The sequence below is a fragment of the Caulobacter sp. GW821-FHT09B08 genome (assembly GCF_059418225.1).
In genome coordinates, this window is the sequence record NZ_JBWKPL010000005.1 from 282,730 (window position 1) to 340,400 (window position 57,671).

General features: G+C 69.1%; 47 protein-coding genes and 1 pseudogene (2 of these 48 only partly in view). 31 read left to right on the top strand and 17 right to left on the bottom strand.

Features of this window, described 5'->3' with window-relative positions; translation table 11 throughout:
- Positions 1-683: the 3' portion of a GTPase Era gene (gene era / locus AC07OA_RS16470; RefSeq protein ID WP_494664889.1), read on the top strand. Its footprint begins 271 nt before the window's first position; 683 of the gene's 954 nt are visible here — the last part of the coding sequence; its start codon lies off the left edge, out of view; its stop codon occupies positions 681-683.
- Here the strand turns inward: era and AC07OA_RS16475 are convergent.
- Positions 680-1,570 carry a hypothetical protein gene (locus tag AC07OA_RS16475; protein ID WP_494664890.1) on the bottom strand — a complete coding sequence of 297 codons (891 nt, stop codon included), beginning with the start codon at positions 1,568-1,570 and terminating at the stop codon, positions 680-682. The genes era and AC07OA_RS16475 overlap by 4 nt on opposite strands.
- A 203-nt stretch (positions 1,571-1,773) precedes the next feature.
- Between AC07OA_RS16475 and AC07OA_RS16480 the strand changes: the two are divergent.
- From AC07OA_RS16480 to AC07OA_RS16525, 10 genes and pseudogenes are all read left to right on the top strand, one after another.
- Positions 1,774-1,887: pseudogene (locus AC07OA_RS16480) on the top strand (arylamine N-acetyltransferase family protein); the annotation flags it as partial.
- Positions 1,888-2,619: a DNA repair protein RecO gene (gene recO, locus AC07OA_RS16485; RefSeq protein WP_494664891.1), complete on the top strand. Its 732-nt coding sequence runs from the start codon at positions 1,888-1,890 to the stop codon at positions 2,617-2,619.
- Positions 2,620-2,638: 19 nt separating this feature from the next.
- Positions 2,639-2,842 carry a hypothetical protein gene (locus AC07OA_RS16490; protein WP_494664892.1) on the top strand — a complete coding sequence of 68 codons (204 nt, stop codon included), beginning with the start codon at positions 2,639-2,641 and terminating at the stop codon, positions 2,840-2,842.
- A gap of 112 nt (positions 2,843-2,954) precedes the next feature.
- Positions 2,955-5,234, top strand: a complete 2,280-nt coding sequence (gene parC / locus AC07OA_RS16495; RefSeq protein ID WP_494664893.1) for a DNA topoisomerase IV subunit A — start codon at positions 2,955-2,957, stop codon at positions 5,232-5,234.
- A gap of 1 nt (position 5,235) precedes the next feature.
- On the top strand, positions 5,236-6,636 hold the full coding sequence (locus tag AC07OA_RS16500; RefSeq protein WP_494664894.1) for a serine hydrolase domain-containing protein: 1,401 nt from the start codon (positions 5,236-5,238) through the stop codon (positions 6,634-6,636).
- A gap of 396 nt (positions 6,637-7,032) precedes the next feature.
- Positions 7,033-8,742: a methionine--tRNA ligase gene (gene metG / locus AC07OA_RS16505; protein ID WP_494664895.1), complete on the top strand. Its 1,710-nt coding sequence runs from the start codon at positions 7,033-7,035 to the stop codon at positions 8,740-8,742.
- A 172-nt stretch (positions 8,743-8,914) separates the two neighbouring features.
- Entirely contained in the window at positions 8,915-10,108 is a 1,194-nt protein-coding gene (locus AC07OA_RS16510) for an MFS transporter (protein WP_494664896.1), read from the top strand.
- Between the two features lie 67 nt (positions 10,109-10,175).
- The gene (locus AC07OA_RS16515) at positions 10,176-10,388 is read left to right on the top strand and encodes a hypothetical protein (RefSeq protein ID WP_494664897.1); all 213 of its coding nucleotides are present in this window, start codon (positions 10,176-10,178) and stop codon (positions 10,386-10,388) included.
- 161 nt (positions 10,389-10,549) lie between these two features.
- Positions 10,550-13,429 carry a coiled-coil domain-containing protein gene (locus AC07OA_RS16520; protein WP_494664898.1) on the top strand — a complete coding sequence of 960 codons (2,880 nt, stop codon included), beginning with the start codon at positions 10,550-10,552 and terminating at the stop codon, positions 13,427-13,429.
- 1 nt (position 13,430) lies between these two features.
- Positions 13,431-13,991 carry a sugar transferase gene (locus AC07OA_RS16525; RefSeq protein ID WP_494664899.1) on the top strand — a complete coding sequence of 187 codons (561 nt, stop codon included), beginning with the start codon at positions 13,431-13,433 and terminating at the stop codon, positions 13,989-13,991.
- A 155-nt stretch (positions 13,992-14,146) separates the two neighbouring features.
- Here the strand turns inward: AC07OA_RS16525 and AC07OA_RS16530 are convergent, their stop codons facing one another.
- From AC07OA_RS16530 to AC07OA_RS16540, 3 genes are all read right to left on the bottom strand, one after another.
- Complete coding sequence (locus AC07OA_RS16530; RefSeq protein ID WP_494664900.1) at positions 14,147-15,592, bottom strand: mannitol dehydrogenase family protein; 1,446 nt, start codon at positions 15,590-15,592, stop codon at positions 14,147-14,149.
- Positions 15,593-15,741: 149 nt separating this feature from the next.
- Complete coding sequence (locus AC07OA_RS16535) at positions 15,742-16,491, bottom strand: DUF6683 family protein (protein WP_494664901.1); 750 nt, start codon at positions 16,489-16,491, stop codon at positions 15,742-15,744.
- 67 nt (positions 16,492-16,558) lie between these two features.
- The gene (locus AC07OA_RS16540) at positions 16,559-18,067 is read right to left on the bottom strand and encodes a UxaA family hydrolase (RefSeq protein WP_494664989.1); all 1,509 of its coding nucleotides are present in this window, start codon (positions 18,065-18,067) and stop codon (positions 16,559-16,561) included.
- 161 nt (positions 18,068-18,228) lie between these two features.
- Between AC07OA_RS16540 and AC07OA_RS16545 the strand changes: the two genes are divergently transcribed.
- The 7 genes from AC07OA_RS16545 (at position 18,229) to AC07OA_RS16575 (ending at position 27,910) form a co-directional block, all read left to right on the top strand.
- Positions 18,229-19,323, top strand: a complete 1,095-nt coding sequence (locus AC07OA_RS16545) for a LacI family DNA-binding transcriptional regulator (protein ID WP_494664902.1) — start codon at positions 18,229-18,231, stop codon at positions 19,321-19,323.
- A gap of 104 nt (positions 19,324-19,427) precedes the next feature.
- Positions 19,428-20,894 (top strand): glucuronate isomerase, encoded by a 1,467-nt coding sequence (gene uxaC / locus AC07OA_RS16550; protein ID WP_494664903.1) that lies wholly within the window; start codon positions 19,428-19,430, stop codon positions 20,892-20,894.
- Positions 20,895-20,912: 18 nt separating this feature from the next.
- Positions 20,913-21,761, top strand: a complete 849-nt coding sequence (gene kduI, locus AC07OA_RS16555) for a 5-dehydro-4-deoxy-D-glucuronate isomerase (protein WP_494664904.1) — start codon at positions 20,913-20,915, stop codon at positions 21,759-21,761.
- A 159-nt stretch (positions 21,762-21,920) separates the two neighbouring features.
- Positions 21,921-22,688 carry a 2-dehydro-3-deoxy-D-gluconate 5-dehydrogenase KduD gene (gene kduD / locus AC07OA_RS16560; RefSeq protein ID WP_494664905.1) on the top strand — a complete coding sequence of 256 codons (768 nt, stop codon included), beginning with the start codon at positions 21,921-21,923 and terminating at the stop codon, positions 22,686-22,688.
- A gap of 183 nt (positions 22,689-22,871) precedes the next feature.
- On the top strand, positions 22,872-25,592 hold the full coding sequence (gene ppc, locus AC07OA_RS16565) for a phosphoenolpyruvate carboxylase (RefSeq protein WP_494664906.1): 2,721 nt from the start codon (positions 22,872-22,874) through the stop codon (positions 25,590-25,592).
- A gap of 530 nt (positions 25,593-26,122) precedes the next feature.
- Positions 26,123-26,797, top strand: a complete 675-nt coding sequence (locus AC07OA_RS16570; RefSeq protein WP_494664907.1) for a bifunctional 4-hydroxy-2-oxoglutarate aldolase/2-dehydro-3-deoxy-phosphogluconate aldolase — start codon at positions 26,123-26,125, stop codon at positions 26,795-26,797.
- Between the two features lie 6 nt (positions 26,798-26,803).
- Positions 26,804-27,910 (top strand): PfkB family carbohydrate kinase, encoded by a 1,107-nt coding sequence (locus tag AC07OA_RS16575; protein ID WP_494664908.1) that lies wholly within the window; start codon positions 26,804-26,806, stop codon positions 27,908-27,910.
- 972 nt (positions 27,911-28,882) lie between these two features.
- On the opposite strand, the gene AC07OA_RS16580 is transcribed toward AC07OA_RS16575, so the two are convergent.
- The 5 genes from AC07OA_RS16580 to AC07OA_RS16600 form a co-directional block, all read right to left on the bottom strand.
- Entirely contained in the window at positions 28,883-31,009 is a 2,127-nt protein-coding gene (locus AC07OA_RS16580; protein WP_494664909.1) for a M3 family metallopeptidase, read from the bottom strand.
- 93 nt (positions 31,010-31,102) lie between these two features.
- Positions 31,103-31,567, bottom strand: a complete 465-nt coding sequence (locus AC07OA_RS16585; protein WP_494664910.1) for a heme-degrading domain-containing protein — start codon at positions 31,565-31,567, stop codon at positions 31,103-31,105.
- Positions 31,564-32,601 carry an oxidoreductase gene (locus tag AC07OA_RS16590; protein WP_494664911.1) on the bottom strand — a complete coding sequence of 346 codons (1,038 nt, stop codon included), beginning with the start codon at positions 32,599-32,601 and terminating at the stop codon, positions 31,564-31,566. Before AC07OA_RS16590 ends, AC07OA_RS16585 begins: the two co-directional genes overlap by 4 nt.
- A gap of 81 nt (positions 32,602-32,682) precedes the next feature.
- Positions 32,683-33,957: an MFS transporter gene (locus AC07OA_RS16595; RefSeq protein ID WP_494664912.1), complete on the bottom strand. Its 1,275-nt coding sequence runs from the start codon at positions 33,955-33,957 to the stop codon at positions 32,683-32,685.
- A gap of 63 nt (positions 33,958-34,020) precedes the next feature.
- Positions 34,021-34,836 carry a 2-keto-4-pentenoate hydratase gene (locus AC07OA_RS16600; RefSeq protein ID WP_494664913.1) on the bottom strand — a complete coding sequence of 272 codons (816 nt, stop codon included), beginning with the start codon at positions 34,834-34,836 and terminating at the stop codon, positions 34,021-34,023.
- A 99-nt stretch (positions 34,837-34,935) separates the two neighbouring features.
- Between AC07OA_RS16600 and AC07OA_RS16605 the strand changes: the two genes are divergently transcribed.
- From AC07OA_RS16605 to AC07OA_RS16625, 5 genes are all read left to right on the top strand, one after another.
- Positions 34,936-35,358 (top strand): MmcQ/YjbR family DNA-binding protein, encoded by a 423-nt coding sequence (locus AC07OA_RS16605; protein ID WP_494664914.1) that lies wholly within the window; start codon positions 34,936-34,938, stop codon positions 35,356-35,358.
- A gap of 66 nt (positions 35,359-35,424) precedes the next feature.
- Positions 35,425-36,111, top strand: a complete 687-nt coding sequence (locus tag AC07OA_RS16610; RefSeq protein WP_494664915.1) for an AcvB/VirJ family lysyl-phosphatidylglycerol hydrolase — start codon at positions 35,425-35,427, stop codon at positions 36,109-36,111.
- A 128-nt stretch (positions 36,112-36,239) separates the two neighbouring features.
- The gene (gene otsB / locus AC07OA_RS16615; RefSeq protein ID WP_494664916.1) at positions 36,240-37,043 is read left to right on the top strand and encodes a trehalose-phosphatase; all 804 of its coding nucleotides are present in this window, start codon (positions 36,240-36,242) and stop codon (positions 37,041-37,043) included.
- Positions 37,040-38,479: an alpha,alpha-trehalose-phosphate synthase (UDP-forming) gene (locus tag AC07OA_RS16620; RefSeq protein ID WP_494664917.1), complete on the top strand. Its 1,440-nt coding sequence runs from the start codon at positions 37,040-37,042 to the stop codon at positions 38,477-38,479. Before otsB ends, AC07OA_RS16620 begins: the two co-directional genes overlap by 4 nt.
- 125 nt (positions 38,480-38,604) lie before the next feature.
- A complete protein-coding gene (locus AC07OA_RS16625) occupies positions 38,605-39,546 on the top strand; it encodes an alpha/beta fold hydrolase (RefSeq protein WP_494664918.1) in 942 nt (313 codons plus the stop codon).
- Here AC07OA_RS16625 and AC07OA_RS16630 read toward each other — a convergent pair.
- From AC07OA_RS16630 to AC07OA_RS16645, 4 genes are all read right to left on the bottom strand, one after another.
- Complete coding sequence (locus AC07OA_RS16630; protein ID WP_494664919.1) at positions 39,533-40,555, bottom strand: acyltransferase family protein; 1,023 nt, start codon at positions 40,553-40,555, stop codon at positions 39,533-39,535. The two genes, AC07OA_RS16625 and AC07OA_RS16630, sit on opposite strands and share 14 nt — an antisense overlap.
- Positions 40,556-40,595: 40 nt before the next feature.
- Positions 40,596-42,392: a glycoside hydrolase family 15 protein gene (locus AC07OA_RS16635; protein WP_494664920.1), complete on the bottom strand. Its 1,797-nt coding sequence runs from the start codon at positions 42,390-42,392 to the stop codon at positions 40,596-40,598.
- A gap of 24 nt (positions 42,393-42,416) precedes the next feature.
- Positions 42,417-44,573 (bottom strand): amylo-alpha-1,6-glucosidase, encoded by a 2,157-nt coding sequence (locus tag AC07OA_RS16640; RefSeq protein ID WP_494664921.1) that lies wholly within the window; start codon positions 44,571-44,573, stop codon positions 42,417-42,419.
- Between the two features lie 112 nt (positions 44,574-44,685).
- Entirely contained in the window at positions 44,686-45,750 is a 1,065-nt protein-coding gene (locus AC07OA_RS16645; RefSeq protein ID WP_494664922.1) for a glycosyltransferase family 4 protein, read from the bottom strand.
- Between the two features lie 315 nt (positions 45,751-46,065).
- Between AC07OA_RS16645 and AC07OA_RS16650 the strand changes: the two genes are divergently transcribed.
- The 3 genes from AC07OA_RS16650 to AC07OA_RS16660 all read left to right on the top strand — a co-directional run bounded on the left by AC07OA_RS16650 (position 46,066) and on the right by AC07OA_RS16660 (position 48,663).
- Positions 46,066-47,469: a L,D-transpeptidase family protein gene (locus tag AC07OA_RS16650; protein WP_494664990.1), complete on the top strand. Its 1,404-nt coding sequence runs from the start codon at positions 46,066-46,068 to the stop codon at positions 47,467-47,469.
- 145 nt (positions 47,470-47,614) lie between these two features.
- Positions 47,615-48,286 carry a peptidoglycan L,D-endopeptidase MepK gene (mepK, locus tag AC07OA_RS16655; protein WP_494664923.1) on the top strand — a complete coding sequence of 224 codons (672 nt, stop codon included), beginning with the start codon at positions 47,615-47,617 and terminating at the stop codon, positions 48,284-48,286.
- Between the two features lie 29 nt (positions 48,287-48,315).
- On the top strand, positions 48,316-48,663 hold the full coding sequence (locus tag AC07OA_RS16660) for a hypothetical protein (protein ID WP_494664924.1): 348 nt from the start codon (positions 48,316-48,318) through the stop codon (positions 48,661-48,663).
- 71 nt (positions 48,664-48,734) lie between these two features.
- Here the strand turns inward: AC07OA_RS16660 and AC07OA_RS16665 are convergent, their stop codons facing one another.
- Together AC07OA_RS16665 and arsC are read right to left on the bottom strand one after the other, a co-directional pair.
- Positions 48,735-49,775: a substrate-binding domain-containing protein gene (locus AC07OA_RS16665; RefSeq protein ID WP_494664925.1), complete on the bottom strand. Its 1,041-nt coding sequence runs from the start codon at positions 49,773-49,775 to the stop codon at positions 48,735-48,737.
- A 142-nt stretch (positions 49,776-49,917) separates the two neighbouring features.
- Positions 49,918-50,274, bottom strand: a complete 357-nt coding sequence (gene arsC, locus AC07OA_RS16670) for an arsenate reductase (glutaredoxin) (protein ID WP_494664926.1) — start codon at positions 50,272-50,274, stop codon at positions 49,918-49,920.
- Between the two features lie 135 nt (positions 50,275-50,409).
- Here arsC and AC07OA_RS16675 point away from each other — a divergent pair, with 135 nt between their 5' ends.
- On the top strand, positions 50,410-50,562 hold the full coding sequence (locus tag AC07OA_RS16675; protein ID WP_494664927.1) for a hypothetical protein: 153 nt from the start codon (positions 50,410-50,412) through the stop codon (positions 50,560-50,562).
- On the opposite strand, the gene AC07OA_RS16680 is transcribed toward AC07OA_RS16675, so the two are convergent.
- Both AC07OA_RS16680 and AC07OA_RS16685 read right to left on the bottom strand, forming a co-directional pair.
- On the bottom strand, positions 50,559-51,890 hold the full coding sequence (locus AC07OA_RS16680) for a GAF domain-containing protein (protein ID WP_494664928.1): 1,332 nt from the start codon (positions 51,888-51,890) through the stop codon (positions 50,559-50,561). The genes AC07OA_RS16675 and AC07OA_RS16680 overlap by 4 nt on opposite strands.
- Positions 51,887-52,360 (bottom strand): hypothetical protein, encoded by a 474-nt coding sequence (locus AC07OA_RS16685; RefSeq protein WP_494664929.1) that lies wholly within the window; start codon positions 52,358-52,360, stop codon positions 51,887-51,889. Before AC07OA_RS16685 ends, AC07OA_RS16680 begins: the two co-directional genes overlap by 4 nt.
- A gap of 168 nt (positions 52,361-52,528) precedes the next feature.
- On the opposite strand from AC07OA_RS16685, the gene AC07OA_RS16690 reads away from it, so the two are divergent.
- From AC07OA_RS16690 to AC07OA_RS16705, 4 genes are all read left to right on the top strand, one after another.
- A complete protein-coding gene (locus AC07OA_RS16690; RefSeq protein WP_494664930.1) occupies positions 52,529-53,212 on the top strand; it encodes a hemerythrin domain-containing protein in 684 nt (227 codons plus the stop codon).
- 251 nt (positions 53,213-53,463) lie between these two features.
- Complete coding sequence (locus AC07OA_RS16695; protein ID WP_494664931.1) at positions 53,464-55,929, top strand: TonB-dependent siderophore receptor; 2,466 nt, start codon at positions 53,464-53,466, stop codon at positions 55,927-55,929.
- 65 nt (positions 55,930-55,994) lie between these two features.
- Positions 55,995-57,290: an MFS transporter gene (locus tag AC07OA_RS16700; RefSeq protein WP_494664932.1), complete on the top strand. Its 1,296-nt coding sequence runs from the start codon at positions 55,995-55,997 to the stop codon at positions 57,288-57,290.
- 12 nt (positions 57,291-57,302) lie between these two features.
- Positions 57,303-57,671, top strand: partial view of an LLM class flavin-dependent oxidoreductase gene (locus AC07OA_RS16705; RefSeq protein ID WP_494664933.1) — the 5' end (the start) only. It continues 696 nt past the right edge of the window; the window shows 369 of its 1,065 coding nt (coding positions 1-369); its start codon is at positions 57,303-57,305; the stop codon falls past the right edge of the window.

Genomic DNA, 57,671 nt, shown 5'->3' on the forward strand with positions numbered 1-57,671 from the left:
GCGAAGTCGTCGTCCACCTGGTCGACGTGCAGGCCGAACTGGCCGTGCGCGAGCGCCGCGCCACGCCCGGCGAGCACCGCTCCAGCCAGGACGTCCAGACCATCATCGAGGGCATCAAGGCCGCCGGCCGCCAGGTGATCCTGGCGCTCAACAAGATCGACGGCGTCAAGCGCGAGACCCTGCTGGCCGTGACCCAGGAGCTGTTCGGGACCGGCGCCTATTCGGAAGTCTTCATGATCAGCGCCGCCACCGGCGCGGGCGTCGACGACCTGATGGCCAAGCTGGCCTCGCTGATGCCGGAAGGCCCCTGGCTCTATCCGGAAGACCAGACCGCCGACCTGCCGGCCCGCCTGCTGGCCGCCGAGATCACCCGCGAGAAGATCTATCTGCGCGTCCACGAGGAGCTGCCCTACGCCGCTTCTGTGGAGACCACCGCCTTCGAGGAACGCCCCGACGGCAGCGCCCGCATCGAGCAGACCATCTATGTCGAACGCGACGGCCAGCGCGCCATCGTGCTGGGCAAGGGCGGCGAGGTGATCAAGTGGATCGGCAAGGCCTCGCGCGAGGAACTGCAGGAGATCCTCGACCGCAAGATCCACCTGTTCCTGCACGTGAAGGTCAAGGAGAACTGGGCCGAGGAACGCGGCCTGTTCAACGACATGGGCCTGGACTTCGACGTCTAGCCCGTTCGCGTCAGGCGAGCCCGGTAGATCGAGGCGTTCTTGCGGTGCTCTTCATAGGCCGCCGCGTCGCGCTGGCTGGTGAACCACAGGTCGAAGCCGTCGATCTTGGCCAGGCCGCCCAGCGCGGCGATGCCGCCGTCGACCTCGTCGAACAGGGCCTGCTGGTTGTCGAAATCCAGGGTGACGCGCAGGTCGCGGGCGGCGGCGCGCCGGTCGTAGGTGGCCACGCTGTCCTTCGACACCTGCGGCGAGATCTTGCGGGCGGCCACCAGCTTCAGGAAGGCGGCGCGGTTCTGGGCGGCGCGGTCGGCATAGTCGACCTGATAGTCCTTGGACGCCCGGCGGGCGGCCGCGATGCGCGCCTTGGCCTGCTTGCGCTCGATCGCCGAATTCAAAGCGGTGGGGTTCAGCTCCAGGTCGTCGGCCGCCGCCGCCATGGCGGCGTTCAGGCCGGCCTTGGCCTGGGTATCGGCGGCGCGTTCGGCCGCGTCGGCCTTCAGCGTGTCGGCCTGCAGGCCCTTGACGTCGCCGGCCTGGAAGAGGTCGACCTGCTGGCGGGCGAAGGGCGCCAGCATCAGGGTGAAGAACACCACGCCCAGCAGGGTGTTGAAATGCAGCGGGCCGCGCTCGCCGTTCTTCCAGCGCACGAAGCCGAAATAGAGCAGACACCAGACGGCCAGGGCGATGACCGCGGTCGGGACCAGGCTGCGGTTGAACAGGCTCCACACCGTCGAGCCCAGCTCGATCTCGAAGGGCAGGTGTGGCGCGCGCAGGGCTTGCCAGGCGGCGAGGGCGGCGGCGACCGCGATAGCCACGACGAAGGCCGGCCAGGTGGCGGGCGTGCGCGGTTCGGCGCGCGGCGGTCGCGCGGACGGCGTATCGATCATGTTTTCCCCCGAGGGCGCGCACGGCGCCGCTTCCCCGGATTTAGCTAGCAGCGCCGCGCGCGCGGCACAATCTCAAGTGGCGTCGCCCCGAGGCGGGCTTGACTTCGGCGGCGACACCCTGCCTTTGGACCGTGAACGGAACGGGAATATCGTCCCCTGTGAGCAAGATCGAAACCGCCTTCGCGCCGGGCTCGCCAAGTGTCGACCTGTCGGCCGATGAACTGGAAGCGACCCTGCGCGGCGTGCTGGGCCTGCCGGTCGGGGCGGACTGGCGTCCGGTGATCGAGAAGGTCGTCGGCTGGGGGACGCCTGCCTAGATGGAATGGGAAGACGAAGCCTTCGTGCTGTCGGCGCGGATCCACGGCGAGACCGGGGCCATTGTCGAGCTGTTGACCCAGGACCGGGGCAAGTTCGCCGCCCACGTCTCGGGCGCGGCCTCGCGGCGCATGAAGCCGTTCCTGCAGGCCGGCGCCAAGGTGATCGCCCGCTACCGCGCCCGGGTCAGCGACCAGCTGGGCGCGGCGACGCTGGAGCCGATGGGCGAGGGGCCTTCGTCGCTGTTCGACGAGCCTCTGGCCCTCTCCGGACTTTCGGCCGCCGCCTCGGTGGCCGCCGGCGCTTTGCCCGAGCGCGAGGCCCATCCCGGCGCCTTCCATGCGCTTGAGGCCCTGATCGCCGCCCTGGCCATTCCCGCCATCTGGCCGGCCGTCTATGTGCGGTTCGAGGCCGGACTGCTGCAGGACCTTGGCTTCGGCCTGGACCTCTCCAGATGCGCCGCCACCGGCTCGCTGGACGACCTGGCCTATGTCAGCCCGCGCACCGGCCGAGCGGTCAGTCGCGAGGCGGGACGGCCCTATCACGACAAGCTTCTGCCCCTGCCGCCGTTCATGCTGTCGGCCCAGGGCGGCCTGGCCGAGGGCGACGTCAAGGCGGGGCTGGACATCACCGGCCACTTCCTCGAGCAGTTCGTGTTCGGCCCGCTGAATCGCCCCTTGCCGCCGGCGAGGGTGTGGCTGCTGGACCGGCTGGGCGAGGCGGGGCGGCTGTAGGACGGAACGGGGGAAGAGCATGTCCGACATCGATCTGGTCGAATGGGCGCGGGGCGAGCGCGACGGCGCCCAGCGGCAGCTGGCGCTGTTCGGCGAGCAGGGCGTGAAGGCCCAGCTGGTCATGCCGGACGGCTCGACCCAGGACATCACCGCCGGGGTGCTGGAGCACCAGACCGGCAACGTGGCGGTCTTCACGCGCCTGATCGAGGCGCTGGAGGGCTGAGCCCGTCCGGGGCGCGGCATTTCAGGCGAACGTTCCCCTTTTGTCGCCCGTGGGGGAGGATTTGCCGCGCGGGATTGGCTAGTGTGGCCGCCACGCGTAACGAATCTCCCCGATGAACAAACCAGTCCTTCCTCCCCCCGGCGGCCCCGACGACGACGGCCGCATTCTCGATGAGCCGCTGAGCGAAGCGCTTTCGAAGCGCTATCTCGCCTATGCGCTGTCGACGATCGGCTCGCGGGCGCTGCCCGACGTGCGCGATGGCTTGAAGCCCGTGCACCGTCGCGTGCTGCACGCGATGAACAACATGCGCCTCAACCCCGAGAACGCCGCGCGCAAGTGCGCCAAGGTGGTCGGGGAGGTGATGGGTAATTTCCACCCGCACGGTGACCAGGCCATCTACGACGCTCTGGTGCGCCTGGCCCAGGACTTCGCCCAGCGGGTGCCGCTGGTCGACGGCCAGGGCAACTTCGGCAACATCGACGGCGATAGCGCCGCGGCCATGCGCTACACCGAGTGCAAGATGACCGCCGCGGCCATGCTGCTGCTGGACGGCATCGACGAGGACGCGGTCGACTTCAAGCCGTCCTACGACGGCCAGGACGAGGAGCCGGTGGTCCTGCCGTCGGGCTTCCCCAACCTGCTGGCCAACGGCAGCTCGGGCATCGCCGTGGGCATGGCCACCTCGATCCCGCCGCACAATCCGGCCGAGTTGATCGATGCCTGCCTGCTGCTGCTCTCCAAGCCCGAGGCGACGACCGCCGAGATCCTGGAGCGCGTGCCGGGTCCCGACTTCCCGACCGGCGGCGTGATCGTCGAAAGCCCCGAGAGCCTGCTGGAGACCTACGAGACCGGTCGCGGCGGCGTTCGCACCCGCGCCAAGTGGGAAAAGGAAGACACCGGCCGCGGCACCTACCAGATCGTCGTCACCGAGATCCCGTACCAGGTGAAGAAGTCCGACCTGGTCGAGCAACTGGCCGACCTGATCGAGAGCAAGAAGGCGGCCCTGCTGGGCGACGTGCGCGACGAGAGCGCCGAGGACATCCGGCTGGTGCTGGAGCCCAAGTCCAAGAACGTCGAGCCCGAAGTGCTGATGGAGAGCCTGTTCAAGCTCTCGGCGCTGGAAAGCCGCTTCCCGGTCAACATGAACGTGCTGGACGCCAAGGGCACCCCGGGCGTCATGGGCATCAAGCAGGCGCTGATGGCCTTCCTGGCCCATCGCCGCGAAGTGTTGACCCGCCGGGCGCGCAACCGCCTGGCCAAGATCGAAGCCCGTCTGCACATCCTGGACGGCCTGCTGATCGCCTACCTCAATCTCGACGAGGTGATCCGGATCGTCCGCTACGAGGACGAGCCCAAGAAGAAGCTGATGGCGACCTTCGCCCTCAGCGACATCCAGGCCGACGCCATCCTCAACACCCGCCTGCGCCAACTGGCCAAGCTGGAGGAGATGGAGATCCGCCGCGAGCACGCCGAACTGGTGGAGGAGCGCGACGGCATCCTGGCCATGCTGGCCAGCGACAAGAAGCAGTGGGACCTGGTCGGCACGGGCCTGCGCCAGGTGCGCGCCGTGCTGCTGAAGATCGTCCATCCGCTGGACAAGCCGCGCCCCACGGGCGTGACCGGTCGCTCGGTGTTCGACGTCGCTCCGCAGGTCGACGCCGAGGCCGCCCTGGAGGCGATGATCGTGCGCGAGCCGATCACCGTCATCCTGTCCGAGCGCGGCTGGATCCGCGCCGCCAAGGGCAAGGTCGACGATCCCTCGGAGCTGAAGTTCAAGGAAGGCGACAAGCTGGGCTTCCTGGTCCCGGCCGAGACCACCGACAAGCTGCTCTTGTTCACCTCGGACGGCCGCTTCTTCACCATCGGCTGCGCCAACCTGCCGTCGGCCCGGGGCCATGGCGAGCCGGTGCGGATGATGATCGAGCTGGACGACAAGGTGAAGATCATCGACGTCTTCCCGTTCAAGGCCGGGCGCAAGCGCTTCATCGCCTCCAAGCAGGGCTACGGTTTCCTGCTGCCCGAGGAGGAGACCCTTGCCAACCGCAAGGCCGGCAAGCAGGTGCTGACGGTCGACGCGGCCGGTGCGGCCTTCTGCATGGAAGCCGTGGGCGACCAGATCGCGGTGATCGGCGACAACGGCAAGATCCTGATCTTCCCGCTGGAAGAGCTGCCGGAAATGCCGCGCGGCAAGGGCGTGAAATTGCAGGCCTACCGCGAGGGCGGCCTGCGCGACGGCCTGTCGTTCAACGCCGAGACGGGGGCCTCGTGGATCGATTCCGCCGGTCGCCGCCGCGAGTGGGCCGAATGGCGCGAATGGGCCGGTCGCCGGGCCGGCGCGGGCCGTCTGGCGCCCAAGGGCTTCCCGACGTCCAAGCGGTTCCGGCCGAAATAGGGTGAGCGCGGTCCGACCCCTGCTGCGCAAGACGGCCGGCGCCCTGGCGGCGCTGGTCGGGCTGAGCGCCGCCGGCGCGGCCGCCGCAGGGCCTCCGCCCGGCGCGCCCCTGCCGCGCGCGGCCAAGCCCGAGGCGGTGGGGTTCTCGACCGATCGGCTGAAGCGCCTGGACGAGACCATGCAGGCCCTGGTCGACCAGGGCCAGATCGCCGGCGGCGTCACCCTGCTGGGCCGTCACGGCCGCGTGGTGCAGTTGAAGGCGTTCGGCAAGCGCAGCCTGGAGACCGGCGAGGCCATGCCCGCCGACGCCATCTTCCGCATCCGCTCGGAGACCAAGCCGGTCACGGGCGTGGCCATGCTGATCCTCTACCAGGAGGGCAAGTGGAAGCTGGACGATCCGGTGACCAAGTACCTGCCTGAACTGGCCGAGCTGCGCGTGGCCTCGGGTGTCGATCCCGAGGGGCGGCCGATCCTGACCCCGGTCAGCCGTCCGCCGACCATGCGCGAGCTGATGACCCACACGGCCGGCTTCGCCTACGGCATCGCCGACGACCCGGCCAGCATCGCCGACCAGGCCTATTTCAAGGCCGGAGTTCTGCAGTCCGACAGCCTGGAGCACATGGTCCAGAAGGTGGCCATGCTGCCGATGTACGCCCAGCCCGGCACGGTCTGGCGCTACAGCGTCGCCGCCGACATCCAGGGCTATATCGTCGAGCGCCTGTCGGGCCAGCCGCTGCCGGTGTTCATGGAAGAGCGGATCTTCCGGCCGCTGGGCATGAAGGACACCGCGTTCTGGGCGCCGCCCGAGAAGCTGCCGCGCCTGGCGGCGCTTTATGACGGCGATCCCGCCACCGGCAAGCTGATCCCGGCCGTCGAGGGGCCGTGGCGCGACGTCTCCCGGCCGCCGGCCGCGCCGTCGGGCGGGGGAGGGCTGCTGTCCACCGCCGGCGACTTCGCTCGCTTCGCCCAGATGATCCTGAACAACGGCGAGCTGAACGGGGTGCGGGTCCTGACGCCCGAGAGCGTGGCGCTGATGCGCTTCAACCACCTGCCGCCCAGCTTCCAGGTCACCACCAACGGGACGGCGGGCGTGCTGCGTCCCGACCAGAAGCCGTTCCCGTTCGGCGCCGGCATGGGCTACGGCCTGGACGTGGCCGTGGCGGTCGAGCCGCATCTGTCCGGCGCGCCGGTCGGGCCGGGCACGATCAGCTGGGGCGGCAGCGCCGGCACCTGGTTCTGGATCGATCCCGCCAACGACCTCTTCTTCGTGGGCATGATCCAGCGCCTGGGCGGGGTCGGCCCCGGCCTGGACGCCACCACGCGCACGGTGGTCTACCAGGCGCTGGAAAAGCCGCCCGTTCCCGTCGCGGTCAAGGAAGCGCGCCTGGGCTCGGCCCAGTAGTCGCGGAACCTCGCTTCGTGAAAACGACGTCATGAAGCAGACGTAACGGGTATTCGCCCCGGAGCTCGACCATCCTGGCGTCAGAACCGGATCCTCCCCACGGGGAGGTGGCGGGAGCGCCGGGTATGCCCTTGCCTGGCCGCCTTTCCCTCAAGCCGCTCACGGCGTCGCATGCACCCAGCCCCCACGGGTGACGCCACGAGGCTCCCGCCGAGTTCTCCGCGAGAACCCCCTCAGTCGCTACGCGACAGCTCCCCCTGAGGGGGAGCATTGGCTCGGCGTCGATCCTCCCCCTCTGGGGGAGGTGGCCCAGAGGGCCGGAGGGGCTGCACGGCGCTTTGTTTTCAAGCCCGGGCCTTCTATATGCAACCGCTCCCCGACTCCCCTGGAAGACCCATGGCCCGCATCCTGATCACCTCCGCCCTGCCGTACATCAACGGCATCAAGCACCTGGGCAATCTGGCGGGATCGATGCTGCCGGCCGACGTCTACGCCCGCTTCCAGCGCGCCCGGGGGCACGACACCCTCTACATCTGCGCCACCGACGAGCACGGCACCCCGGCCGAGCTGGCCGCGGCCGCCGCCGGCCAGGACGTGGCCACCTACTGCGCCGAGCAGCACGTGCTGCAGCACGACGTGGGCCGCGCCTTCGGCCTGTCGTGGGACCATTTCGGCCGCTCGTCCTCGCCGCAGAACCATCGCCTGACCCAGCACTTCTGCGAGGTGCTGGAAGAGCGCGGCCTGATCGAGGAACGCGTCGACCAGATGGTCTATTCCATCGACGACAAGCGCTTCCTGCCCGACCGCTACATCGAGGGCACCTGCCCGCACTGCGGTTTCGAGAAGGCGCGCGGCGACCAGTGCGACAACTGCGGCAACCTGCTGGACCCCACCGAGCTGAAGAACCCCTATTCGGTGATCTCCGGCTCGCGGAACCTGGAGGTGCGCGACACCCGCCACCTCTATCTGCTGCAGACGAAGATGGCCGACAAGATCCGCGCCTGGGTCGACACCCATGCCGAATGGCCGCTGCTGGCCAAGTCCATCGCCTACAAGCACCTGGACGAGGGTCTGATCGACCGGGGCATCACCCGCGACCTTTCCTGGGGCATCCCGGTGACCCAGGACGGCGCGCCGCGCCCGGGCTTCGAGGACAAGGTCTTCTACGTCTGGTTCGACGCGCCCATCGAGTACATCGCCGCCACCCAAGAATGGGAAGACCAGGGCGAGGGCCGCGACTGGCGCTCGTGGTGGCGCACCGACGCCGGCGCCGAAGACGTCCGCTACGTCCAGTTCATGGGCAAGGACAACGTCGCCTTCCACACCGTCAGCTTCCCGGCGACCATCCTCGGCTCTGAAGAGCCCTGGAAGAGCGTCGACATGCTCAAGGCCTTCAACTGGCTCAACTGGTACGGCGGCAAGTTCTCGACCTCCAACAAGCGCGGCGTCTTCATGGACGCGGCCCTGGAGATCCTGCCGCCCGACCTGTGGCGTTGGTACCTGACCTCGAACTCGCCCGAGAGCAGCGACACCGCCTTCACCTGGGAGCAGTTCGCCAGCGCCGTGAACCGCGACCTGGCCGACGTGCTGGGCAACTTCGTCAACCGCATCCTGAAGTTCACCGAAGGCAAGTTCGACGGCGTGATCCCCGAGGGCGGCGAGGCCGGCCCGCTGGAGGAGAAGCTCTACGCCGACGTCTCCGCGCGCCTGGCGGACCTGGCCGAACAGATGGACGCCATCGAGATCCGCAAGAGCGCCCAGGCCCTGCGCGCCCTGTGGGTGGTCGGCAACGAGTACCTGCAGGAAGCCGCCCCCTGGACGGCGATCAAGACCGACCGCGACCGCGCCGCCGTGATCGTGCGCACCGCCCTGAACCTAGCGGCGCTCTACGCCCGCATCTCCGCGCCGTTCATCCCGTTCGCCGCCGAGAAGATCGGCGAGGCGTTCGGGCTGGCCTGGCCGCCCGCCTGGCCGACCACCGACGCCGCCGCCGAACTGTCGACCCTGCCGGTCGGCCTCTCGGTCCGCGCGCCCGAGGTGCTGTTCAAGAAGATCGAGGACGACCAGATCGCCGAATGGACGGCGCGCTTCGGCGGGGCGGAGTAGGGGACTTGGGGCGGCGGTTTTGTAAACCGCCGCTCGGATTTCAAAGCCTTGTCATCCCGGAAGCCCCGCAGGGGCTGTCCGGGACCCAGGGGACTGGGCGAAGGCTTTGCGGTTCACCTGGGTCCCGGACAACGCTTCGCGTTTCCGGGATGACAACGGTGGGGGCGGTGGTGTGACGACTGAGAAGCAGGGCGGGATCCTCGCATCCTCCCCGACCCGCCTTGGGCTCTTCTACGTCGTCTACTATCTCGGCACGGGCGTCAGCCTGCCGTTCATCGCCACCTATTTCCGCTCGCGCGGCCTGAGCGGGGCGCAGATCGGGACGGTGCTGGCCGTGCCGCTGCTGGCGCGGCCGTTCCTGGGGCCGGCCCTGGCGGTCTGGGCCGACGGCTTCACCCTGCGGCGCACGCCCCTGGCCCTGCTGTCGCTGGGGGCGGCGGCCGGCTACCTGGCCCTGCTGGTCGCTCCGGGCTTCTGGGGCGTGCTGATCTGCTGGCTGATCGGCATGAGCTGCCTGACCACCCTGACGCCGCTGATCGACGTGATCACCCTGCGCCGGGCCCGGCTGGAGAGCTTCAACTACGGCGTTCCGCGCGGCGCGGGCTCGGCCTCGTTCATCGTCGCCAACCTGGCCATGGGCGCGATCCTGGCGATAACCGCGCCCAGCGTGATCGTGGCCTGGATCGCCGTGGCGGCGGTCGGAGCGGCCATCGTCGCCTGGCGGGTGGTGCCGGCCGACCGGGTGCACGAGAGCGGCGTTCGGCCAGATCGAGCCGCGCGCTGGAAGGGGCTGGGCGGCCTGCTGCGCGACCCGGTCTTCGTCCTGGCCGTGGCCGCGTCCGGCCTGATCCAGGGCACGCACGCCTTCTACTACGGCTTCTCGGCCATCCTCTGGCGCAGGGAAGGGATCCCTGACCCGACCATCGGCGTCTTGTGGGGCGTGGGAGTGGCGGTCGAGGTCGTCTTCATGTGGTTCGCCGAGCCGTGGCGACGCAAGGTCGGGCCCGAGGCGCTGCTGGTGTTGGGCGGGGCGGCGGCGGTGCTGCGCTGGACCGCCTTGGCCTTCTCGCCGCCGCTGTGGCTGCTGTTCCCGCTGCAGACCCTGCACGCCCTCAGCTTCGCCGCCGCCTTCATGGGCTCGCTGCGGCTGATCGAGCGCCTGGCCCCGCCGGAAAGCGCCTCGGCCGCCCAGGCCCTCAACTCGGCCTTGTCGGCCGGCTTCATGCTGGGCGTCGGCACCCTGGCGTCCGGCCCGCTGTTCGACGCTTTCGGAGCCCGGGGCTACCTGGCCATGACGGCGATGGGCGTCCTGGGCCTGGCCGGCGCGACGATGCTGGCGCGCAAGGCCCGCCCCGGAGCTTCATGACCAAAAGTTCACTCGAACCGGACGGCGAAGCATCGCATAACGCCGCTATCGGAACATGGGCCCACCGATGTCCTCCCTGGCTGAATTCTGCGCCGCGATCCTGCTCTGGCTGTCGTCCATGGCCCTGTGCCAGTTCGGCATGACGGTCGAGCGTCAGGTCAAGCCGCCTCCCAAGGCCGAACGGGTGATCGCCCGCAGCCCCCGCCAGCAGGCCGTCCAGAGCGTTCAGCCGGGCGTCGAGCGCTGCCCGAACAAGCGCGGCGTCGCCGTCAACGCCTGATCAGGCTTCGCCCCGCGCGAGAACTCTGGCGGGAAATCAGGTGGAACCCGCTATGCGGGCCGGCTTTTCGCCGCTAGGTTTATTCGTTGCGCGAGGGAGGGGCGTCCGCGCGGCGATGTTCATCCGGCCCCATGCCGCTCGCCCTGGGACTATGGCTGCGTATGAAGCCTAAGAAGCGCCAACCGCTTGATTTCTCCGGCATTCCCGTGGAGCCGCCGGTCGACGACGTCGGCCGTTCCGCGCAGACGGACGCCGAACCCGAGGCGGATGCGCCGATCAGCGAACCGGACCTGGATCTCGATATCGCCGCCGTACCCGACGCTTTTTCCCCGCCGAATCTCGACCGGGGGCCGGTGGATGTCGACGTCCAGCCCGCCGTGACGCCGGAGCCCGAGCCCCCAGCGCGCGCGCGGCGCGGCTTCTTCGCGTCCGCCCCGCCCAAGCCGCCCGTCCAGCCCGAGCCTGAAGCCCTGGCGCCCGAACCCGAGCCTCCGCCGGCTCCGGAACCGGAAGCCGTGGCCGAGCCGCCGCCGCAGCAGCAGCCCGAGTTCAAGGCGCCCGAGCCTGAAGTCGCGCCCGTCTTCTCGCCGTCGCGGGGCCGTCGCGCGCCGCCGGTCGAGGCCGAGCCGCTGGCGCCGTTGCCGTCGTTCCTGACCGCGCCCGCCGCCCAGCCGCCGGCGCCGGTGGCCGAGCCCGAACCGCCTGCGCCGTCCAAGCGCCTCGAGGCCGCCCTGTCCAAGCCGCGCGAAACCCCGCCCGCGCCGCCCGCCGCGCCGCCGGTCACTCCGCTGTCGGCGGCCCGCGAGGGCAAGAAGCCGATGCCGGCCCCGCTGTTCTGGAGCCTGGCGGTGGCCGCCGCCGCCTTGTGGACCCTGGGTCCGATCGCCTTCGCCATGGGCTATGGCGCGGGCGTGCCGGCCCTGAAGGTCGACCAGTTCGCCCTGATGGTCTTCGCCGCCCTGGCCGTCGGTCCGGCCGCCTTCACTCTGCTGGGCGCCTACATGCTGCGCCAGGCCATGGGCGTGTCGGCCGAGCTGAAGCACATCCGCACCGTGACCGATCGCCTGGTCGCCCCGGCCGCCCTGGCGGCGGCGGGCGTCCACGGCGTGGTCGACGGCATCCGCAGCGAGATCGACGCCGCCACGGCCGCCGCCGAGGAGGCCCGCGCCCGCGTCCAGGCCCTGCGCGAGGCCCTGGCCGAAGAGACCCTGGCCCTGGCCCAGACCACCAGCGAGTCCGCCCGCATGGTCACCCAGCTGTCCGAGGGCCTGGGCCACGAGCGCCAGGCCATGCACGCCCTGTCGACCACGCTGGACGCCCAGTCCACGGCGGTGGTGGACGCCATCGGCAGCCAGGCCCGCATGGTCGCCGAGGCCTCCGACCTGGCCGAGACCCAGCTGCGCGAGGCCGAGGCCGCCCTGGCCGCCCGCGCCGCCGACCTGGCCGCCGCCGCCGCCGAGGCTTCGGACGCCGCCCGCGTGGGCGCCGAGGACCTGTCACGCCAGATCGCCCGCCTGGAGACCGCCGGCCAAGGCGTCGGCGACCAGATGAGCGCGGTCGAGCGCAATCTGGCCGGCCAGCGCGCCGCCCTGGTGGCCGCCAGCCAGTCGCTGCGCACCGACCAGGAGGACTTCGCCTCCGAGAGCGAGACCCGCACCGCCCAGCTGACCGAGTTCATCGGCCACACCCGGGCCGGCGCCACCGAGATGAGCGATATCGCGGCCATGGGCGCCGAGGTGCTGCGCGGCCTGATCGGGGCCGCGGCCCAGCAGCTGCGCGAAGTGGCCGAGACCGCCCGCGCCGAGCGCGAGGCCCTGGCGGCCGAGACCTCCAGCGCCATCGCCGCCCTGGCCAGCGCCGCCGGCGGCCAGCGCAGCGACCTGGAGGTCGCCCTGTCCCAGGCGCTGGACGCCATGGCCGCCGCCGCCGCCCGCGCCAACGAGGGCGTGGAGTTGCGCGTCGAGGCCGCCCGCGTCCGCGTCGACCAACTGAACGAGATCGCCTTCGCCGCCGGCCAGAAGGCCGACACGGTGTTCGAGTCCCGCATGGACGAGGCCCGCGACCTGATCGAGCAGTCGGCCCAGGTGGTCGAGCAGGCCGGGGCCCGCACGGCCCAGAAGCTGGCCGAGAGCGTCGAGACCGCGCGCGGCACGATCGCCGAGATGGAGGCCATGCTGGCCGATGTCGGCCGTCGCACCGCCGACCTGCCGGCCGAGGCCCTGGCCCGCGCCAACGAGGTCCGCGCCCAGATCGAACAGGGCATCGAGGACCTGCGCGTCGCCGCCCGCCGCACGGCCGAGGAGACCGCCTCGATCGACCAGGCCTTCCAGGACCGCGTGCGTCGCAACTACGACATGCTGAGCGAGGCGGTCGGACGGATCAGCGCGGCAACACCGGCGCCTAGCCCGACGCCCAACCGCGCGCCGCCGCCGCTGAACCGCCAGGTCCAGGCCCCGCCACCCGCGCCGCCGCCGCCTCAGCCCGCGCCGCCGCCGGCCAACGAGCCCGACGACATCGGCCTGCGTCCGCGCTTGCGCCTGACGCCCACGGCGACGGACGACGAGTTCCGTTCGGTGTTCGACGCCGCCGGCGGTCGCACCGCCGCGCCCCAGGCGCCGGCCCAGGCCGAGCCGCAAGGCTGGCGCAAGCTGCTGTCGGGCCTGGAAAGCGCAGCCCCCGGCGACGCGGCCCTGGGCGAGAAGATGGCCGGCGAGATCCTGGCCATGGGCATCGACCCGGCGGCCCTTCTGCCGCGCGCCCGCATCGACGAGATCGCCGCCACCATCCAGACCCACGACGAGGCCGGCGCTCGCGAGGTGGTCAAGAAACTGGCCCCCGCCGCGATCCGCCGCCTGGTCCGCCGCCTGTTCTCCGACGCCCCGCTGAGGGCCGAGGCCGAGCGCTTCCTGCGCCGCTACACGGGCATGATGGACGAGGCCTCCGAGCAGGACAGGGAGGGCTTCCTGGTGGCGGCCCTGCTGTCGTCGGACGCCGGCCGCGCCTACCTGCTGCTGGACGCCGCCTTCGGCGACCTGGCCTGACGTGAAGAGACTGTTCGATGCGGCGGCGTCCGGCGTGGCGCTGCTGCTGCTGGCGGTCCCATTGCTGATCGTGGCGGCGGTGGTGCGCGTCACCTCGCCGGGGCCGGCTCTGCATTGGTCCAAGCGGGTAGGGCGGGGCAACGCCCTGTTCTCGATGCCCAAGTTCCGCACCATGCAGATCGACACCCCGCAGGTCGCCACCCACCTGCTGGAGGACCCTGGCCGCTGGCTGACGCCGCCGGGGGCGTTTCTGCGCAAGACGAGCCTCGATGAGCTGCCGCAGCTGTGGAGCGTGCTGGTGGGCGACATGAGCCTGGTCGGGCCAAGGCCGGCGTTGTTCAACCAGGATGATCTCGTGGCGCTGCGTACCGAGGCCGGCGTCGAGGTGTTGCGGCCGGGCGTGACGGGCTGGGCGCAGATCAACGGGCGGGACGAGGTGGCTATCCCGGAGAAGGTGGCGCTGGACGCGGAGTACCTGCGGCGGCGGGGGTTCTGGTTCGACCTGCGGATATTGCTGGCGACGGTGCTTCCGGTGCTTACGGGGCGGGGCGTCACACGATAAGGCGGCGCGGCGCCTACTTGCCCCCACCTGACCGCTTCGCGGTCTGTCCGCCCCCGTAGGGGGCGGAGGCGGAATACACGGGCGTCCTCCGCCCCCTACGGGGGCGGACAGGCGACGCAGTCGCCAGGTGGGGGCAAGTGAGTGCGCTACAGAGCTTAAGTCAGCCCTGCGTACGCCTTCTCCAGCGCCGCCACAAACACCGCGTTTTCCGCCAGCGCCCGGCTGAACACCGGCTCCAGCTTCAGGAACCCCGCCACGTCATGCGCCGCCTCGCCGGTACAAGCCCCAGCCACCTCAACCAGCTTGTCCGCCAGCGGATCGACGATCTTCACCCCCTCGACCATCCGTCGACGGATGAAGTGCATCCACGCCGCCAGCGGCAGGGCCAGCCGCTCCACCGAACGCCCGGCCTCCAGCGCATCGGCCACCGTGCCCAAAATCCGGAACGGCAGCTTCTGCGAGCCATCCCACGCGATCTGGCTCAAGAGGTGGCGGATCTCGGGATTGCGGAAGCGGGCCAGGATCGCCTGGGCATAGACCTCCAGGTCCAGGCCACGCGGGGCGGTCAGGGTGGGGATGATGTCCTGGACCATCAGGTCCTCGGCGATCTTGGCCAACGCCGGATCGCTGATCGCCTCGAACACCGTCTCATGGCCCTTCAGCAGGCCGGCATAGGCGAGGGTGGAGTGGACGCCGTTCAGCAGTCGCAGCTTGGCGCGCTCGAAGCCGCGCACGTCGTCGGTCAGGGTGACGCCGACGCTGGCCAGGTCCGGCGCATCCGGCCCCAGCACGTCCTCGACCACCCACTGGGTGAAGGCCTCGCGCTGGATCGGCCAGGCGTCCTCCAGGCCCGTGGCGGTCTGGACGCGGGCGCGCAGGGCGTCGTCGGTGGCCGGGGTGATGCTGTCGACCATGGTGCGCGGGAAGCGGCCTTCGCCCTCGATCCAGCCGGCGAGCACGGGATCCACGGTCTCGGCGAAGGCCACGACGGCCGCCTTCAGCCGCCAGCCGTTGTCGGCGAGGTTGTCGCAGGCCACCACGGCGTAGGGCGCAAGACCCGCCTGGAAGCGGCGGCGCAGCCCCTCGACCACATAGCCCACGGCGCTGACCGGCTCGCGCGGATGGGCTAGGTCGTGGATGATGTCGGGATGGGCCGTGTCCAGCTTGCCGTCGCCCGTCAGGCAGTAGCCCTTTTCGGTGACGGTCAGGGTGACCATGCGGGTGGTCGGGGCCGCCAGGCGGGCGAAAACCGAGGGCGGATCCTCCGGCGCGACCAGCACCTCCAGGATCGAGCCGACCACCCGGAAGGTGGTCTCGGCGTCAAGCTGGGCCAGGGTGTAGAGGCCGTCCTGCGGTTCCAGGGCGTCGCGCACGCCGGGGCTCTTCAACGAGACGGCGCAGATGCCCCAGCGCGGATCCTTGGCCAGCAGCTGGTCGAAATAGAAGGCCTGGTGGGCGCGGTGGAAGGCGCCGGGGCCGAAGTGCACGACGCCGACCGCGGCCTTGTCGCGGTCATAGGCAGGCAGGGCCACGCCCGGGATGGCGGCCGGATAGCTGACGGCGTTGAGGCGCAGCGGACGGGAGGTCGTATCGGTGGACAAGGGCGCGGGCCTCGGCTGGCGAAGGTCGAAAAGAGCCGACGAACGCGCGCCGACACCGGTGGCAATCGGTCCAGGACCGCTCCGCGAAGAGGCCTGACCAATTTCCATCGCTATCGCTTCCCCCCGGGGATGACAACCGCCCGCGAGGCTCAGGTGCGGCGGACGAAGCCGGTGCGGGTCAGGTCCAGGCGACGCAGGTCCAGCCCCATCTCGCGGCGGAAACGCGCGGCGGCCGCGTCACCCAGGCGGGCCTGGGTCGCCCGGTCGCCTCGCTTCAGGGCGTCCATATAGGCCGCGTGCTGGAGCAGGAAGTTCAGCATCAGGGTTTCGGACATCTCCTGGCGCTGGGCCTGCGTCAGGCGGGCATAGGCCGGATTGCCGCCGATCATGTCGCGGACCTGGCCGCGCACGCCCTGGACCTGGGCGCGGTCGCTGTCGGCGCCGTTGGCCATGACCCAGTTCAGCACCCAGTAGCCGGCCATGGCGTCGGCGACGTCGCCGGGGCGCAGGCCGTCGGGGCCGACGACGCCGGCCCAGCTCTTCACCGGATCGCCTGTCCGCAACACCTCGGCGACGCGGCGGCCGGCCTCCGGACCGGCCTGCCGTCCCACCCAGTCGGCGAACTGGCCGCGCACCCGCTGACTGACGGCGGGGGAGGGCGCGTAGGCGGTCGAGACCGGCGCGGCCGGCGTCGCGCGCGGCGCGGGACGGGCGGAGGGCGTGCTGGCCGAACCGCTCGAACGGCCCGAATCGATGGCGGCGTCCACCCTCTGCTGGTTCAGGATCGACTGCAGCTCGTAGCTCGGCGGCAGGACGGTGGGCATGTCCTGGGCGGAGGCGGGCGCGGCCAGGGCGAGCGCGGCCAGCACCACGGCGAGCGGTTTGAGACGGTTCGGCATGACGAGCCCCCTGTTCCTGCGCCCGGCCTAACGCGGCGGGCGGCGGAAGGCTCCCAGGGCAAGGCGCCTAGAGGGTGACGCCCTGCTTCCAGATGGCGATCTCGCGCTCGCCGTTCAGTTCGGCCTTGGTCGGCTGGCCCGAGGCGGTGGCCACGACCAGGTCCATCAGGCTGTCGGCCGCCGCGTCCATGGTCTGGCCCGACAGCACCACGCCGGCGTCGAAGTCGATCCAACCCGGCTTGCGGGCGGCCAGGGCCGAGTTGGAGGCGATCTTCAGGGTGGGGGCGGGGAAGCCCAGCGGGGTGCCGCGACCGGTGGTGAACAGGATCACCGTGGCGCCGGCCGCCGTCAGGGCGGTGGACGACACCGCGTCGTTGCCGGGGGCCTCCAAGAGGGTCAGGCCGTGCGGGCCCACCTGCTCGCCATAGCGCAGCACCTCGACCAGCGGCGCGCGGCCGCCCTTCTGCACCGCGCCCAGGGACTTTTCCTCAAGCGTGGTGATGCCGCCGGCGATGTTGCCGGGCGAGGGGTTCTCGTAGATGGGCTGGTGGTTGTCGATGAAGTAGCGCTTGAAGTCGTCGATCACCTCGACGGCCTCGTCGAACACCTGGCGGGTGGCGGCGCGGGCCAGCAGCACGCCCTCGGCGCCGAACACCTCGGGGATCTCGGTCAGCACCGGGGTGCCGCCGGCGTCGGAGACCTTGTCGGCGATGCGGCCCACCAGCGGGTTGGCGGTGACGCCGGAGAAGCCGTCCGAGCCGCCGCACTTCAGGCCCACCACCAGCTCCGACAGCGGGGCGGGTTCGCGGCGGTCCTGCTCGGCCAGGGCGACCAGTTCCTCGACGGCGGCCAGGCCATCTTCCAGCTCGTCCTCGACCATCTGGGTGGTGAAGCTGCGCAGGCGCTCGGGATCCAGGCCCGGCGCGCTTTCCAGCAGGGCCTTCAGCTGGTTGTTCTCGCAGCCCAGGCCCAGGATCAGCACGCCGCCGGCGTTGGGATGGGCGGCCAGGCCCGCGATCAGCTTGCGGGTGTGGGTCAGGTCGTCGCCCAGCTGCGAGCAGCCGAACGGGTGGGGGAAGGCGAAGACGCCGTCGACGCGGCCGGCGAAGCGGGCGTTGGCCTTCTCGGCGATCCGGCGGGCGGTGTTGGCCACGCAGCCGACGGTGCACAGCACCCAGATTTCGTTGCGGGTGCCCACCCGGCCGTTCTTGCGACGATAGCCCAGGAAGGTCCCGGCCGGCGGAGCGCCGTGCGGTTCGGGCCAGGCTTGGGCGTAGGAAAAGTCCTCCACGCCCGACAGCCGGGTCTCGACATTGTGGACGTGCACATGGTCGCCGACGGCGATGTCGGCCGTGGCCCGGCCGATCGGCCAGCCGTATTTCAGCACGTCCTCGCCCTTGGCGGCCGCCCGGATCGCGATCTTGTGGCCCTTGGGGATGTCGCTCCGGGCGACGATGCTGGTCCCATGCAGGTCCAGCGCCTCGCCCGCCGCCAGGTCGCGCAGCGCCGTCGCCACGTGGTCGCGCGGGTCGACGCCGTGGATCGATTCGGACGGGGCGGACGCGGGTTCGGTCATCAAGGCCTTGGTCATCGGGACATTTCGTGTTGCCATCCCCATTCGATGGGTGGGGAAACCGGTGTCAGCATAGGCCAGTCGCGGCCGAAAGGGCATCTGTAGCGACACCGTCGTCGGTAGAGTATGACAAAACAAAACGACAATCGCTGTTTGGAAACGCTTTGACCTCGCCCAAGACCCCCCAGACGGACGCCGACGGCGCGGATATCGAGGCCGATCTCGAAGCGGGCCTGGAAGGTGGCCGCAAGCGCGCCACCATCAACGACATCGCCCGCCTGGCCGGGGTGTCGAAGAAGACCGTCTCGCGGGTGATCAACCAGTCGCCGTTCGTGCGCGACGAGACGCGCGAGCGGATCGAGGCGGTGATCGCCGAGTGGGGCTACGCCCCCGATCCCCAGGCCCGGGGCCTGGCGTTCCGCCGCTCGTTCCTGATCGGCATGATCTACGACAACCCCAATCCGCAGTACGTCGTGAACATGCAGCTGGGCCTGCTGGACGGCATCCGCGGCTCGGGCTTCGAACTGGTGGTCCACCCGTGCGACCGCTCCAGCCCGACCTTCCTGCAGGACATCCGCACCTTCATCGAGCGCCAGAAGCTGTTCGGCGTGGTGCTGCCGCCGTCGGTCTCGGAAGACGAGCGGGTGGCCAAGCTGCTGCGCGAGATCGGCTGCGAGTACATCCGCATCGCCTCGGTCGAGCTGGACAAGCCCGAGCACATGATCGTCGGCCACGACCGGCTGGGCGGCGAGGCCATGGGCGCGCATCTGGTCGAGCTGGGCCACCGCCAGATCGGCTTCATCAGCGGCCTGTCCAACTTCCGCTCGTCGCACGAGCGGCGAGGGGGCTTCGAGGACGCCCTGAACAAGGCCGGCATCGACCTGGACGCCGACTACGTGGTCCAAGGCGCCTACACTTTCGAGTCCGGCCTGGCCTGCGCCGAGACCCTGCTGGCCAAGTCGCCGCGCCCCACCGCCATCTTCGCCGGCAACGACGAAATGGCCGCCGGGGCGCTGCAGGCGGCGCGCCGGGCGGGGTTGAAGGTGCCTGAGGACCTGACCGTGGTGGGCTTCGACGACTTCCAGATCGCCCAGGCCGTCTGGCCGCCCCTGACCACCATCCACATCCCCACCCGCGAGGTCGGCCGCATCGCCGCCGAGAAGCTGATCGGGGCGGCGGCGCGCGAGAAGCGCGACCCCAACGACACCATCCCCTATCTTGTGGTCCGCGAGTCGTCCGGGCCGCCGCCGAAGGTGTAGGATGGGCAGGCCGCTGTGGCTTGCATCGGATCATGACACCGGTTACCAAGCGCGCCGAAGCGGCTCGTCAAGCCGTCGGTGGAAGTAGGGAGTAGGGAGACGCCATGGCTCGGCCTCTGGTTTTTCACGATGACCGCCTGTTCCCCGCCGACGAGCGCACCCGGGGGATCGCCCGCGCCCTGTACGGCCAGGTCAAGGACCTGCCGATCATCAGCCCGCACGGCCACACCGACCCGGCCTGGTTCGCCACCAACGACCCGTTCCAGGACGCCACCGACCTGTTGCTGGCGCCGGACCACTATCTCTACCGCATGCTCTACAGCCAGGGCGTCTCGCTGGACGCCCTGAAGGTGCGGTCCAAGGCCGGCGTGCCCGACACCGACCCGCGCGCGGCCTGGCGGCTGTTCGCCGGCAACTTCCATCTCTTCCGCGGCACGCCGTCGTGGATCTGGCTGAACCACGTGTTCAGCAAGGTGTTCGGCTTCACCGAGTTCCTGGGCGCCGAGACCGCCGACGACTATTTCGACCGCATCAACGAAGCCCTGGCCACCGAGGCCTTCCGTCCGCGCGCCCTGTTCGACCGCTTCAACATCGAGACCCTGGCCACCACCGAAGGCCCGCACGAGCGCTTGCAGCACCATGCCGCCATCCGCGAGAGCGGGTGGGGCGGTCACGTGGTCACCGCCTATCGTCCCGACGCGGTCATCGATTTCGAGGACGAACGCTTCGGCCGGGCCTTCGACCGCTTCGCCGAGGTGTCGGGCCAGGACGTCACCAGCTGGCGCGGCTATCTGGAGGCCCACCGCATCCGCCGGGCGGCCTTCATCGACGCCGGCGCCACCTCCAGCGACCACGGCCACCCCTCGGCCGCCACGGCCGACCTCTCGGACGTCGACGCCGAGGCCCTGTTCCAGAGCCTGCTGAAGGGCGAGGTCACCCCGGCCAAGGCCGAGCTGTTCCGCGCCCAGATGCTGACCGAAATGGCCAAGATGAGCCTGGACGACGGGCTGGTCATGCAGATCCACCCCGGTTCGCACCGCAACCACAATGTGGGCCTCTTGGCCTCGCACGGCCGCGACAAGGGCGCCGACATCCCGATGCGCACCGAGTACGTGGAGGCGCTGAAGCCCCTGCTGACCCGGCTGGGTAACGACCCGCGCCTGTCGGTCATCCTCTTCACCCTGGACGAGACGGTCTACAGCCGCGAGCTGGCCCCGCTGGCCGGCCACTATCCGGTGCTGAAGCTGGGCCCATCCTGGTGGTTCCACGACAGCCCGGAAGGGATGATGCGGTTCCGCGAGCAGGTCACCGAGACCGCCGGCTTCTACAACACCGTCGGCTTCAACGACGACACCCGCGCCTTCCTGTCGATCCCGGCCCGCCACGATGTTGCGCGCCGCGTCGACTCGGCCTTCCTGGCCCGCATGGTCGCCGAGCACCGCATGGACGAGGTCGAGGCCGCCGAGCTGATCGTCGACCTGACGTACAACCTGCCTAAGAAGGCCTACAAACTCGACCAACGCCCCGCCTGGGCGCGTCCGGTCCAGCCGCTCAAACACGCCGCCGAATAGATTATCCGGAGCCCCCTGATGTTCACCAAGACCTACCACGCCACCCACCCGGACATGATGTTCGCGGTCAGCAACGACGACCTGCGCGATCGCTATCTGATGGACGGCCTGTTCGCCGCCGACGACATCGTGCTGCATTACAACCACGCCGAACGCTTCGTGATCGGCGGCGCGGCCCCGGTCAGCAAGGGCGTGAAGCTGCCCGACCAGACCGAGCCCGCCTCGGCCGCCGGCCATCCGTTCCTGGAGCGCCGCGAGCTGGGCGCCATCAATGTGGGCGGCGGCAAGGGCAAGGTCACCGTGGACGGCGTCGTCTACGACATCGAGCCGCGCGACGGCATCTACGTGACCATGGGCTCCAAGGACGTGGTGTTCGAGAGCGTCGACGCCGCCAACCCGGCCCGCTTCTACCTGACCAGCCTGCCGGCCCACGCCGCGTTCGAGACCAAGAAGCTGGTGTTCGCCGACGCCATCCCGCTGGAGCGCGGCGCGCTGGAGACCTCCAACGAGCGCACGATCTACCAGTACATCGTGCCCACCACCTGCAAGTCGGCCCAGCTGCTGCTGGGCATGACCGTGCTGAAGCCGGGCAGCGTCTGGAACACCATGCCGCCCCACCTGCACGACCGCCGCTCGGAGGCCTATTTCTACTTCGGCCTGGGCGATAACGACCGGGTCTTCCACTACATGGGCGAGCCGGACGAGATGCGTCACATCGTGATCGCCAACGAAGAAGCCATCATGAGCCCGCCGTGGTCGATCCACATGGGCTCGGGCACCTCGAACTACACCTTCATCTGGGCGATGGGCGGGGAAAACCTCGACTATACCGACATGAACGTGCTGGACATCTGCCAGCTGAAGTAGGGGCGTAGGACCGCTCCGTATCGACCCTTCGACTGTCATCCCGGACGGCCCGCAGGGACGATCCGGGACCGACGTGGAGCGCAGCGCTTCAAGTCGGTCCCGGATCTTCGCGCTTCGCGCTACGTCCGGGATGACAACGCAAGTTTTGAGGAATGCACCATGGCCCATCCGTTCAGCCTCGAAGGCAAGGTCGCTCTCGTCACCGGCGCCAACACCGGCATCGGGCAGGGGATCGCGGTCGCTTTGGCTGAAGCGGGCGCCGACATCGCCGCCGCCGGCCGCAGCGCGCCGACCGAGACGCAAGCCCTGGTGGAGGCCACGGGCCGCAAGTTCCTGTCGATCAAGGCCGACTTCGGGTCGATCGAGCCGGTCCAGCGGGTGATCGACGAGACCGTCGCCGCCTTCGGCAAGGTCGACATCCTGGTCAACAACGCCGGCATCATCCGCCGCGCCGACAGCATCGAGTTCACCGAGGCCGACTGGGACGCGGTGATGGACACCAATCTGAAGGTCGTCTTCTTCCTGACCCAGGCCTTCGCCAAGCAGGCGCTGAAGCAGGGCGGCGAGGGCAGTGTCGGCAAGGTGATCAACATCGCCTCGCTGCTGTCGTTCCAGGGGGGCATCCGCGTGCCGTCCTACACGGCCAGCAAGAGCGGCCTGGCGGGCCTGACCAAGATCCTGGCCAACGAGTGGGCGGCCAAGGGCATCAACGTCAACGCCATCGCCCCCGGCTATTTCGACACCAACAACACCGAGGCCCTGCGCAACGACGCCGACCGCAACGCCTCGATCCTGGCCCGCATCCCGGCCGGCCGCTGGGGCCGTCCGGAGGACCTGGGCGGGGCCGCCGTGTTCCTGGCCTCGAACGCCGCCGACTACGTCCAGGGCATTACCTTGCCCGTCGACGGGGGCTGGCTGGCCCGCTAGAGGCAGAAATCTGCGCACAAGCGCAGATGTTACCGTAACCATTGCGTCGGCCGCCTTTTCGTGGCCGACAAAGCGCGGTAGAGGCGCCGCTGCGTCAGCAAGACCCCCCAGTCTCGCCGATGCTTCGTACGTTTCCTTCCCCATGAGCCGCCGTAGTCCCACGGCGGTCGCGGAGTTTCGCGCATGCCCCTGTCGCTAGACGGTGACCGTCCCACCAGCCGCCATGTGCGACAGAACGCCAATCTGCTCAGCGAGCTTCTGAACGAGGCCATCGCCTATCTGGACGGCGAGGAGGCCGCCGCCCTGGTGGCCAAGGCCCGCCGCGCGGCCTCGATCGAGGACGTGGCCAACGGCGACGCCCCGGTGCTGGACCGCCTGTTCTCCGACGTCTCCAGCGACCAGGCCATCTTCCTGGCCCGCGCCCTGGCCAGCCACTCGATGCTGGCCAATATCGGCGAGGACGTGGCCGGCCGTCGCCGCCACGCCGAGGCCGACGCCCGTCCCGGCGACGATCGCCCCCGCACCCTGGTCGGAGCGGTCAAGGCCCTGGTGGCCGAGGGCAAGTCGCCCGAGCAGCTGACCAAGGTTCTGGCCAGCATGAACGTCGTGCCGGTGCTGACCGCCCACCCCACCGAGGTGCGCCGCCGCAGCATGGTCGACCGCGAGACCGAGATCTCGCGCCTGATGGCCGCCCGCCGCCATCACCTGCCGCCGGACCTGGACGCCGACATCCGCGAACGCCTGTTCCGCGAGATCGCCCTGATGTGGCGCACGCGCCTCTATCGGCCCGAGCGGATCACCGTGAAGGACGAGATCCGCAACGCCCTGTCGATCGTGCGCACCTCGATCCTGCCGGCGATCATCGAGCTCTACGGCGACTGGTCCCAGCAGATCGGCGAGCACGGCCAGATGGCCCCGCTGCTGAAGATGGGTTCGTGGCTGGGCGGCGACCGCGACGGCCACCCCGGCGTCAACGGCGAGACCCTGAAGCTGGCCTTCGCCTCGCAGTCGCGGGTGATCCTGGACTGGTACGCCGCCCAGGTGCGCAAGCTGTGGTCGAACCTGGCGGTCTCCACCGCCTATGCTCCGGTGTCGGAAGAGGTGCTGGCCTTGGCGGGTCAGGCCCGCGACCCGTCGGTGCACCGCCTGGACGAGCCCTATCGCCTGGCCCTGGAGCTGATCTTCGAGCGCCTGAACGCGGTGTCCAAGAAGCTGACCGGCTCGCGGGTGATCCACGCCACCGAGGACGCCAAGGTCGATCCCTACGGCCATCCGGACGCCTTCGTCAGCGACCTGAAGATCATCATCGACAGCCTGGAGCGCAACGGCGGCGAGCGCCTGGTCGGTTCGGCCCTGCGCACCCTGGTCGAGGTGGCCCAAGCCTGCGGCTTCCACCTGATGAGCCTGGACCTGCGCCAGAACGCCGACGTTCACGAACGCACCCTGGACGAGCTCTACCGCCGCGCCGGCACGGGCGTGTCGTACCTGCGCCTCGACGAGGAGGCCCGTTGCAAGGTGCTGATCGAGGAGCTGTCGCACCAGCGGCCGCTGGTCTCGCCGTTCACGGCCTATGACGAGGAGACCACCAAGGAGCTGGCCACCATGGAAGCCGCGGCCCAGGCCGTGCGCGACTACGGTCGGGGCTGTCTCGGCGCCTATGTGATCTCCAAGTCGGCCACCCTGTCGGACATCCTGGAGCCCCTGGTGCTGCTCAAGCAGGTGGGCCTGGTCTGGGGCGGGGCCGCGCCGCGCGCCTCGGTCAAGATCAGCCCGCTGTTCGAGACCATCGGCGACCTGGAGAACGGCCCCCGCGTGCTGCGCCAGTGGCTGGAGCTGCCGCTGTCCCGCACCATCCTGGGCGACCGGCCGGTGCAGGAGATCATGCTCGGCTATTCCGACAGCAACAAGGACGGCGGCTACGTGGCCAGCCGTCGCGGCGTGGCGCGCGGCGCCTCGGCCCTGGCGTTCGAGGCCGAGCGCATGGGCGTGGGCCTGCAGCTGTTCCACGGCCGGGGCGGCAGCGTCGGGCGGGGCGGGGGACCGGCCGCCGAGGCCGTGCTGGCCCAGCCGGCCGGCACCGTCCAGGGCCGCATCCGCATGACCGAGCAGGGCGAGATGATCGCCCGCCGCTTCGGCGATCAACCCACGGCCCGCCGCAACCTCGACGGCCTGGCCGCCGCGGCCCTGATCGCCAGCGAGCGCCCGGTCCAGCGGCCCGACCCCAAGGTCGACGCGGCCATGACCGCCCTTGCGGAAGCCTCGTTCCACGGCTTCCGCGCCCTGGTGTACGACGACCCGGCCTTCGAGGACTTCTTCTGGTCGGCCACGCCCATCGGCGAGATCGTGGGGCTGAACATCGGCAGCCGCCCAGCCAGCCGCACCGCCAGCCGTAAGATCGAGGACCTGCGGGCCATCCCCTGGGTGTTTTCCTGGTCGCAGGCCCGCTTCATGCTGCCCGGCTGGTACGGCTTCGCCTCGGGCGTGGAGCGGGCGGGGCTGTCGACCCAGCAGCTGCAGGACCTGGCCGGCGGCTTCGACTTCTTCGGCGCCCTGCTGTCGAACATGGAGCTGGCCCTGGCCCAGAGCCACATGGGCATCGCCGGCCGGTACAAGGACCTGTCGCCGGACAAGGCGAACGCCCAGCGGATCTTCGACACGATCAAGCGCGAGCACGATAAGGCTTCCGAAATCGCCCTCGCTATCCGGGGCGGCACGGCGCTGCTGGACAACCAGCCGGAGCTGGCGGAGTCGGTGGCCCTGGCCGGGCTGTCGGTGGACCCGCTGAACCACCTGCAGCTGGAGCTCCTGGCCCGCCGTCGCGGCGGCGACCAGGACGAGAACATCCGCCTGGCCATCCAGCTGACCGTCGCCGGCATCGCCGCCGGCCTGCGCAACACGGGGTGAGGGCAGGGGACCAAGACGGGGACACACACTCACGCGAAGGCCTCGCCAGGCTTGGCAGAGCGTGCGCCGTGAGTGTGTGTCCCCACCTTCCGTCACCGTCTTTTCCGCTTTCCCGTCAAAACCTCGAACGGCGTTTTGACACCGCTTGCACAAGGTCGCGCTTCGGAGTAGATTCCTGAATGACACCGGTGGCAAAGTGGTCTGGCCACTTTCCCGCCGGTCTCATCGACGTTTTGGGCCGGCCTACCCGGTCCTGGGCGTCCGCGGCTCTTTCTGAGTTCGCTCCTGCGCAAACTTGGGCGCCCGGCCATCCGCCTGGCGCCCATTATTTTGAGAGCCCCGCGCCAGCGGCCGGGACGGGATGGAAACGAAGGACGACAGCGCACGAATTGACGTTGGGGGAGCCTCTTCGGTGGCGTCGGCCCGCGACGCGGTCTAAATGATCGCCGCGCCGATATCGGCGAAATCTTCCCCGGACAGGGCGTCCCGCCGGACCCCCACGCAAGATCGATCCTTGAGGAGCAGTACTGATGGTGAAAGACCGCATGGCCGTGCTGACGGCGCTGATGGAACAGGGCGTCATCCCGGTCTTCTATCACCCCGACGTCGAGGTCTGTAAGAAGGTGATCCAGGCCTGCGCCGACGGCGGCGCGCCCTGCATCGAATTCACCAACCGCGGCGACTTCGCCAGCCACGTCTTCTACGAAGTGACCCGTCACTTCGCCTCGGCCGATCCGCGCGTGATCATGGGCGTGGGCTCGATCGTCGACGCCCCGACCGCCGGCATCTACATCGCCAACGGCGCCAAGTTCGTGGTCGGCCCGATCCTCAACGCCGACGTCGCCAAGGTCTGCAACCGCCGCAAGATCCCGTATTCGCCGGGCTGCGGTTCGGCCTCGGAAATCTCGTACGCCGAGGAACTGGGCTGCGAGATCGTCAAGGTGTTCCCCGGCTCGTCGGTCGGCGGCCCCGATTTCGTCAAGGCGGTGCTGGGCCCGATGCCCTGGACCCGCATCATGCCGACGGGCGGCGTCGATCCGGACGAAGCCTCGGTCAAGAAGTGGTTCGGCGCGGGCATCGTCGCCGCCGGCATGGGCTCCAAGCTGATCACTCAGGAGCTGCTGGACGCCGAAGACTACGCGGGCATCACCGCCAAGGTCCGCGAGACGGTTGATCTGATCAAGAAGGTTCGTGGGAAGGCCTAAAGACCAATGAGCGACAATATCCTCGACATCCGCCCGGCTTCGGAAACGAAGTGGGATTGCGCCAGCTTCGGTGAAGTGATGCTGCGTTTCGACCCCGGCTTCGGCCGGGTGCGCAACGCCCGTCAGTTCCAGGTCTGGGAAGGCGGCGGCGAATACAACGTCGCCCGTGCTTTCAAGAAGTGCTGGGGCAAGCGTTCGACCGCGGTCACCGCCCTGCCGGTCAACGACCTGGGGTGGCTTGTCGAGGATCTGATGATGCAGGGCGGTGTCGACACCTCCCACATCATCTGGCGCGACTTCGACGGCCTGGGCCGCAACACCCGCGTCGGCCTGAACTTCACCGAAAAGGGCTTCGGCGTTCGCCCGGCCCTGGGCTGCAGCGACCGGGGCCACTCGGCCGCCTCGCAGATCCGCCCCGGTGAAGTGAACTGGGAGAAGCTGTTCGGCGAAGAAGGCGTGCGCTGGTTCCACACCGGCGGCATCTTCGCGGCCCTGGCGTCCAACACCGCCGAAGCCGTGATCGAGGCCGTCGAGGTGGCCCGCAAGTACGGCACCGTGATCTCCTACGACCTGAACTACCGCGCCTCGCTGTGGAAGTCGCAGGGCGGCAAGGAGGGGGCCCAGAAGGTCAACCGCCACATCGCCCAATATGTGGACGTTATGATCGGCAACGAAGAAGACTTCACCGCCTGCCTGGGCTTCGAAGTCGAGGGCCTGGACGAGCACATCTCGTCGATCGACCCGGCCAACTTCAAGAAGATGATCCAGACGGCCGTGAAGCAGTTCCCCAACTTCAAGGTCGCTGCCACCACCCTGCGCAACGCCAAGACCGCCTCGGTCAACGACTGGTCGGCGATCCTCTATGCCGGCGGCGAGTTCTACGCCTCGATGATGCGCGAGAACCTCGAGATCTACGACCGGGTCGGCGGCGGCGACGGCTTCGCCTCGGGCCTCGCGTTCGGCTTCATGGAAGGCAAGGGTCCCCAGGCCGCCGTCGAGTACGGCGCGGCTCACGGCGCCCTGGCCATGACCACCCCGGGCGACACCTCGATGGTGCGCCAGGCCGAGGTCGAGGCCGTGATGAAGGGCAAGGGCGCGCGGGTCATCCGCTAGTCTTTGGCCTTATCGGTTCAAACAGCAGAGCCCCCGGTCGCAAGGCCGGGGGCTTTTGCTTGGGGACATGCACTCACGGCAACGCGCCGACAAGTTGGCAGGGCGCTGGATGTGAGTGCGTGTCCCCCAAGTCGTCCGCTGAGCTTGTGGCGTTCAGCGTCGTGACCGAAGGAGGGGACACGTACTCACCTTGAGGCTCGGGATCGTCTGGCAAGGCCTTGCCGTGAGTACATGTCCCCGGCGATTCAGCGGCCACGGCTGGGGACACACGCATGCGTGTGTCCCCATCAGCAGGGCTCTATCCTCAGCGGATAGCGACCAGAGTTCAGCGATTTCAACCGCTTGAACTTTCTCGACCTAACTTATCCCCACTCTCTGGACCTGCCGTATCCTTATTCCACTCGAAAGCACGGGAAGGGCGCACGTACGGCGACCGTTGCGGCTTTCGGGGGCGATCGAGCGGGAAGCTCTGTCGGTGGTCCTCTTCGGAGGACCAACCTCGTCCATCTGGTGCCGGCCGGGCCTCGAAAATAAACGGCGTTGGATGGGGGCCGACAGAGCAGCAGGCGGGCGGTGATGCGCTCGCGGTCCGGGACCGGGCGCGTTGGCCTGGTTCCGCCCGTCGGAGGCTTCAAGGCGGCGAGGCCCTAACAGGGTTCAGCGTCGCGGGCTTTCGGATAACGGTCGCGCGAAGCGCTCTAGCGTCGTCGAAACGGTATTCACATCAAAGCTTTTCCGGGCGAGGCCCGGGCGCTTCGCGACCCTTCCCACTTCTCACAGCCGCTGGCGTGGGAGCGCACCCACTTGCCCCCACCTGACCGCTTCGCGGTCTGTCCGCCCCCGTAGGGGGCGGAGCCCTTCGCAATCACGCGGCTCTTCCCCCTATGGGGGAAGACGACCGCGAAGCGGTCCGTAGGGGGTAAGTGCGTCGCGTGAGTCTCTCAGAGTCCCCGTACAAGAGGAAGGCTTTGCTCAAGCCCCTGCCGGAACCGGGAAGCCGCGGTGCCGCATCAGGGCGCCGATCTTGACGTCGCGGCCTCGGAAGGCCCGGAACTGGTCGGCGGGATCCACCGCGTTGCCCTTCGACATCACGCTGGCCCGCAGTCGCTGGCCCACGGCCTTGTCGTAGAAGCCGCCCGGCGCCTCTTCGAAGGCCTCGGCCGCGTCGGCGGTCAGGGTGTCGGCCCACAGGTAGCTGTAGTAGCCGGCCGAATAGCCGTCGCCGGAGAAGACGTGGCCGAACTGCGGGGTGCGGTGGCGCATGACGATCTCCTTCGGCATGCCGAGCCTGGCCAGCTCGTCGCGCTCGAAGGCGTCCGGATCGATGGTCGCGTCGCCGGCCAGGTGCAGCTTCATGTCGATCAGGGCGCTGGCCAGGTATTCGGTGGTGTCGAAACCCTGGTTGAAGGTCGCGGCAGCCTCGATCTTGTCGACCATCGCCTGGGGCAGGGCCTCGCCGGTCTGGTGGTGGACGGCGAAGCGGCTCAGCACCTGGCGGGTCGGCAGCCAGTGCTCGTTCAGCTGGCTGGGGAACTCCACATAGTCGCGGGCCACGTTGGTGCCCGCCACGCGGGGATAGACGACGTCGGAATTGAGCCCGTGGATGGCGTGGCCGAACTCGTGGAACAGGGTCTTGGCGTCGTCCCACGAGATCAGCACCGGCTCGCCGGGCTTGGTCTTGATGAAGTTGGAGTTGTTGGAGACGATCGTCGTCACCTCGCCCCGGAAGCGCTCCTGGCGACGATAGGCGTTCATCCAGGCGCCCGAACGCTTGCCCTTGCGGGCATAGGGATCGAAGTACCACAGGCCCACGCGCTTGCCGTCGCGGGTGACCTCGTAGGTGGTCACGTCCGCATGGAAGACCGGCAGGCCCTCCACCTGGGCGAACTGGAAGCCGTAGACCTGGCCGGCGGCCCAGAACATGCCCTCGCGCAGCTTGTCCAACTGCATGTACGGCTTCACCTCGTTCATATCGAGGTCGTACTTCGCCTTGCGCACCTTCTCGGCGTAGTAGCGATAGTCCCAGGGCGCGATCGAGAAGCCGCCGCCCTCGGCGTCGGCGATCTTCTGCATGTCGGCCACGTCCTTGGCCACCTGGGCGATGGCCGGGGTCCAGACCGCCTCCATCAGCGCCATGGCGTTCTGCGGCGTCTTGGCCATGGCCACCTCCAGCCGCCAGTCGGCGTGGGTGGCGTAGCCCAGCAGCTTGGCGCGCTCGGCCCGCAGCTTGAGGATCCGGGTGATCAGGGCGTTGTTGTCGGTGGCCCCGCCGTTGTCGCCGCGATTGACGAAGGCCTTCCAGACCGTCTCCCGCGTGGCCCGGACCGGCGAATAGGTCAGGTACGGATCGACGCTGGAGCGGGTGTTGACGATGACGTGCTGGCCCGGAAGCTTCAGCTGCTCGGCGCTGGCGGCCGCGGCGGCCTTCAGGGAGTCCGGCAGACCGACGAGGTCGGTTTCGGTCAGGACGATATAGGTCGACTCGTCGGCCAGCAGGTTCTGGTTGAACTGGGTGAACAGGCCCGCCAGCTCGGTGTTGATCGCCGCCACCCGCGCCTTGGCCTCGGGGTCCAGCTTGGCCCCGGCCCGCACGAAGCTGGTGTAGTAGAGCCAGGTCACCCGCTGCTGCTCGGGCGTCAGCCTGGCCTTGGCCGGCGAGGTGTAGACCGCTTCGATGCGGGCGAAGAGCGCGGCGTTCTGGTTGATCTTGTCGGCGAAGGCCGCGAGCTTGGGATCCATCTCCTTCTGCAGCGCCTGCAGTTCCGGCGTGCTGAGATTGGAGCCCCAGATGCCGTAGATCGTCTGGACCCGGCTCAGCTGGCGGCCGGAGTCCTCCAGGGCGGCGATGGTGTTCTCGAAGGTCGGGGCGGCTTTCACGGCGGTGATGGCGTCGATCTCGGCGAGGTTGGCCGCCATGCCGGCTTCGAGGGCCGGCTTGAAGTGCTCGACCTGGACCTTGTCGAAGGGCGGCTGGCCGCCGTGCGGGCCGGTCCAGGCCTGGAGAAGCGGATTGGTGTCAGCGGCCATGGACAAACTCGGGTTCAGGCCGCCGGTCGCGCCGACGGCGGCGGCGGTGGCGAGGAAAGTGCGACGCTTCACGAAGGCTCCGGAAGAGGGTGTTGCGCCCCGAACACCTGGGGCCGGGGCGACCTTGAAACGGGCGGGCCGTCCTTGTCGAGACCCTCTCCGCGTCTAGCCCAGCGTCCGCTCCAAGGCCTCGACCACCAGGGCGTGGTCCTCGACCTGCGGCAGGCCCGAGACCGTGATCGCGCCGATGCAGCCCAGGCCCGCCAGGATCAGCGGGAAGCCGCCGCCGTGGGCGGCATGGTCGCGGAGCGACAGACCGTAGCGCTGCTCCAGGGTCTCGCCCGAGGCCTTCAGCTTCAGCCCCACGGCCAGGGTGCTGGTTCCCAGGGCCAGGACGGTGTTGCGCTTGCGGCGCACCCAGTCGGCGTTGGCGATGTCGGCGCCGGGCAGGGCGGCATGGAACAGCGGCCGCTCGCGCAGGCCGATGTCGATGGCCACCGGGGCATTGCGGGCCAGGGCCGCGTCGCGCAGGGCCGTGCCCAGCGTCCAGGCGGTCTCCAGAGTGAAGCGCTGGAAGCCCAGCGCCTTCTCCTGGGCGGCGATGGCGGCCAGCAGTTCGGCGTCGGTCAAAGCGGCAGCTCTCGGCGCTCGGCGGCGCTGCGCTGGGCCACGTCGATCAGTTCCATCACCGCGATGGCCTCTTCGGGCGGCACGGGATTTTCGCCATGACCCGACAGGGCGTCGCGGATGGCGGCGTAGTAGGCCAGATAGTCGCCGGGGACGCCCTCGATCACGCGGCTGGTGGTGTCGTCGCCGTCCGGTTGGGTCAGGGTTCCGGGACGCGGGTCGGCGCCCCAGCCTTCCGAGCCTGGGACGATCCCGGCCTTTAGGGCGTTCTCCTGCTCGTCCAGCCCCTGCTTGTGGAAGCTGCCCTTGGTCCCGTGCACGGCCATCCGCAGGCGGGAATCGACGGTCATCTGGCTGGCGTGCAGCAGCACCCGCAGCTTGGGATAGCGCAGCGCCAGGTGGAAATAGTCCGGGGCCTGGCCGCCGTCCTTCTGGGCCACCAGGTCGGCATAGACCGCCTGGGGCTTGCCGAACAGCTTCAGGGCCTGGTCGATCAGGTGCGGTCCCAGGTCCAGCAGGGCGCCGGCGCCGGGCTTTTCCCTCCAGCGGTCGCGGACCAGCGGGCGGAAGCGGTCGAAGTGGCTCTCGTACTGGACGATCTCGCCCAGGCTGCCGTCGGCGATCAGGGCCTGGAGGGTCAGGAAGTCGCTGTCCCAGCGGCGGTTCTGGAAGATGCTCAGCAGCTTGCCGGCGCGCTTGGCGTGGTCGGCGACGGCGCGGGCCTCGTCCAGGGTCACCGCGAACGGCTTGTCGATCACCACGGCCTTGCCGGCGTCGAGCGCGGCATGGGCCTGGGGGGCGTGCAGCGGGTCGGGGGTGGCGATCACCACCAGGTCGATCTCGGCGTCGGCCAGGGCGGTAACGAGGTCGGGAACGACCTTCACCTCGGGCAGGTCGGCATGGACCTTGGCCGGGTCGCTGGAGACGACGGTGTGGAGAACGAGGCCGGGCGTGGCGACGATCAGCGGGGCGTGAAACACCTTGCCGACGAAGCCGTAGCCGACCAGGGCGACCTTGAAGGGGAGGGGGGAGGACATGAGTCCGTTTATAGCGCCTCCGCACGAAAAAGCCCCCGGTCTCGCGACCGGGGGCTCGTTCTTTCCCAGATGGGAAAAGGCCTAGACCTTCACCGGCTCCATCCTGGGCGACAGCAGGTGGATGACCAGCAGGGCCACCAGATAGGCGCTGCCGGCGACGATGAAGATCGGGGTGTAGGTGCCGATCGTCTCCAGCACCTGGCCGATGTACTTGGAGAACACCATGCCGCCGACCGCGCCCAGCATGCCGCCGATGCCCACCACCGAGCCGACGGCGGCGCGGGGGAAGACGTCCGAGGGCAGGGTGTAGAGGTTGGCCGAGAAGCCCTGGTGGGCGGCGGTGGCCACGCCGATGATCAGCACGGCGGTCCACAGATTGGAAACGTTGGCGGCGAACATCACCGGCACGGCCAGCAGAGCGCAGATCAGCAGGGTGGTCTTGCGGGCCTTGTTGATGCTCCAGCCCTTCTTCATCAGGCTGGACGACATCCAGCCGCCGGCCACCGAACCGACGTCGCTCATCAGATAGACCGCGACGATCGGCGGGCCGAAGGTCTTCAGGTCCAGGCCGTAGCGCTTGCCCAGGAAGTCGGGCAGCCAGAACAGGAACATCCACCAGATCGGGTCGATCAGGAACTTGCCCAGGGCGAAGGCCCAGGTTTCCTTCTTGGTCAGCAGCTTGGCCCAGCCGATCGGCTGGTCCGGGTCGGCCGGGTCCTGCTCGATATGGGCCAGTTCGGCGGCCGACAGGTTCTTCTGCTCGCGCGGACGGCGATAGACGATCAGCCAGATCGGCAGCCAGATCAGGCCCGCCACGCCAGTGACGATGAAGGCCATCTCCCAGCCGAAGGTCAGGGCGATGGCCGGCACGACCAGCGGGGTGACGATGGCGCCGATGTTGGTGCCGGCGTTGAAGATGCCGGTGGCCAGGGCCCGCTCGTTCTTGGGGAACCACTCGGCCACGGCCTTGATGCCGCCCGGGAAGCCGCCGGCCTCGCCGACGCCCAGGCCCATGCGGGCCAGGATGAAGCCGTTGAGGTGGCGCGCTCCGGCGGTGGCGATGTGGGCGATCTGCCAGATCAGGAAGGCGATGCCGAAGCCCCAGCGGGCCCCGATCTTGTCCATGATCTTGCCCCACGCCAGGTAGGCGATGGCGTAGGTCAGCTGGAAGTAGAAGACGAGATCGGCGTAGTTGGTCTCGGTCCAGCCGAACTGCTTGGACAGATCGGGCTTCAGCAGGCTGATGGTCTGGCGATCCACGTAGTTGATCACCATGGCCGCGAACAGCAGGCCGACGATCACCCACCTGTATCGGCCGATCCTCTCCGACGGAGCCGGCATCGTTGGAGCGTCCATGGACGTCACATCCTCACCCTAGTGTTTTGTTTTTCCGACGCCCCCGCCGGTTTTTTTATCGTTTCAGGCCGGGACCGCCACGCAGGCGACGCTCCCGAACTTGCCGAAGTCTACGCGGGAGCTCTCGCCGGCGGCAATGTCGTGGATTCCGGTGCTGGCGCCGGTGGTGACCAGCATGCCCTTCTTCAGCGGCCGGCCCCGCGAGGCGACGTGGCCCAGCAGGAAGGCCAGGGCCGCCAGGGGCGAGCCGGGAATGGAGAAAGCGCCGCCCTTGCCCACCGACTTGCCGTCGATGAAGGTCTCGGCCGGCATGTCTTCCCAGGGGATCTCATGCCAGTTGTCGATCACGGGGCCCAGGATCTGGCCGTCGTTGTTGCCGAAGTCCGAGGCCACGATGGGCGGGCCCAGGGCGTTGATGGTGGCCAGCGGGCTGCCAGCGATCTCGATGCCCAGGATCAGCTCGCCCACATATTCGGCGGCTTCCTCGGCGGTCCATTCGGTCTTGTCGGCCGGGGCGTCCTTGCCCAGGCGGATGATGAACTCGGCCTCGACAGCGGTGAAGCCGCCGGCGATGGCGCGGAACGGGGTCGGCTCGGAGGCCGCGTCCCAGACGTTCTTCTTGAAGATACAGCCGGCCAGGCGCTCGGCGCCCAGGCGCTCGCGGTGCTGCGGGGGCACCAGGCCCACCTTCCAGCCGACCAGTTCGTCAGGCCACAGGTCGATGGCGATGTCCTGCACCGCGTAGCCTTCAGCCATGGATTGGGGGAGGACGCCGCCCGGATAGCCGGGAACCGACACGCCCTTCAGGCGCGCTTCGACGAACTGCTGGGCGATGGACGCCGGCGCGAACACTTCGCTCTCGGCCTCGGAAACGGTCACGCCGCGAATCCTCCCTCGCACTCTGTACAGTCCCGTTCGACGGGCTTTGGTCGTGCATAATGGAAACCGGTGTCATTGACAATCGACCTTAAGACACCGGTGACATTGTATTGTCACGCCTGCGTCTCCGGCGTTCTACTGCCGGCCATGGTCGACACCGCCACCCTCCGCCGCCTGGCGCTCACGCTCCCCGAGGTCGAGGCGGGCGATTCCGAGGATTCCCTGGGGTTTGCGGTGCGCGGCAAGGGCCTGGCCTGGCCCTATCTGGCGCGGGCCGCGCCCAAGGCCCGGCGGGAGGTCGTGCCCGGGGTGCTGGCGGTGCGCTGCCTGATCGAGAGCAAGGAGCTGCTCATCGAGGCGGCGCCGGAGATCTATTTCGACGATGACCACTACCGCAACTATCCGGCGGTGCTGGTGCGGCTGGATGCGATCGAGGCCGACGAGATGGGCCGGCTGCTGACGGAGGCCTGGCGGCGCGTGGCGCCCAAGGCCCTGGTCAAGCGGTTCGACGCGCAAGGGTAGGGACCCGCCGCAGGACGGCCTCGCCGTCGCCGCGCCATGGTCAAGATTGCGGCCGATAGAGCGATCATGAGCTTTCGCGCCCGTCTCCTCTGCCTCGCCGCCGCCCTGTGCCTGACCAGCGCCGGGGTCGCCGAGGCGTCGGCGCTGCCCCGCCTGATCGAGGCCCCGGCTACCGCGCCGGGCGAGGCCCTGGCGGTGATCTATTCCGGCGACGGCGGCTGGGGTCCTCTGGACCAGGGTGTGGCCAAGGTGCTGGCCCGCGACGGCGTGCCGGTGCTGGGCGTCAATTCGCTGCGCTACTTCATGGGCAAGCGCACGCCCCAGTCGGCCGCCGACGACCTGGCCGACCAACTGCGCCGCCACCAGGCCCAATGGGGCCGGCAAAAGATCGTCTTGGTCGGCTATTCGTTCGGCGCCGACGCCCTGCCCGCCATCGTGCCGAACCTGCCCGAAGATCTGCGCGCCCAGATCACCGGCCTGGTGCTGATCGGGACCGGCCCGCACGGCGACCTGCGCTTTCACCCCGCCAGCTGGCTGAACCGCGCCACCGCCGACTCCTTCCCGGTGGCCCCGGCGGTCGAGGCGCTGAAGGGCCTGCCGATGACCTGCATCTACGGCGACAAGGAGCGGCTGGATATCTGCCCCAGCCTGCCGTCGGACACGATCCGTCAGGTGCGCCTGTCGGGCGGTCACCATTTCGACGGCGATTACGCGAAGCTCGGCGAGGCGGTGCTGAAGGCCGCCGCGCTCTAGGTAACGGGCGCCCTCCAAGCACGGTCCCGTGAACGTATCGTGACCGAAAACCACTGTTTCCCGGGGGATCGAAACCCGGACAGTGCGCGTTCCCCAGGCCTGTATTCATCGGAGAGGGCCTTCTCGCCATGACCGCGTTCGGGTCAGCCGTTCGGCATGCGCCGACCGACTTGCCGCCACCACCAGTCGCCTTGCCGCCCCGCGCGGCGTTGTTTCTCGATCTTGACGGAACCCTGGCCCCGATCATGCCCCGACCCGAACAGGTCGGGCCCGACGCACGCCGCGCGGCGTTGCTGGACGATCTCTCGCGCGTCCTCGACGGCCGTCTGGCCGTCGTCAGCGGCCGCGCCCTGGAAGACTTGGACCGCATCCTGGAAGGCCGGGTGAAGGCCGTGGCCGCCGTCCACGGCCTGGTCCGGCGCGGCGTCTACGGCGTCGACCGCGTTCAGCCGCACCCGGACCTCGACCACGCCCGCGACGTGCTGCGCGACCTGGCCCACAGCGACAAGGGTCTGCTGTTCGAGGACAAGGACCTCAGCGTCGCCTTGCACTATCGCAACGTGCCCTCGGCCGCCGACGCGGTGATCGAGGCCGCCGAGCGCCTGGCCCAGTCGTCGGAACTGGTGCTGCAGTTGGGCGACATGGTCGCCGAGCTGCGCACGCCCGGCCAGGACAAGGGCAAGTCGGTCTCGGCCTTCCTGCGCGAAGCTCCGTTCGACGGGGCGACCCCGGTGTTCGTCGGCGACGACCTGACCGACGAGGACGGCTTCGCCGCCGCCGCCCGCCTGGGCGGCTATGGCGTGCTGGTCGGACCGCCGCGTCCCACCCAGGCGAGCTACCGCCTGGAGAGCTTCGCCGCCGTGCTGGACTGGCTGGGCGCCGATCTTTCCAAGCTGGATCGAGCCAAACTCGACGGGAAGACCGCCGCATGAGCCGCCTGATCGTCGTTTCCAACCGCGTCAACCCGCCCACGGGCAAGGGGGACGAAAGCGTCGGCGGCCTGGCCATGGCCCTGGCCGCGGCCCTGCGCGAATATTCCGGAATCTGGTTCGGCTGGAGCGGCAAGACCACGACCGAATTCACCGGCCAGCTGAACATGCAGAAGGCCGACGGCGTCACCGTGGCCACGGTCGACCTCGAGGAGGGCGACTATCAGGAGTACTACAACGGCTATGCCAACAAGACCCTGTGGCCGCTGTTCCACTACCGCGTCGACCTGACCGCCTACGACCGCTCGTTCGGCGAGGGCTATGACCGGGTCAACAAGCGCTTCGCCGAGACCCTGCTACCGCTGATCGAGCCGGACGACGTGATCTGGGTGCACGACTACCACCTGATCCCGATGGCCCGGGAGCTGCGGCGGCTGGGCGTGACCAACCGGATCGGCTTCTTCCTGCACATCCCGTGGCCGGCCCACCAGCTGGTGGTGACCCTGCCGCGCCACCGGCCGCTGGTCGAGGCGATGTTCCACTACGACCTGATCGGCTTCCAGACCGAGGAAAGCGTCCAGGCCTTCGAGGGCTACGTCTTCAACGAGGTGGGCGGCGAGCGGACCGAAGACGGTCGCCTGACCGCCTTCGGCCAGACCGCCGAGGCCGCGGCGTTCCCGATCGGCATCGACGCCGAGGACTTCGAGCGGATCCGCGAAAGCCCGCGCGCTCTGCGGGTTTACGACCGCCTGATGGCCCATAGCGTCTTCCGCAAGATGGTCGTGGGCGTGGACCGCCTCGACTACTCCAAGGGCCTGGAGGAGCGGCTGATCGGCTTCGAGCGCTTCCTGCACGACAATCCCGAGGCGCGGCGCGAGGTGATGCTGCTGCAGATCGCCCCGCTGTCGCGCGACGAGGTCGAGGCCTATCAGGACCTGCGCGGTCGGCTGGACGGGCTGATCGGCCACATCAACGGCGCCTATGCCGACATGGACTACAACCCGATCCGCTACCTCAATCGCAGCTATCGCCGCGACGAGCTGGCCGGGGTCTATCGGGCGTCCAAGGCCGCCCTGGTCACGCCGCTGCGCGACGGCATGAACCTGGTGGCCAAGGAATATGTGGCCTCGCAGGCGCCGGAGGATCCCGGCGTGCTGATCCTGTCGCGCTTCGCCGGCGCGGCGCGGCAGCTGAAGGACGCGCTGATCATCAATCCCAACAGTCCCGAGGAAATCTCCGACGCCCTGACCCGGGCGCTGAGCATGGACCTGGACGAGCGCAAGCGCCGTTGGGAGACCCTGATCGACAACGTCACCCGCTGCGACGTCACCGCCTGGCGCGACGAGTTCGTGGCCCGGTTGCGCAAGCCGCAAGGCGCGGCCAAGGCTCCGCCCAAGGCGATCCCAGCCCTGACCGTGCGGGCCGGCGGCCGGGGGTAGGAACAGGCGCGTCCGGTTGAAACCCGGGTCGCGGTAAATCCGCGCAGCGTCGTCGCGGACATGGCCCGCCGGCGGCGACATGGCGTAGAGGACGATGAGATTCGTCCTGCCGGAAACCGCGTAGCTTGTCCTGGGTTTCGTCTATCACTTCGCGTCGCCTGGCCAGGAGCCTGCTGGTTCTGGCCGTTCTGGCGCTGGGCAGCTGCGTCAGCGCGGGCGGGGCGCCCGCCTCGACGCCGACGGGGCAACTGGAGTGCATCGGAGCCAAGACCGACCGTCCGACGGTAATCCTCGAGGCGGGGGCGTTCGGCGGGGCGGCCGACTGGTCGCTGGTGGCCGAGGCGCTCTCGGCCCGCCAGCGGGTCTGCGCCTACGACCGCGACGGCATGGGTACGGCTGCTCTGCACGACCTGGACCGTTCGCCGGTGGCCGTCGCCCGCCGGCTGGAGGCGCTGGTGGCGCGCGAGGTCGGCGACGCCCCGGTGATCCTGGCGGGTCATTCGAACGGCGGGCTCTATGTCGAGGCCTTCGCGCGGATGTGGCCGGAACGCACGGCGGGGCTCTTGCTGGTCGATGCGGTGGGGACTCAGGTCAAGGACCACCCCCTGGCTCTGGCCGATCTGGAGCGCGAGGAGCGGCAGGCCGAGCTGACGCCCATCGCCCGCGCCGTGGGCCTGACCCGCTTCGTGCCCCTTATGGATGACATCTCGCCGACCGCCGAGGCCGCCGCGCGCCGCAAGCGGGCCTGGACCGGGCGCACCAGCATCCAGGCCGGGCTGCTGGAGGAACGGGCCTTCCTGGCCGGCCTGCCCGAAGTCGACGCTCTGCCGCCCCTACGGCCCTCGATCCCGGTGGCGGTGATCGTCGCCAGCCGCACGCCGGACAGGGCCCTGGACCGCGACTGGCGCGCCGCCCAGGTCGCCCCGGCGGCTGCGGCCTGCCGCTCGGCGGTGGTCGACGCCCTGGCCAGTCACACCTCGATCCTGGACGCCCAGCGCCACTATGTGACGGAGATGACCGACTGGCTGAATGGCGAGTCGGCGTCGGCCGGGGTCACCCGCTGCTAAGCGGCCGCGACAGCCATCGCCGCACCGGCGCGTCGTAGAAACGGAAGGCCACCCAAGCCACCGCCGGCGTGATCAGCATCGCCGCCGCGCAGAACCACAGCGGTAGCAGGGTCTTCCAGCCGTCCGGATAGAGCCGCAGCATCACCGCCCAGGTCGCCCAGTGCAGGGCGTAGAGCGGATAGGAGAGCTCGCCCGTCACGCGGCACAGGGCGCCCGCCGCGCCCTTGGGATCATGGGCGCCGGTCAGCACCAGCAGCGGGAACAGCGCCACCACGCAGGCGAAGTCGTAGGCACCGTTCCACGGTCCGGCCCAGGGCAGGATCGGCACGAACATCGCGGCCGCCAGGGCGCCGGCCGGCAGCCACAGGCGCGGCCTGGGCGCCAGCGCCCGATAGCGCCAGCATACCCAGCCCAGGCTGAAACCGAACGTGGCCCGCGCCACGCCCAGCCAGAAGGTGGCTTCGTCCCAGCCGGTCTCGACCCCGTTCAGGCCCAGGGCCACCCAGACCATCACCGCCCCCGAGCAGAAGACGATGGCGGCCACGACAATGTCCGGGACGCGCCGCAACGGGAACCACAGGACGCTGACGATCACCTCCAGGCACAGCGACCAAGCCGGCGGGTTGAACGGGAAGAGGGTGGGGAACGTCCATTCGGCCGGATGCTCCAGGCGCGGGACCAGCAGCAGGCCCTTGGTCAGGTTGGGCCAGAACGGCGGGCTGTGGCGCGAGGTCAGCACCGCCCCGATCAGGGTCGACAGCACCAGCAGCGGCCAGATCCGCACCACCCGGATCTTCAGGTACGACAGCCACGAGACGTCGCGCCGCTCGAAGGCGTGGGCCAGCACGAAGCCGCTGAGACAGAAGAAGAAATCCACCGCCAGATAGCCGTGGGCGAACCGCCCCGGCCGTCCCGACCAGTCGGCCACGTGATAGGCCAGCACCCCCAGCGCCGCCACGGCCCGCAGGCCGTCCAGGGCGGCGAGGCGTTGTGTTCTGTTCTCCGTCACCCGGCGGTTCTGTCAGGATCGTCGCCGGTTTCGCAAGAGCCTACCGAACCGACGTCCACGGCCGGCTGAGCAGCACCGCGCAGTTGATCAGGCCCACCAGACTGTAGGTCTGGGGGTAGTTGCCCCACAGCTCGCCGTCGACGAAGCCGATATCCTCGGACAGCAGGCCGGCGGTGGTGCGGCGCTCCAGCATCTCCTCGAAGAGGTCGCGGGCTTCTTCGATGCGGCCGGCCAGGTAGAGGGCCTCCACCAGCCAGAAGGTGCAGATGTTGAACGCCGTCTGCGGGGCGCCGAAGTCGTCGGGGATGGCGTAGCGCAGGAGGTAGGAGCCTTTGCGCAGGCCCGCCTCGATGGCGGCCACGGTGGCGGCGTTGCGCGGGTCGTTGGCCTCGATGAAGCGCAGGTCGACCAGTTGCAGCAGGCTGGCGTCCAACTCGTCGCCCTCGAAGGTGGCGGCGAAGCGGCCCAGGCCCTCGTTCCAGGCGCGCTTGTCGATGGTCTCGCGGACCTTGGCGGCCCGGCCGTTCCAGAACTCGGCCCGGTCGGCCAGGCCCAGCTTGGCGGCGGCGTTGCCCAGGCGGTCGCAGGCGGCCCAGCACATCACCGCCGAATAGGTGTGGACGTTGGCGCGGCCGCGGAACTCCCACAGGCTGGCGTCGGGCTGGTCGTGCAGTTGGAAGGCCCGCTCGCCGACAGGCTCCAGGTTCTGGAAGTCCTCCACCGTGCCGGGCCGCAGGAGGCGCTCGTCGAAGAAGGCCTGGACGGTGGACAGGATGATCTGGCCGTAGACGTCGTGCTGCTGGTGCTCGAAGGCCTGGTTGCCGATCCGCACCGGCCCCATGCCGCGATAGCCGGGCAGGTCGGGGGCGAAGCGCTCTGTCAGCTGCGGCTCGAAACCCACTCCGAACAGCGGCTGAATATGACCACCGGCCGCCCGGTCGACGATGTTGCGCAGGTAGCCGAGATAGTTCTCTAGGATGTCGACAGCGCCCAGCCGGTTCAGCGCCTGGACCACGTAGTAGGCGTCGCGCAGCCAGCAGTAGCGGTAGTCCCAGTTGCGGCCGCTGTCGGCGTGCTCGGGGATCGAGGTGGTCATGGCCGCCACGATCGCCCCGGTCTCCTCGTGCATGCAGAGCTTCAGGGTGATGGCGGCGCGGATCACGGCGGCCTGGTAGTCCAGCGGTACGGCCAGGCCCCGCACCCAGTCCATCCAGTATTCCTGGGTCTGCTGCAGCATGCGGTTGCAGGTGGCCCCGATGTCGGCGTTGAAGCCCTCGTCGGCGCCCAGGTACATGGCGATGGGCTTTTCCAGCCGGAAGGTGCGCTCCTCCAGTACGTGCGAGACCGGCCCGTCGGTGGACAGGCGCAGGGTCATGTCCGAGCACAGGTAGCGGATGTGGTTGGAGCCGTGGGTGTTCTCGGCGATGCGCCCGCCCCAGGCGGCGGTCGGGCGCAGGCGGATGGTGATCCGCGCCACGCTGGTCAGCGGCCGGATCAGGCGGATGAAGGCGGTGGGGCGGAAGCTGCGGCCGTACTGCTGGTAGCGGGGGGCGAAGTCGATGACTTCGACGCTGGCTCCGTCGGCGTCGGTGATCACCGTGCGCAGGATCGGGGTGTTGCGCAGATATTCCTGCTCGACGGTCTTGGCCCCGTCGACCACGACCTCCCAGGTGCCCTTGGCGGTCGGATCGCCGGGCTCCTGGCCGCCCAGCAGCGAGCTGAACACCGGGTCGGAGTCGATGCGCGGGGCGCAGGCCCAGACGAAGCGGCCGCAGCGGTCGATCAGGGCGCTGACCGCGCAGTTGCCGATGGGGAAGAGGTCGAGGTTCTGGGGCATTGAGCGCGCCTCTGTTCGTTGATGTCAGCGCCGGATGAGGATCGGCACCTGCGAGGTCTTGCTGGCATGGGCGGCCACGTGGGCGCCGATGTGCTCGAAGGTCAGGTCGGTGGAAGCCTCGCCGATGGCGAGGCCGTCGATCTGCAGATGGTCGATGCCGATGGGCAGGCGCGGATCGGTCAGGTGGATCTCGCCCTTCCAGCCGTCGACCGTGATGCCCAGGCACGCCTGCAGCATCATGAAGGCCGAGCCTGCCGCCCAGGCCTGGGGCAGGCAGGCCACCGGATAGGCCACCGGCGGCTCGCCCGGCTGGCGGGGGAAGCCGCAGAACAGCTCCGGTAGCCGCATCTCGTAGTGGGCAGCGGTCTCGAACAGGCCCGAGGTCATCTCCACCACCCCGTCGCGCTGGCCGTAGCGGGCCAGGCCCATGGCGCAGATGGCCGTGTCGTGCGGCCAGACCGACCCGTTGTGATAGCTCATCGGATTGAAGCGCGGTTCGCCCTGGGCCAGGGTCCGCACGCCGAAGCCGTTGTGGAACGCCGCCGACAGCAGCGTTTCGGCAACTTTGCGGGCCCGGTCGGGCGAGGGCAGGCCGCAGAACAGCAGATGGCCGGGATTAGAGCCCTTCACGCGACAAGGCTTGCCGTGGCCGTCGATGGCCATGGCGTAGAAGCCCTTGTCCTCCATCCAGAACTTGGTCTCGACCTGCTGGCGCAGGTGCTCGGCCTTGGCCCGCCAGCGCTTGGCGTTCTCCGGCTCGCCGCGCCGCTCGGCCAGGTCGGCCATGCCCTTGAAGGCGGCGAAGGCGTAGCCCTGCACCTCGACCACGGCGATGGGACCGTCTGGGAACTTGCCATCCTCGTGGAAGACGCTGTCCTCGCTGTCCTTCCAGTTCTGGTTCGACAGGCCCGAGTCCAGGCCCCGGGCGTAGTCGATCAGGCCGTCGCCGTCGCTGTCGCCGAAATGCTCGATCCAGGCGATGGCCGCCATCAGCGGCTCCCACAGGCTTTCGATGAAGGCCAGGTCCCCGGTCCGTTCGGCATAGGCGCAGGCCAGGGCCACGAACAGCGGCGTGGTGTCGACCCCGCCGTAGTAGCGGCCGAACGGCAGCTCACCGAGCGCGGTCATCTCGCCCTTGCGGGTCTCGTGCATGATCTTGCCGGGGGCGCTGTCGCGGAAGGCGCTGACCTCCTCGGCCTGGTGCTCGGCCAGATAGCTCAGCACGCCTCGGGCCAGGGTGGGCTCGATCCACAGCACCTGCCAGGCGGTGATGATGGCGTCGCGGCCGAACGGGGTCGAGAACCAGGGGATGCCGGCATAGGGGTAGGGGCCGGTGGCGAACTCGGTGGTCAGCAGGGCCAGGTCCGCGCGCGACTTCTCCAGCCAGTCGTTGAACAGGCGGCCCGAGCTGTGCAGCCGCGCTCCGCGCCGCCGGCGCTTGCGCATGTCGATCCGGGCCCGCGCCGCCGCCGCCCGCCAGCGCTCGCGGCTGGGCGCGTGGGCATGCTCGGTTCCCACCTCGATATAGAGGTCGAAGTGGGTCTCGGGCGTCAGCATGAACATGAAGTCCGCCCGTTGCGGACCCAGCCGTCCGGGCGGTTCGGAGAACGAGACGATGCTGGTGCGCCGCACGCCGTCCAGGCCGTCATAGGCGTAGGCGACGCTGCGGCCGTTCAACTGGGCGGGCAGCACCTGGCCCCGACCGCCGGGCCGCTTGGAGCCGCGCACCTCGAACATGTCGTGGAAGTCGGCGTCGTATTCCAGCCCGACCGGCAGGATCACCATGTCGCGGCTGTAGTTGACGAAGCGCAGGCGCTCGTACAGCCGCTGGTCCCACAGGAAGCGCTTGCGCTCCACATGGATCGCGCCGTGGGGAGCCGCCGTGCCGCCCAGGGCGGGCAAGGGCTCGTTGGTCGAGTGCGAGGTGAAGTAGACGTTGTCCTGCGACACCGCCGCGCTCAGCAGGGCCGGCGAGCGGTTGCCCAGCAGCAGGCGCAGCTTCGACAGCAGGCGGGTGTCGTCGTGGAACAGGCCGTCGGCCTTGCCCAGCACGTCGCCGAAGGCGTCGGCGACCAGGAAGGTGTCCTTGTCCTTCAACGCGAACAGCCGGTAGGGCACGCGCGGCTCGCCGGTCTCGCCCTGTTCCTGAAGGCCGGCGGGAGCCGGCGCCATGTCGTCCATGGACTTGACCTTTCGCGCTAGGTCCGTCGAAAGCCCGCCGCGTCGCCGGGGCGACGGGCGGGTTCCAAGGGCTGAGGCCTGATCGAGAGGGCGCGCGTGCGCCGGTTCGCGGTCAGGCGCTTTGGGCCAGGGTCAGGCGAGGCGGCTCCGACGCCTCCTCCAGCCGGTCGTAGAGATCCAGATAGCGATGAGCCATGGCGGTGGCCGAGAAGCGGGTCTCGAACCGCCGGCGGACCGCCGCGCGGTCGATCCGGTCCAGGCTCCGGGCGGCGGCCACCGCGCCGTCCTCGTCCTCGACGATGAAGCCGGTCACCCCGTCCTCGATCACCTCGGGCACCGAGCCGCAGTTGTAGGCGATCACCGGCGTGCCGCAGGCCATGGCCTCGATCATCACCAGGCCGAACGGCTCGGGCCAGGCGATGGGGAACAGCAGGGCGTCGGCCCCGCCCAGGAAGTCCGACTTCTGATGGTCGCCGATCTCGCCGACGAACTCGATCAGCGGGTCGTCCATCAGGTGCTCGATCTCGGCGTGGAAATAGGCGCGGTCGGCCGCGTCGATCTTGGCGGCGATCTTCAGCTTCTTGCCCAGGCGCTTGGCGATGGCGATGGCGCGGTCGGGACCCTTCTCCGGCGAGATGCGGCCGAGGAACGCCAGGTAACCCTCGGTTTTCGGACGGAAATCATAGATCTCTTCGGCCATGCCGTGCAGCACCGTGCCGGCCCAGTTGGCGAAGGGCAGGGGATGGCGCTGGTCGTCCGAGATCGACACCAGGGGGAACTGCGGCCAGCGGCGATAGACGCCCGGCAGGTCCTTCAGGTCCAGGCGTCCGTGCAGGGTGGTCAGGGTCCGCTCCGGCATGTCCGTGAACATCGGGAAGTGGATCATATCGGTGTGGAAGTGGATCACGTCGAAGCGATCGGCCTGGCGGCGGACTTCGGACAGCATGGCCATGTGGGCGGCCAGGTCGGACTTCAGCGGGGCGGGGTCCAGGCGGATGGCCTGATCGCGCACCACCACCAGCTCGGCCTTGGTGCGGGCGTCGCCCGAAGCGAACAGGGTGACGTCGTGGCCGAGGTCGACCAGGGCGTCGGTGAGATGGGCCACCACCCGCTCGGTGCCCCCGTAGAACCGTGGCGGAACGGCTTCGTACAGGGGCGGAACCTGGGCGATTCTCATCGACGGAAATCCTGGCGCTGGAAGGGCGCGAGCCACGCCCCGGCGTCAGATCAAACCGCCAGTGTGGCCCTTGGGTTCCGCAAGGAAAATAAAGAAACCCGAAGGGCTCCTAACCGTTCGCCTTCCACGATACTGGCGTTGACGAGGCCCGATCGTGAAGTCCATCTGGAGGTACGCGGGCTGGCCGCGTGCGAGCGTGCGCGAGACCCTTAGACTGTGATCAAGTCCTGGACAAAACGTGACGCACTGCTTGGCGGCGCGGTTTCTCTTCTGTCGATTTCGGGAGCGGCCGCCCAGGTCCAGAACCCTCCGTTGGTGAGGGCCCCGCAGCAGCCGGCGCCGTTGGTTCCGCCGCCCACCAGCGTGGTCCTGCGGCCCGACCAGGTCGATCTGCTGACCCGCACCCTGGCCCAGGCCTTCACCCACGGTTTCGAGCCGGCGGCCTTCGCGCCCGACGCGGTCCTGCCGGGCCTGAACGCCCGCGACGCGGCCACGCGCCAGAGCGCCCAGGGCCAGCTGATCGGCCTGACCCTGCGCTACGCCAAGGCCGTGCGCACCGGCCGCCTGACGTCCGACGGCTTCATCAACGACTGGGGCCTGCGCCCCTTGCCCTACGACCCGGGTCCGGACTTCGTCCAGGCTGTCGCCCAGGACCGCCTGGGACCGTGGCTGGACAGCCTGCCGCCGCCCTATACCGGCTACCAAACCCTGCGGAAGGGCCTGGCGACCTATCGCGACATTGCCGCGCGGGGCGGATGGAAGCCCATCGCCGCCGGCGAGCCGCTGAAGCTGGGCGCGACCGCCGACCCGCGTATCGCCGCGCTGGAGGCCCGCCTGGCCGTCGAGGATGCCACGGTGGCCGTCGACAAGGCCCCGGTGTTCGACGAGGCCCTGCAACAGGCCCTGATGCGCGCCCAGAAGCGTTTCGGCCTCAATCCCGACGGCGGGCTGGGGCCGGCGACGCTGGCGGCGCTGAACGTCCCCGTCGAGCGGCGGATCGACCAGATCCTGGCCAATATGGAGCGCTGGCGCTGGCTGCCCCAGCAACTGCCGGCCGACCGGATCCAGGTCAACATCGCCGCGGCCGTGATGAGCGTGTTCCACGCCGACGCCCCGAACCTGACCATGCGGGCGGTGACCGGCCGGCCGGGCGACGAGACGCCGATGCTGTCGTCGACGATCCACTCGATCGTGCTCAATCCGCCGTGGAACGTGCCCTCGTCGATCGCCAGCAAGGAACTGTGGCCCAAGGAGCGGGCCAATCCCGGCTATCTGGCCCGCAACGACTTCATCGTCATTCCGACGGGCGCGGGGACCTCGCGACTGCAGCAGAAGGCCGGGCCCAAGGCGGCTCTGGGCCTGGTGAAGTTCGACTTCGACAATCCCTACGGCGTCTATCTGCACGACACCCCCAGCCGCTCGAAATTCGCCAGCTTCAGCCGCCTGGCCAGCCACGGCTGCGTGCGCCTGGAAAAGCCCATCCCGCTGGCCAAGCAGCTGCTGTCGCCGGACTCGGCCTGGAGCCCCGACGTGGTCGATGCGACCATCGCGGCGGGCAAGACGGTGCGCGCCCAACTGGTCCAGCCCATCGCCGTCTTCCTGCTGTACTGGACCGCCTACATGACCCCGGACGGGCAGATGAACTTCCGGGACGACCCGTACGGCTGGGATAAGTTGCTGGTGCAGCGTATCGCCGCATCCAACCCCGGCTCAGCTTGACCCCGAGCTTTCGTTAAGGCCTTTTCCCCGCCGCAGTCTTTTCGTTTCTGAAAGACTCTGGCGTTGTAGTGCTCGCGTGAGGGCCGCCAAGTGCGGTGGTCCAGGCCTTCGGGCGTCTCGCGGGGTCAGTCCGGGGAAGCGTATCATGATCGAACGACGCAAGCTGTTGGGGCTTGGCCTCGGCGTGCTCGGCGCCAGCGCGGTCGGCCCGATGGCCGCCTTCGCCCAGGCGAAGCTGGGGATCTCCGATCCCATCGCCGATCTGCTGCAGCGTCAGGCCGACCTGCCCGAGGGCATGCCGGCCGAAGGTCTTCCGGCCGCTCCGGTGGTAACGCCGCCGCCCGTGTCGCGTTCCGCCTCGCATGCGCCCCGCTGGCTGAAGCTGCACAACATCCACACCCAGGAAAAGCTGGAAGCGGTCTATTTCGAGAAGGGCGAGTACGTGCCCGACGCGGTCCAGGCCCTGGACAAGGTGCTGCGCGACTACCGCACCGGCGACGTCTATTCGATGCATCCAGAGCTGTTCGACACCCTGGCGGCCGTGGCCCAGAAGACCGAGACCAAGTCGCACTTCCAGATCATCTCGGGCTATCGCTCGCCCAAGACCAACGCGATGTTGCACGCGCGCAGCGGCGAAGTCGCCAAACGCAGCCTGCACATGGACGGCAAGGCCATCGATCTCTATCTGGAGGATGTTTCCCTGGATCGGGTGAGGGCCGCGGCCCTGGATCTCGGACGGGGTGGCGTGGGTTACTACCCCGTCAGCAATTTCGTCCACGTCGACGTCGGCCCAGTCCGGCGTTGGGTCGGCTCCTAAGAGGGCCGCAAGAGCAGAGGAAAGCCCGGATGGCCAAGACCGAACGCAAGAGCAACCCGTTCGGATGGATTCTCCTGGGAGCCCTGGTCGGCGCCGTGGCCACGGCCGGCGTCCTGCTGGTGGCCAGCTCGATGAATGTCAATCACGGCTACGAAGACGGCCCCAGCGAGATCCGCACGGCCGCCGATGACGCCGCCGCGGCGGCCGCCGTGCGTCCCGCCGCCCTGGCCGGCGCGCCCAAGCCCGAAACCCCGCCGACGCCGGTCGCCACCGTCCCGGCCCCGGACGCTGCGCCTCAGCCGCCGGTCGACGCCCAGATGGCCGACGACGCCGCCGCCGCCGGCATGACCTCGCGGGCCGAGCAGCCGACCAACTGAGTTCGTCCTCGGACACGAAAAAAAGGCCCCGGAGCGATCCGGGGCCTTTTCCTTTGCGCGGGCGCTAAGTCTTACGACTTCGGCGCGGCCATCGGCGTCAGCTTGCCAGCGGCGGCCTTCATGGCCTCGTGCTGGGCCGGGGGCAGGGGGATCAGGCCACGGCCTTGCAGGTAGCCGCCGCGACCGGTCGCCGCGTCGGACACGAATTCGGCGACGAACTCCTTCAGGCCCGGGGTCACGCCGACCTGGTCCTTCTTGACGTAGATGTAGAGCGAGCGCGACAGCGGGTACTGGCCGCTGGCGATGGTCTGGGCCGAGGGCTTCACGCCGTTGACGCTGGCGCCCTTGATGCGGTTGCCGTTCTCTTCGAGGAAGCTGTAGCCGAACACGCCCAGGGCGCCCGGGGTCTTCTCGATGGTGCCGACGATGGCGTTGTCGTTCTCGCCGGCGTCCACCCAGGCGCCGTCGGTCCGCAGCGGGTCGACCTTGGCCTTGAAGGCCTTCTCGTCGCTCTCGGCCAGCGACTTGGCGGTCGGGAACTTCTTGGCGCCGTTCTCGATGGCCAGTTCGACGAAGGCGTCGCGGGTGCCCGAGGTGGGCGGCGGGCCGTAGACCAGGATGCGGTTGGCCGGCAGGCCGGCGCCGATGTCTTTCCAGGTCTTGTAGGGGTTGGCCACGAATTGGCCGCCGCGCAGGGCGTTCTGGGACAGGCCCAGATACAGGTGCTCGATCTTGAAGTTGTAGTCGGGGGCCGACTTGTCCATGGCCACCACGATGCCGTCGAAGCCGATCTTCAGCTCGACGATGTTGGTCACGCCCTTGGCCTTGCAGGCCTCGAACTCGGACTTCTTCATCGGACGCGAGGCGTTGGCGATGTCAGGGAACTTCTCGCCCATGCCGCCGCAGAACATCTTGATGCCGCCGCCGGTGCCCAGGCTTTCGATCTTGGGCGACTTCTTGCCGGTCTTCTTGGCGAAGTTCTCGGCGGTGCGGGTGGAGAAAGGGAAGACGGTGGAGGAACCGGCGGCCCAGACGAAATCGCGAGCGGCGTGGGCGTTGGTCGCACCGGCCAGCAGGCCGAGCGCCGCGGTGGCGCCGAGCAGGGTCTTCATAGGGAGCTTTCCTACTTTCGAGGGGGGCGAGAAGGAGGGAACGAACAAACTGTACGTTCTGTGCCGCTGTCATTTGTCACAGTTTGGCGACAGATTTGCGACAGCGTCCGTGTGCGGACGATCCTTCTCGCCTTCTTCGGCTCTAGATCAGGTCCAGGACGCGCTCCTTGGGGCGACACAGGGCCACGCCCTTGGGTGTAGCCACCACCGGCCGCTCCACCAGGATGGGGTGGGCGACCATGGCGTCCAGTATGGCGTCGTCGGTCGCGTCGGCAGCGGTCAGGCCCAGTTCCTCGGCCGGCGTGCCGCGCACCCGCAACCAATCGCGCGGCGTCGCCCCGGCCCGGGCCAGCAGGTCGACCAGTTGGTCGCGCGTCCAGCCGGCCTTCAGGTACTCGACGATCGTCGGCTTGTGGCCGGCCTCGCGGACCATGGCCACGACGTTGCGCGACGTGCCGCAGTTGGGGTTGTGGAAGATGGTGATGGGAAAGTCGGTCATGTCGCTCGGTGAACCAGTCGGGGCGGGCGATGTAAAGACCGTCGCGCGTCAGACGGTCGCGGCGGTTTAACCGGTCAAGTCAACCAACGGGCAACCCTGGCGCCCGATGTTTCCCGCGAAGAGGGAAATTCCATCATGTCCGCTTACGCCGCCCTACGCAGCCTGACCTTCGCTTCGATCATCACGCTCGGCCTGGTCACGGCCGCCTGGAACAGCGCCAGGAACGTCGCCTGGCCGCTCGACCAGAACCGGGGCGACGTCGTCTGGATCAACACGGCCGCCAACTAGGCGTCCACGACTTCCAGGGTCGGGATTCCTGTCACCTCCAGTCGGATCAGGCCACGTCCCGGTCGCGACAGGCGGATCGGCGCGCCCTTCTCGTCCAGGCGGCGCTTGAGCAGGATCAGGCGGGTCTCCAGATTGTCCTTCAGGTCGGGCAGGCGCAGGGCCGCGTCCAGCCGCACCTCGCGATTGGTGAAATCGGCGCGGCCTTCGTCCAGCCAGGCGCGCAGGAAGTGGTGCAGCAGGCGCCCGGGCACGCCCTTGATCGCATAGGCCTCGTCGATGAACACGCTGTCGTCGAACGGATAGTAGCGGACCTTGAACGGCGCGCCGGCGCGGGGCGTGGGGGCGGTGGTCTGGACCTCGCGGTCCACGCCCCGGGGCGCGACGGCCAGACCAGCGGCCAGCTGGGCGGCGACCAGGCTCAGGACCTGCTCGTCCTCGGCGGTGAAGGCGAAACGTGTCGCCGCCTCGACGAACACCACGCCCTTGACCTCGCCCCGCACGATCATGGGGGCGGCCAGCTGGCTCAGGGACTCGGCCAGGCCGGGCAGGGGGATGATCCGCCGGCGGTCGAGTTCGGCGCTCGACAAGGCCGCCCCGGCGAACCGGTGGCCGCGGCTGAGGTCGGCGATCCGCACGGCGCGGCCGGTCTCGGCGGCGATGCCGATCGCCCCGACGCCCAGGGCGATCTCCGACCCCGCCCCGCCCGCCGGATAGCCTCGGCTGGCCAGGACGGCCAGGGACTGGCCGGTCTCGTCGACCGCCAGGACCATGGCGTTGGAAAAGCCCAGTTCGCGGACCAAGGCGTCCAGGGTCGTGTCGAGGGCGGCCTCGGGGTCGGTCTGGGCGGCCAGGGTCTGGGCGATCCGGGTCGTGGCCGACAGCCGGTCGGCGGGCGTCGGGCGGTCCGGTTCCGGCGCCGCGGGCGACACGAAGGACCGCGCCCGGCGCAGGGATTCCACGCGATAGATGTCCGCCCCGCGCAGGCGCATCACCTCCTCCATGCCCCGGCCGTGACCGGCGCAGAGGGCCTGCAGGTGCGCGCTCATCCGTTCGAACAACTCGCCGCTGTCCACGGTCCGGTCGAAGGCCAGGTCGAGGGCGAACTGGTCGCCGGTGCGGCCGTCGACCAGCAGCAGGGCCGCGCGCCCCGTCTGGCCGACATTGGCCGCCGTCTTGGAAAAGAACTGGTTCGACAGCGCCACGTGCCGGTCGTCGACCAGGAACACCTGCGACAGGTACGAGACGTTGGGCACGCCGTCGGCGTCCAGCGTGGCGATGATCGAGGGGATCACGCCTTCGAACGCGTCGGCCAGGTCGGCGAGCTTCATGCCGGGGCGCCCGCCAGGATGCGGCCGGCGTCTGGCCCGGGCGTCTGGGTGAAGGCGGCCGTCGGGACGAACCGCACCCGCACGAGATCGCGATCGGTGATCCAATAGTCGATCTGGCGGTCGCGAACGCCCAGGGCGATCAGGGTGGCGCGCATGGTCTCCATGTACCGGCGCGCCAGGGCGTGATCTTCGGGGTCGATGTCGCCGGTCTCCAGCACCGGACCTTTGATCTGATAGGTGCGATAGTTGGCCGGCCGGCAGAAGGTGACGGCCAGGGCGGCGCCGGGCGCGCAGCCGGCCGCCAGGTCCGGCCATTGGGCCCGGGAGACGAAGACGTCCACCAGATCGCCGGCTTCGGAGGCGCGCGCGCCCACGCCGCGCGCGATGGTGGGCCGGCCGGCCGCGTCCTTGACCGCCAGGATCATCATCACCGGTTCCTGGATGAAGCCGATCATCTCGCGGTTCAGCACGCCGTTCCCCCTGTGGTGGTACGGAAAACCTAAGGCAATAGGACGCTTTTAGGAACGGGAGCCGCCGCTTAGGAACCATTTAGGATGAGCCGGCGAACGTCGGTCGCTAGAGGTCCCCGCCATCGCTCGCGGCCCAAGCCGGCGGGCACGTCAGCCAGGACCGACATCATGCAAAGCCTTCCCGCGCCGCCGGCGTTCCCGCCGCGCCACGACATCTATGGCCCGATCCACAAAGGCCTGCGCCGCGCCCACGCCGAACTGCTGGGACGGCTGGGCTGGGCGGACTACGTCGCCGACCAGTCGACCCTGCTGGCCGATCTGCGCGAGCATCTGCGCTTGGCCGCCAAGCACTTGGCCCACGAGGAGGCCCACATCCATCCGGCGCTGGAATCCCGGGCTCCGAAGGGCGCCGCGCGCCTGGACGCCCAACATGTGCATCACCGCATGCGCTTTCTGGAGGTCGAACACCACATCCGGGGCGTCGAGGCCGGCGGCGGTCCGACGGCGGGTAGGGCGCTTTATCTGGAGTTCGCCCAGCTGGTCGCCGAGGACCTGGCTCACATGCACGAGGAAGAGACGGTCACCTGGCCGCGCCTCTGCGCCCTGTTCAGCGACCACGAGCTGATCGAGATGGAAATGACCATCGTCGGCAGCCTTTCGCCCGAGGACACCATCGCTTTCATGCGAATGATGATCCCGGCCATGAACCCGGCCGAGCGGGCCGGAATGCTGGGCGGTATGAAGGCCGGGGCTCCGCCGGAAGCCTTCGCCGCGGTGTTCGAGCACGCGGTGCGCGCGACTCTGGGGGCCAACGATATCGAGAACCTGGAACGTCTCGGCCTGGCCGCCTAGGCCGGGACAACAGGTCAAGCGGCAACGCTTTTGGCGGCTCCTTGTGCGTGCTGGATCAAGTTTCTTGACCTTCGGGATGCTAGGAATGCTCCGGACTGAGCAAGAAGCGAGCGGTGACGACATTTCGTTCAAAATGTCAGAGCCGGGACCGAGCGAAGCGGCGCGGCTGGGTGATGCTCGTTCTCAAGAGGCGTCGTCCTGGGGATAATCACCGCGGGTGATGGGCGCGACGACCTCGAAATGAGGACGTCATGTCGAACCAACGGCTTTTGATGGCGGGATCTTCCGTCGCTGTTCTGCTCGCCCTGTCCGCCGCCATCGCGCCTAGCGCAGCCTTCGCGGCCGACCCCGAACCGGCGGATACGCCGACCGCCGTCGACGAGATCATCGTCAAGGCGCGGGACAAGGCGGGACTGCTCGAGACCCGACCCAACAACACGGTGTTCGGCATCGATAAACCGCTGCTGGAGACGCCGCGCTCGGCCAGCTTCGTTTCCGACACGACGCTGCAGCGCTACGGCATCGAGACCATCGACGGCCTGACCGCCGTCTCGCCCGGCACCTACACCGCCAGCTTCTACGGCGTGCCCGGCGCGCTGAACATTCGCGGCACCCTGGCCGAGAACTACTTCCGCGGCTTCAAGCGCATCGAGAACCGCGGCACCTATTCCACGCCCATCGGCGCGGCCGACCAGATCCAGATCGTGCGCGGTCCGCCGACCCCGATCTACGGCTCGGGCAAGGTGGGCGGCATGCTCAACTTCATTCCGAAGTCGGGCAAGAACGAGGGCGGCTACCTCTCCGAACCGACCGGCGAGGTGACGGCCACCTACGGCTCGTACAACAAGAAGAACGCCACGGCCCAGCTGGGCCTGCCGGTGAACTTCGGACCGGTGACCGGCGGTGTCTACGCCTACGGCGAGGTCGAGGACAGCCACAGCTACTACAAGGGCATCTATCCGCGTCGTCAGACCGGCGAGATCTCGGCCGACTTCGACCTGGGCAACGGCTGGTCGACGGCGTTCGGCGGCATGAAGTACCATTCGGACGGCGACGTGCAGACGCCCGGCTGGAACCGCCTGACCCAGAGCCTGATCGACAACCAGACCTACACCACCGGTCGCGACACCACCCTGGTCGACAGCGACGGCAACGGCCGCATGACGCTGAACGAGATCAGCGCCAACAGCGCCAACCCGTACTACTACGACCCGGCGTTCAACCCGCTCTACATCCCGTACTACAACTTCTACAACACCAACGCCGCCCACATCCTGGACACCGGCGTGGGCACGACGAAGCTGTCGCCGCGCACCGTCTACATCAGCCCTGCCGACTTCTCGAAGACCGACACCAACACCCTGTACTTCGACCTGGCCAAGGCCCTGTCGCCGACCAGCACCATCAAGGCCCAGCTGTTCTACGACGACCAGGAGAACAAGCGCTTCGTCAGCTACGGCTACCCGGCCTGGTTCGACAGCTCGGTGTGGGAAGCGCGCCTGACCTACAACTTCGACAACGACTTCGCCGACGGCCTGGTCACCGCCAAGTCGTTCATCGGCGCCTCGTACCGCGATTTCTCGGGTCGCCGCCGCGAAAGCTACAACAGCGGCGTGATCGCCCTGGACCGCCGCGACATCGCCTACGGCGCCACGGCCACCGACATCATCGACAGCCCGTTCTCGACCGAGACCGGCGCCGGGGTGCTGGGCCTGGCCTGGGAGAACGACAACAAGTCCGACTGGCAGCAGAAGGGCGTGTTCTTCATGACCGACGTCATGATCGCCGAGAAGCTGAACCTGATGGTCGGCGGCCGCTGGGACGACTACGACGTCAAGTCGCACGACACCGGCGTGCTCAGCTACCAGGTCGCGGGCGAGCAGAAGGCCGGCAAGGACAAGTTCACCTACACCGCCAGCGCAACCTACAAGGCTCCGGGCGGTGTGATGCCCTACATCACCTACGCCAAGGCCTCGGCCCTGGAGATGAGCCAGGCTGGCGACGTGGCCGCCAGCCTCGTGGCCGACGCCAGCGACGCCTGGCTGTCGAACAGCGACCTGGCCGAGGCCGGGGTGAAGTTCCAGTGGCTCAAGGGCACCCTGGTCGGCTCGCTGGCGGGCTACCGTCAGAACCGCACCCAGCTGACCGGCATCACCGGTACGCCGACCGGCACTCGGGCCAAGGGCGTGGAACTGGAAGTCCGCTGGCTGGCCAGCGAGAACTTCAGCTTCACCTTCTCGGGCAACACCCAGCACACCACGGTGAAGGGACCGGACAACTCGTTCCAGTACATCCCGGCGTACACCGCCGGCGTCCCGGGTTCGCAGGCCTTCGGCGGCACCTATGTGGTCTGGGCGTTCAGCGGCCTGCCGGGCCGCGCCGGCGACTACGACTACACCCTGATCCCGAAATCGGTGGTCAGCCTGTACGGCGCCTACACCAGCGACGACTACGACTGGGGCAAGGTCGGCGGCACGCTGGGCGTCACCCACGTGACCAAGACCTCGGGCACCGTCCAGAACGCCGTGACCTACCCGGCCTACTACGTGGCCAGCGCCTCGGCCTACTACGAGTACGGTCCGTACACGGTGACCGCCAATATCGATAACCTGTTCGACAAGCTCTACTTCACGCCCGACGCCGACAGCTACGCCAACCTCGGCGCGCTGCCCAGCAAGGGCCGCGAGTGGCGCGTGACCCTGGCGCGCAAGTTCTAGTTCCCCCCGTCCCGCGCCGCCGGAGACGGTGGCGCGGGATCGTCCGCTTAAACACGGAGGCCCCCATGTCGACGATCCCCTGGAGATCCTGGCTGCTGCTCGGCGCGCTGAGCCTGCTGCTGTTCCTGATCACCGCCTCGACCTTCTCGTCCCTGGGCGTGGTGTTGCCGGCGATGATCAAGGAGAACGGCTGGGGCTTCGGCCCGGCCTTCCTGGGCTTCACCTTCCTGGGCGCGTTCTGCGGAGCCTCCTCCAAGCTGCCCGCCATACTGATCCGCAAGATCGGGGTGCGCGGCACCATCGTCGCCGGCTCGGTGGTGATGGTGACGGGCTTCACCTGCTTGGCCGCCTCGCCGGGGCTGGCGGTCTATCTGGTCGGCACGGCCCTGCTGGGCGTGGGCTACCAGATGATGGCCCTGATCCCCGGCACCCACGTGCTGTCGATGCTGTTCAAGAAGCGCGCCCTGCCGTTCGGGATCTATTTCACCATCGGCTCGCTGGGCGGTGTGGTCGGTCCGTGGATGGCCGTCAGCGGCATGGAGATGGCCCAGGGCGGCTGGCGTCCCTACTGGTGGGCCCAAGCCGTGGCCTCCGTCGTGGTCGGCGCCCTGTGCGCGGCCCTGGTCGGCGGCCGCGCCTGGCTGGAAGCCGCCGCCGTCGAGACCGACAAGGCCGTGGCCGAGGATATCGAGGCCGCTCCCGCCAACACCAAGGTCTATCGCACCGCGACCGACTGGACCGTGAAGGAGGCCGTCCTCACCCCGCAGTTCTGGGTGATCCTGGCCGCCTATTTCGCCCACCTGCTGGGCGGGGTGACCGCCGTCAGCCTGGCGCCGACCCATTTCAACGAGCTGGGCGTGGTCTCGGCCGTGGCGGTCGCCGCCATCAGCCTGGAATCCCTGATGCAGGTGGTGGCCCGCATGGGCGGGGGCCTCCTGGGCGACCGGATCGACCCGCGCTGGCTGCTGGCCGGCGCCCAGGGGATGATGGCCATCGGCCTGGCGGCCCTGGCCCACGCCACCACCTGGCCGCTGCTGATGCTGTTCGCCGTCGGCGTGGGCGTCGGGTTCGGCCTGACCGTGCTGGCGGTCAGCATCCTTCTGCTCAACTACTATGGCCGTAAGAACAATCTGGAGATCTTCTCGCTGATCTGCCTGGTGGGGGCGGTCTCGGCCCTGGGGCCGGTGGTCGGCGGAGTGATGCGTGACCGCCTGGGCAGCTTCGTCCCCACCTTCCATGTGTGCGCGGCGATAATCGGCGTAATCTTCATCGCCGCCTGTTTCATGCGCCCGCCGCGCAAGGCCACCCAAGTCGAGCCGGTCGCAGAACCGGTCCCTGATATGCTTCAAGACGCCGCGTAAAGGAGGAGCGCCATGTTCCATAGCCCATCCAAGCACAAGGATTTCGGGGTCTTCCTCCCGGTCGCGAACGGCGGCTGGATCATCTCCGACACCACCCCGGTCCTCGACGGCCTCTATCAGACGAACCGAGCCGCGGCGGTCACGGCCGACGAGGTCGGCATGGACTTCGTGATGTCCATGGGCAAGTTCCGGGGCTTCGGCGGCAAGACCGACCACTGGGGCACGGCCCTGGAGTCGGTGACCATGATGGCCGGCATCGCCGAGGCCACCAAGAACGTCCGCATCTGGGCCACCATCCACCCGCTGCTGCAGAACCCGGCCGTGGCGGCCAAGATGATCGCCACGCTGGACCATATCAGCGGCGGCCGGGCCGGCCTCAAC

Bases quoted from the DNA above. Each gene is read 5' to 3' on its own strand.
- AC07OA_RS16620 (WP_494664917.1), top strand. From the start codon at position 37,040: ATGAGCCGCCTGATCGTCGTTTCCAACCGCGTCAACCCGCCCACGGGC.
- arsC (WP_494664926.1), bottom strand. From the start codon at position 50,274: ATGACCGACTTTCCCATCACCATCTTCCACAACCCCAACTGCGGCACG.
- AC07OA_RS16690 (WP_494664930.1), top strand. From the start codon at position 52,529: ATGCAAAGCCTTCCCGCGCCGCCGGCGTTCCCGCCGCGCCACGACATC.
- recO (WP_494664891.1), top strand. From the start codon at position 1,888: ATGGAATGGGAAGACGAAGCCTTCGTGCTGTCGGCGCGGATCCACGGC.
- AC07OA_RS16595 (WP_494664912.1), bottom strand. From the start codon at position 33,957: ATGGACGCTCCAACGATGCCGGCTCCGTCGGAGAGGATCGGCCGATAC.
- otsB (WP_494664916.1), top strand. From the start codon at position 36,240: ATGACCGCGTTCGGGTCAGCCGTTCGGCATGCGCCGACCGACTTGCCG.
- AC07OA_RS16680 (WP_494664928.1), bottom strand. From the start codon at position 51,890: ATGAAGCTCGCCGACCTGGCCGACGCGTTCGAAGGCGTGATCCCCTCG.
- ppc (WP_494664906.1), top strand. From the start codon at position 22,872: ATGCCCCTGTCGCTAGACGGTGACCGTCCCACCAGCCGCCATGTGCGA.
- AC07OA_RS16675 (WP_494664927.1), top strand. From the start codon at position 50,410: ATGTCCGCTTACGCCGCCCTACGCAGCCTGACCTTCGCTTCGATCATC.
- AC07OA_RS16575 (WP_494664908.1), top strand. From the start codon at position 26,804: ATGAGCGACAATATCCTCGACATCCGCCCGGCTTCGGAAACGAAGTGG.
- AC07OA_RS16590 (WP_494664911.1), bottom strand. From the start codon at position 32,601: ATGTCCTCCCCCCTCCCCTTCAAGGTCGCCCTGGTCGGCTACGGCTTC.
- AC07OA_RS16700 (WP_494664932.1), top strand. From the start codon at position 55,995: ATGTCGACGATCCCCTGGAGATCCTGGCTGCTGCTCGGCGCGCTGAGC.
- AC07OA_RS16610 (WP_494664915.1), top strand. From the start codon at position 35,425: ATGAGCTTTCGCGCCCGTCTCCTCTGCCTCGCCGCCGCCCTGTGCCTG.
- parC (WP_494664893.1), top strand. From the start codon at position 2,955: ATGAACAAACCAGTCCTTCCTCCCCCCGGCGGCCCCGACGACGACGGC.
- AC07OA_RS16635 (WP_494664920.1), bottom strand. From the start codon at position 42,392: ATGCCCCAGAACCTCGACCTCTTCCCCATCGGCAACTGCGCGGTCAGC.
- AC07OA_RS16570 (WP_494664907.1), top strand. From the start codon at position 26,123: ATGGTGAAAGACCGCATGGCCGTGCTGACGGCGCTGATGGAACAGGGC.
- kduD (WP_494664905.1), top strand. From the start codon at position 21,921: ATGGCCCATCCGTTCAGCCTCGAAGGCAAGGTCGCTCTCGTCACCGGC.
- AC07OA_RS16515 (WP_494664897.1), top strand. From the start codon at position 10,176: ATGTCCTCCCTGGCTGAATTCTGCGCCGCGATCCTGCTCTGGCTGTCG.
- metG (WP_494664895.1), top strand. From the start codon at position 7,033: ATGGCCCGCATCCTGATCACCTCCGCCCTGCCGTACATCAACGGCATC.
- mepK (WP_494664923.1), top strand. From the start codon at position 47,615: ATGATCGAACGACGCAAGCTGTTGGGGCTTGGCCTCGGCGTGCTCGGC.
- AC07OA_RS16520 (WP_494664898.1), top strand. From the start codon at position 10,550: ATGAAGCCTAAGAAGCGCCAACCGCTTGATTTCTCCGGCATTCCCGTG.
- AC07OA_RS16540 (WP_494664989.1), bottom strand. From the start codon at position 18,067: ATGACCGAACCCGCGTCCGCCCCGTCCGAATCGATCCACGGCGTCGAC.
- AC07OA_RS16695 (WP_494664931.1), top strand. From the start codon at position 53,464: ATGTCGAACCAACGGCTTTTGATGGCGGGATCTTCCGTCGCTGTTCTG.
- AC07OA_RS16640 (WP_494664921.1), bottom strand. From the start codon at position 44,573: ATGGACGACATGGCGCCGGCTCCCGCCGGCCTTCAGGAACAGGGCGAG.
- AC07OA_RS16660 (WP_494664924.1), top strand. From the start codon at position 48,316: ATGGCCAAGACCGAACGCAAGAGCAACCCGTTCGGATGGATTCTCCTG.
- AC07OA_RS16475 (WP_494664890.1), bottom strand. From the start codon at position 1,570: ATGATCGATACGCCGTCCGCGCGACCGCCGCGCGCCGAACCGCGCACG.
- AC07OA_RS16535 (WP_494664901.1), bottom strand. From the start codon at position 16,491: ATGCCGAACCGTCTCAAACCGCTCGCCGTGGTGCTGGCCGCGCTCGCC.
- uxaC (WP_494664903.1), top strand. From the start codon at position 19,428: ATGGCTCGGCCTCTGGTTTTTCACGATGACCGCCTGTTCCCCGCCGAC.
- kduI (WP_494664904.1), top strand. From the start codon at position 20,913: ATGTTCACCAAGACCTACCACGCCACCCACCCGGACATGATGTTCGCG.
- AC07OA_RS16665 (WP_494664925.1), bottom strand. From the start codon at position 49,775: ATGAAGACCCTGCTCGGCGCCACCGCGGCGCTCGGCCTGCTGGCCGGT.
- AC07OA_RS16645 (WP_494664922.1), bottom strand. From the start codon at position 45,750: ATGAGAATCGCCCAGGTTCCGCCCCTGTACGAAGCCGTTCCGCCACGG.
- AC07OA_RS16490 (WP_494664892.1), top strand. From the start codon at position 2,639: ATGTCCGACATCGATCTGGTCGAATGGGCGCGGGGCGAGCGCGACGGC.